The organism is Variovorax beijingensis, from assembly GCF_003951285.1.
Taxonomy (GTDB): domain Bacteria; phylum Pseudomonadota; class Gammaproteobacteria; order Burkholderiales; family Burkholderiaceae_C; genus Variovorax; species Variovorax beijingensis.
Window position 1 is genome coordinate 55,024 of sequence record NZ_RXFQ01000009.1, and the last position, 56,171, is coordinate 111,194.

Genomic DNA, 56,171 nt, shown 5'->3' on the forward strand with positions numbered 1-56,171 from the left:
ACAGCAGCCCCATGCGGCCGCCGTCGAGTTCTTCTGCGATCGGCCCGTAGCCCAGGACGTCGGACGGCGGAAGCACGATCTTCGGCGGCGGTGCCGCCATGCCGATCCAGGCGTCGAAGTCGGCGGCCGTGGGCGTGCGACCGCCCTCGCCGCGCACGATGTCGGCAATGGGCCAGACCTGCTTGCTGTTCCAATAGGCATCGAAGATCGATTCGAGCTGCGGCAGCACCTTGCCCACCACGAGCGCGTCCATGTCGATGAAGTTCTGCGCCTCGCTCAGCACGAAATACTCGTCGGCGATGTTGCGGCCGCCCACCACCGCCATGACGCCGTCAGCGATGAAGAGCTTGTTGTGCATGCGGTGGTTGAGCCGCCCGATCTCGTGCGGCGAGGCCGCGAAGCGCGAGAGAAAACCGTTGCGCCCGCAGCAGAACGGATTGAAGAGCCGCACGTCCACGTTGGGCGTTGCGGAAAGCGCCAGCAGCAGCTGCTGGCTCCGGGCGGTGTAGAGATCGTCCACCAGCAGCCGCACCTGCACCCCGCGCCCGGCCGCCTCGCGCAGCGCGCGCATCAGGAGGCGTCCGGTGGCGTCGTTCTCGAACTGGTAGTACTGAACCACCAGCGAGCGCTGGGCGCGCTCTGCAAGCTGGACGCGCGCGTCGAGCGAATACACGCCGAGCGGCATCAGCCTGAAGCCCGAGTGCTCGCCGGGCGGCGTCGAGGCGGCTGCGATGCGTGCCAGCGTGGTGGACGGATCGGCCGCGGCGGCATTCACCGCCGCCCGCTCGCGCGCCGGCGGCAGCGAGCCGCACGCCGCCAGCGCCGCGGCCATGGCGCCGGCAAGACAGATCCGCAGAAGAAGTGGGGCCCAGAAGTTCATGATGGCATCCTAGAATTCGTTTCACACCTGCTCGGAGTTACACCATGCCAAGACCGATCCTCTCACGCATCGCACTGATGTCGGTCGCAGCCGGGCTGGCACTGCCCGCCTGGGCCGCACTGGACATCGGCGACCCGGTGCCCAGGTTCACTGCCACTGCTGCGCTGGGCGGCAAGACCTTCCGCTATTCGCTGGCGGATGCCTTGGCCAAGGGGCCGGTGGTGGTGTACTTCTTTCCGGCGGCCGACTCCAGCGACTGTTCGATCGAAGCGCATGCCTTCGCCGAAGCCATCGACCAGTTCGCCGCGCTCGGCGCCACGGTCATCGGCGTGTCGGCCGACGACATCGACACCCTCTCCAAGTTCTCGGTCAAGTCGTGCCAGAGCCGCTTTCCCGTGGCCTCGGACGAATCGAAGTCCGTGATCAACGGCTTCGACGCCCTGATGCAGACCCGGCCCGACTTCGCCAACCGCCTGTCCTACGTAATCACGCCGAACGGCACCGTCGCGTATTACTACCAGAACCTGAATCCGGACAAGCACGTGGAGCGCATGCTCAACGCCGTCCGGGCGCTGCCGCGGCCGGGCCCGCCCCGGTAGCGGGTGCAAAATCCCGTCTCATGCAACTCAACTTCATCGCCAACGCCGACGTCCCGTCATCCTCCGGCCGCACCCTGCAGGTGCTCGACCCCTCCGACGGCCAGCCTTTCGACGAAATCCAGCGCAGCAACGCTGCCGACATCGACTCCGCCGTGCGCGCAGCACGCGACTGTTTCGAAGGCGTCTGGCACAAGGTGAGCGCAGCCGACCGCGGCCGCCTGCTCTACAAGCTCTCGCAGAAGGTTGCCGAGCACGTCGACGAACTCGCGCTCATCGAGCAGCGCGATTGCGGCAAGCCCGTGAAGCAGGCCCGCGCCGACGCGCTCGCGCTGGTGCGCTATTTCGAGTTCTATGCCGGCGCCTGCGACAAGCTGCACGGCGAGACCATTCCCTACCAGGACGGCTACAGCGTCTTCACCTGGCGCGAGCCGCACGGCGTCACGGGCCACGTCATTCCGTGGAACTACCCGATGCAGATCTTCGGCCGCAGCGTGGGTGGCGCGCTGGCGGCCGGCAACGTGTGCGTGGTGAAGCCAGCCGAAGATGCCTGCCTTTCCCTCATTCGCGTGGCGCAACTGGCGGCCGAGGTCGGCTTTCCGGCCGGCGCGCTCAACATCGTGACCGGCTACGGCCATGAAGTGGGCGATGCGCTCGCGCGGCACGAAGGCGTCGACCACATCAGCTTCACCGGCAGCCCGAAGATCGGCACGCTGATCCAGCAGGTGGCGGCGGAGCGGCATTGCCCGGTCACCCTCGAGCTCGGCGGCAAGAGCCCGCAGATCATCTTTGCCGACGCCGACCTCGACGCGGCCATTCCGGTGATCATCAACGCCATCGTGCAGAACGCCGGCCAGACCTGCTCGGCCGGCTCGCGCGTGCTGATCCAGCGCAGCATCTACGAGCCGCTGCTCGAGCGCCTCGGCCGTGCCTTCGAGGCCCTGCGCGTCGGCCCCGCGGCCATGGACCTGGACGTCGGCCCGCTGATCCGCCAGACGCAGCAGCAGCGCGTGTGGGATTTCCTGAGCGACGCCCAGGTGGCGGGCATCCCGATGGTGGCCCAAGGCATCGTGGTCGACGAGGCGCCCGAAACCGGCTTCTACCAGGCCCCCACCCTGCTGCGCGACGTGCCGGTGAACCACCGCCTGGCGCAGGAAGAGGTGTTCGGCCCGGTGCTCGCCGCGATGCAGTTCGCCGACGAGGACGAAGCCGTGGCGCTCGCCAACGCCACGCAGTTCGGCCTCGTGGCCGGTGTCTGGACGACCGACGGCGCGCGCCAGTTCCGCATGGCCAAGCGGGTGCGCAGCGGCCAGGTGTTCATCAACAACTACGGCGCCGGCGGCGGCGTGGAGCTGCCGTTCGGCGGCGTCAAGTCGTCGGGCTACGGACGCGAAAAGGGCTTCGAGGCGCTCTACGGCTTCACCACGCTCAAGACGGTGGCCGTCAAGCACGGCTGAAGGGCCGGTCCTACCCGAGTGCTGTGTCCAGCAGCATCATCAGCACGAAGCCGAGCATCAGCCCGCTGGTCGCGAAGCTCTCGTGCCCCTTGCGGTGCGATTCCGGGATGATCTCGTGGCTGATCACGAACAGCATCGCGCCGGCCGCAAAACCAAGGCCCCACGGAAGCAGCATGGCCGAGTGGCCGATCACGGCCGCTCCCGCCACGGCGCCCAGCGGCTCGACCAGCCCGGAAGCCATCCCGATCATCACCGCGAACCCGCGCCGGTAGCCGGCGGCCAGCAGCGCCACCGCCACCACCAGGCCTTCAGGCACATCCTGGATCGCAATGCCAGTGGCCAGCGCGTCGGCACGCAGCCCGTTGCCGGCCGCGTAGCCCACGCCGATCGCCAGGCCTTCCGGCAGGTTGTGCAGCGCGATGGCAAACACGAAGAGCCAGGTCCGCCGCAGCCTGCGCGCGGCCTGGCCCTCCAGGCCCTTGATGAAGTGCTCATGCGGCAGCACGCGGTCCAGCAGCATCAGCGCGGCGGCGCCCAGCAGAATGGCCGCGCCGACGACGCCGCCCGCAGCCCAGCTGCCGCCGCCGAATACCTGCGCCGACCGGGCGGCCTCCAGTCCGGGAATGATCAGCGAGAAGGCGCAGGCCGCCAGCATCACGCCGGCGCCGAAGCCGAACAGCGTGTCCTGCAGGCGGTCGGGCAGCTTCTGCGAGAACAGCACCGGCAGCGTGCCCAGCGCGGTGGCCAGCGCGGCAACCGAGCCGCCCAGCAAGGCGCTCCAGACCACCGGGTCTGCGTGCACGAATCGGAAGAACCGGAACATCAGCGCGAGCGCGCCTGCGGAAATGATCGCCAGGCCGACGCGCTGGCGTGCGGAAAGATCGGCGCGCAGCATGGAAGACACGGGTCGCAAGCTCCTTGGGTTGAAAGAGCCCTTTGCGTCCATTCGAGTGCTGCGTACTCGGGCGAACGAATGATAGTAATTCTCAACAACGCCGTCCAGTCGGCGAGTTGCCTTCGAAGTAGCCCTTTTCGGATTTGCCCATGCCCGATGGAGTAAATTGCCCATAGCCCCATGAACCGCAAAAGCACCACCGTCATTCCGCTCTCCGAGATCGGCCGCGCGCGCCCCGCCGTGGCGGTCCCGGACGTTGCCGTGCCCGCCACCGGGCGGCTGCTCGACCGCCTGGGCCGGCCGCTGACCGACCTGCGCATCAGCGTGACCGACCGCTGCAACTTCCGCTGCAGCTACTGCATGCCCAAGGACGTGTTCGACAAGGACTACCAGTACCTGCCGCACAGCGCGCTGCTGAGCTTCGAGGAAATGACCCGCCTCGCCCGCCTGTTCGCGGCCCATGGCGTGCGCAAGATCCGCCTCACCGGCGGCGAGCCGCTGCTGCGCAAGAACATCGAGGCGCTGATCGGGCAGCTGTCCGAAATCCGCACCCCGGGCGGCGAACCGCTCGCGCTCACGCTCACCACCAACGGCTCGCTGCTGCGGCGCAAGGCGGCCGCGCTGGCCGCCGCTGGCCTGCAGCGCGTGACCGTGAGCCTCGACAGCCTGGATGACGCGGTGTTCCGCCACATGAACGACGTCGATTTTCCGGTGGCCGACGTGCTCGCCGGCATCGAGGCAGCGCTGGCCGCGGGCCTCGGTCCGCTGAAGGTGAACATGGTGGTCAAGCGCGGCACCAACGAGCAGGAAATCCTGCCGATGGCGCGCTACTTCCGAGACCACCATGGCGGCAAGGTGGTGCTGCGCTTCATCGAATACATGGACGTGGGCGCCACCAACGGCTGGCGCATGGACGAGGTGCTGCCCTCGGCCGAGGTCATTGCGCGTATCGGCGCCGAGTTTCCGCTGGTGCCGCTCGAGCCCAGCGCGCCGGGCGAAACCGCCCAGCGATGGGCCTACGCCGATGGCGGTGGGGAAATCGGCGTGATCAGCAGCGTGACCCAGGCCTTCTGCCACGACTGCAGCCGCGCGCGCCTGTCCACCGAGGGCAAGCTCTACCTCTGCCTCTTTGCGAGCGCGGGCCACGACCTGCGCCCCTTGCTGCGCGGCACGGCTACCGACGAGGACATCGGCTCCGCCATCGGCCACATCTGGCAGGGCCGCGCCGACCGCTATTCCGAACTGCGCGCGCTTCGCGGCCCCGAAAGCGGCGAGCACGACGCCAACGACCCCGCGCCGCGCCGCGTCGAAATGAGCTATATCGGCGGATGACCCCAAAAACACAAGAATCCATTTCCCCCGACGAGATCACCGGCCTGCTGCTGGCCGGCGGCCGCGGTTCGCGCATGGGCGGCATCGACAAGGGCCTGCAGAACTTCAATGGCTCGCCGCTCGCCATGCATGCCGTGCTGCGCCTGGGCATGCAGGTGGGCGAGGTCATGATCAATGCCAACCGCAACCTGGCAGCTTATGAGTCCTTCGGCGTTCCGGTGTGGCCCGACAGCCTGGCCGACTATGCCGGCCCGCTGGCGGGCTTCCTGACCGGCCTCGAACGCTGCGAAACACCCTACCTGCTCACCGTGCCCTGCGATACACCGCTGTTTCCGCTCGACCTGGCGAGCCGGTTGGCCGAGGCCCTGGTGGCCAACGACGCGGAAATTGCCATGGTCAGCGCCCCCGAGGCCGCCGCCGAGCCCGGCGCGGCGCCGGTGCTGCGGCCGCAACCGGTGTTCTGCCTGCTGCATACCCCGCTGCTCGAAAGCCTGGTGAACTTCACCCAGTCCGGCGGCCGCAAGATCGACGCCTGGACCGCGCAGCACCGCACGGTGTTCGTGCCCTTCGACCGGCCCGGCGATGCGCCCGACGCCTTCTTCAATGCCAACACGCTGGCCGAACTGCACGCGCTGGAAAACCGATGAGCCGCATCGCCGACATTGCCGCCGCCCTTGCCGGCTATGACCCCCAGGCGTTGAGCGTCCAGGGCGTCCAGGCCTTCCTGGCGCAACTGGTGGCGCCCGCCGTGGTATCGGAGCGCGAAGAAGTCGCGCTGCGCGAAGCGCTCGGCCGCGTACTGGCCGAAGACATCATTTCGCCGGTCAGCGTGCCGCCGCACGACAACTCCGCGATGGACGGCTTCGCCTTCGACGGCGCGATCCTGCGGGACGATTCGCCCACGGACGCATCCGTCGAGCTGCGCGTGGTGGGTACCGCCTTGGCGGGCACGGCCTGGCGCGGCGCGCTGGCTGCCGGCGACGCGGTTCGCATCATGACGGGCGCGGTCATGCCCGAAGGGCTCGACACGGTGATTCCGCAGGAATTCTGCAAGGTCGACGGCGACCGCGTGCGCTTTCCCGCCAAGGTGCTTCGGCGCGGCGACAACCGCCGCTTCGCCGGCGAAGACCTCATGCAGGGCCAGCCGGCCTTGCGGCGCGGCGAGCGCCTGTCGCCCGCCGCGCTGGGCATGGTCGCCAGCCTGGGGCTGCCTTCGGTGCCCGCGCTGCGGCGGCTGCGCGTGGCCTATTTCTCGACCGGCGACGAGATTCTGAGCCTTGGCGAGCCGCCGCGCGAAGGCGCGGTGTACGACAGCAACCGCTACACGGTGTTCGGCCTGCTCACGCGGCTGGGCTGCGAAGTGATCGACCTGGGCCTGGTGCGCGACGATCCGGCCACGCTCGCCGCCACGCTGCAGCAGGCCGCGGGCCAGGCCGACGCCATCATCACCAGCGGCGGCGTGAGTGTCGGCGCCGCCGACCATACGCGCGCCGTGATGCAGCAGCTCGGCGACATGGCTTTCTGGCGCGTGGCCATGCGCCCCGGCCGGCCGATGGCGGTCGGGCTCGTTCCGCGCAACCAGCAGGCCGCGCCGGGCTCGGCGGTGCTCTTCGGCCTGCCCGGCAATCCGGTGGCGGTCATGGTCACCTTTCTTGCCTTCGTGCGGCCCGCCCTGCTGCGCATGATGGGATGCCACGAAATTGCCGCGGCGCCAGCGCCGCTGCTGCGCGCACGCGCCGCGAGCGCCATCCGCAAGAAGCCCGGCCGCACCGAATACCAGCGCGGCTTCGTGCAGGCGGTGGCCGGTGCGCTGCCCGAGGTTCGCATTGCCGGCAACCAGGGCTCCGGCGTGCTGAGCTCGATGGTCGAGGCCAACGGGCTCGTGGTGCTGCACCACGACCAGGGCAATGTGGCCGCGGGCGACGAAGTCGACGTGATGATGCTGGAGGCGTAGCCCGCCACGGGCCGCGCACTTCAGCAGGGGCTCAGATCCGGCCCAGCGCCTTGTCCACGCCCTTGTTGGCAAGCATGTCGGCGCGTTCGTTGCCGACGTCGCCCGAATGGCCCTTGACCCAGCGCCATTCGATCACGTGGCCTCCTTCGGCCACCAGCTTGTCGAGTTTCTGCCAGAGCTCGACGTTCTTGACCGGCTGCTTGGTCGAGGTGCGCCAGCCCTTGGCCTTCCAGCCGCGGATCCATTCGGTGATGCCCATGCGCACGTACTGGCTGTCCAGGTAGAGGATGACCTTGCAGGGCCGTTTGAGCGCGGCCAGGCCCTCGATCACGGCGGTGAGCTCCATCCGGTTGTTGGTGGTGTTGAGTTCGCCGCCGAACAGTTCCTTTTCGGTGGCGCCCGACTTGAGCCACGCGCCCCAGCCCCCAGGGCCGGGATTGCCTTTGCACGCACCATCGGTGTAGATCACGACTTCGTTCAAAACGCTCTTTTCCTTCTTCTTTCAGTATTTCAAAATTCAATCGGCGCGGTCGGCCCTGGCCTTGTGCATCTTGCCTGCAATGGGTACCGGCGCGGTGGCGCGCGCCGCTGCGCGGCGCCAATCGGCGCTCAGCAGGCGCATGCCGCGCACCCGCTTGACGGCCACCAGGAAGTACACCGCGCCGAAGATGGGCCACCAGCGCTCGCCGGCGGTGTCCATCCAGCGGCAGCGCTCGAGCCACGCCTCGCTGCGCACCGCGGGCCGGTAGACGCCGAAGCGTCCCGACTCCACCTCGAAGCTCAGGAGCCGCAGCCAGTCGCGCATGCGCCAGTAGCCGATGAACTCGCCGCCCTCGGGCAGAAAGAGATCGCCGAAGCCGAGCTTGCGGTACAGGTGCGCGCGGCGCTGCCGCATGCCCCAGAGGCTGGCCGGATTGAGCCCGCAGATCACCACGCGGCCCTCGGGTACCAGCACCCGCTCCACTTCGCGCAAGGCCGCGTGGGGGTCCTGGCTCAGCTCCAGCGCATGCGGCAGCACCACCAGGTCGAGGCTGTTGGCGGCAAACGGCAGCGCCGCAAAATCGGTGAACAGCGCAGCCCTGCCGGCCGGCTGGCCGGGGTCGGGCAGGGCCAGCCATCGATGCGGCATGCGGTTGGTGCGCAGGCCATCGACTCCGGCGGCGCCGAGCTGCAGCGCGTGGTAGCCGAAAATATCCGCCACGGCCTCGTCGAACTGGGCCTGCTCCCACGCGAGCAGGTAGCGGCCGGGGGGGGTCGCGAACCAATCCTGCAAACCTATAATTTGACCGCTCATGACCCTTGTTCCGCTGCCCGCCTTCGCTGACAACTACATCTGGATGCTGCAGGACGGGTCCAACGCGATCGTGGTGGACCCGGGCGACGCCCAACCGGTGTTCGACGCCTTGGCGCGCGACAAGCTGCAGCTCGCCGCGATTCTAGTCACGCACCATCATCCCGATCACACCGGCGGCGTGGCCGCGCTCCATGCGGCCACCGGCGCGCCGGTCTTCGGCCCTGCGCGCGAACGCATTCCGGAGCCCTTCAAGCCGCTGTCGCATGGCGACAGCGCCGAGGTGCTCGGGCTGCGCTTTTCGGTCATCGACGTGCCGGGCCACACGGCCGGCCACATCGCGTACTTCCTGCCCGCAAGCGCAGGCCGGGCGCCGCTTCTTTTTTGCGGCGATACGCTGTTCTCCGGCGGCTGCGGCCGGCTGTTCGAAGGCACGCCCGCGCAAATGCTGGCATCGCTCGATGCGCTCGCGGCGCTGCCGGGCGACACCCGCGTGTGCTGCGCGCACGAATACACACTTGCTAACCTGCGTTTCGCCCGCGCGGTGGAACCCGGCAATGCCGATCTGACTCAGTACAGCGCGCGCTGCGAAAGCCTGCGCGCGCAGGGGCAACCCACGCTGCCCTCGCAACTGGCCACCGAACGCCGGATCAACCCCTTTCTTCGCAGCCGCGAAGCCACTGTCCTTAGAGCGGTACGCGAGCACGCCGAGCTTTCCGCCGATGCGGCCGAAGCCGACGTGTTCGCTGCGCTGCGCCAATGGAAAAACGACTTCCGATGAAACTTATCGCTGCTGTCTGCCTTGCAGGCTCACTGTTGCTCGCGGGCTGCGCGGGCACCACCAGCCCATCTTCCTCCTCCACCACCACATCCGCGCAATCCACCGCCGGCGGCACCGGCTCCAAGGCCTCCGGCAGCGCGGCGCCGGTCTACCCGGGCGGACCGCTCACTCCCATCACCAGCAGCGAAGCCCACTCGCAGAGCGTCGTCACGCTGGCGCCGCCTGCCGACATGTGGGACCGCATCCGCCGCGGCTTCAGGATGCCGAACCTCGAAAGCGACCTGGTGCGCGACCGCGAGCAGTGGTATGCCAGCCGGCCCGACTACATCCAGCGCATGACCGAGCGCTCGAACAAGTACATCTTCCACATCGTCGAGGAACTCGAGCGGCGCAACATGCCAACCGAACTCGCGCTGCTGCCGTACATCGAGAGCGCGTTCAACCCGCAGGCCATTTCCAGCGCGCGCGCCGCGGGCATGTGGCAGTTCATGCCGGCCACCGGCACCGACTTCGACCTGAAGCAGAACATCTTCCGCGACGACAGGCGCGACGTGCTGGCGTCGACGCGCGCGGCGCTGGACTACCTGCAAAAGCTCTACGGCATGTTCGGCGACTGGCAGCTCGCCCTGGCCGCCTACAACTGGGGCGAAGGCAGCGTGAGCCGCGCGATCGCCAAGAACCAGCGCCTGGGCCTGCCCACCACCTACAGCGATCTTTCCATGCCGGCCGAAACGCGGCTCTACGTGCCCAAGCTGCAGGCGGTGAAGAACATCGTGGCCAATCCGCAGGCGTTCAACACCGAGCTGCCGCTGATCGCGAACCATCCGTACTTTCAGACCGTGACGCTGACGCGCGACCTCGACGTCGAACTGGCCGCCAAGCTGGCCGACGTCCGGCTCGAGGACTTCCGCGCCCTCAATCCGGCCGCGCACAAGCCGGTGCTGCTTGCCGCGGGCACGCCGCAGATCCTCTTGCCCTGGGACAACGCGGCCGTGTTCCAGCGCAACTTCGACGCGTACTCGCAAGGCCAGTACGCCAGCTGGACGGCATGGGTCGTTCCCAACACCATGACGGTGGCCGATGCGGCCCAGCGCTCGGGCATGAGCGAATCGGACCTGCGCGCGCTCAACAGCATCCCGCCGCGCATGCTCATCAAGGCCGGCTCGACCCTCATCGTGCCGCGTGGCGCCCGCGTCAAGGAGGACGTGACGGCGCTGGTGGCAGACAGCGGCCACCTGAGCTTCCAGCCGGAAATCGTCAATCGCCGCACCACCGTCAAGGCGGGACGCAACGACAGCGTGGCCAGCATCGCGCGCCGCTACAAGCTCAAGCCCGACAGCGTGGCCGAGTGGAACGACGTCAAGCTCAACCATTCGTTCAAGCGCGGCTACAGCGTGGTGGTGTACCTGCCGGTTCGCGCTGCGCCCGAAGCGCGCGTCGGGTCGGGCGCGGCACGGGCTCGCGGCCGAGGCGCCGTTGCCGCCAAGCGCGGCGGCAGTCCGGTGAAGGCGGTTGCTGCACGCGGCAGCAATGTGGTGAAGTCGCCGGCAGGCAAGCAGGTCGTGCGCGAGAAGCGCGGCGGCACGCCGTCGAAGAAGAAAAAGCGCTGAAGCCGACGAACGCAGCGCTAGAGTTTTTCAGTCTCCCCGCTGCGCGGCTGCCACTTCATCAGCCGCTTCTCGATCAGGCCGACCAGGCCGTCGAGCAAGAGCGCAAAGGCCGTCAGCACCACGATGCCGGCAAAGACGGTGTTCACGTCGAAGGTGCCCTCGGCCTGGAGGATCAGGTAGCCCACGCCGCGCGCCGAGCCCAGGTACTCGCCAACCACCGCGCCGACGAAGGCCAGGCCCACCGAGGTGTGCAGGCTCGAGAACACCCAGCTCGTCGCACTCGGCAGGTAGACCGTGCGAAGCAGCTGCCGCTGGTTGGCGCCGAGCATCTTCGCGTTGGCCAGCACCACCGGACTCACCTCGCGCACGCCCTGGTAGACGTTGAAGAACACGATGAAGAACACCAGCGTGACGGCCAGTGCCACCTTGCTCCAGATGCCGAGGCCAAACCACAGCGCGAAGATGGGCGCGAGGATCACGCGCGGCATCGAGTTGGCGGCCTTGATGTAGGGATCGAGGATCAGGCTCGCGGTGGGCGCCAGCGCCAGCCAGAGCCCACAGGCCAACCCGAGCACGGTGCCGATGCCGAAGGCCAGCACCGTCTCGAGCAGCGTGGTGCCCAGGTGCCGGTAGATGTCGGCATTGCCCTTCAGGCCTTCCGGGAACAGCAGGTTCGGCGGCACCTCGAACGGCAGGAACCAGCTCCAGATGCGCCCCGCCACCTGGATCGGCTCGCCAAGGAAAAAGGCGATCTGCTGGTTGCGCGACGCCAGGTGCCAGCCCGCCAGGATGATCGCGAGCAGCACCAGTTGCCAGAGGCGCGCGTTGCGTTCGTTCAGGCGCGGCATCATGCGGCCTTCCTCAGCTGCTGCGCATAGCCCTTGAGCACTTCGTCGCGCAGCACCTCCCAGATCTGCGTATGCAGTTCGACGAAGCGCGGCTGCGTGCGCACCTCGGCCACGTCGCGCGGGCGCGCCAGGTCAATGGCGAACTCGCCGATCGGATGCGTGGCCGGGCCCGCCGACAGCACCACCACGCGGTCGCTCATCGCAATCGCTTCATCGAGATCGTGCGTGATGAAGAGCACCGCCTTCTTCTTCGCGCTCCAGAGTTCGAGCACCTCGTTTTCCATCAACTGGCGCGTCTGGATGTCGAGCGCGCTGAAGGGCTCGTCCATGAGGATGATGTCGGGGTCGAGCACCAGCGTCTGCGCGAGCGCCACGCGCTTGCGCATGCCGCCCGAGAGCTGGTGCGGATAACGGTCGCCAAAGCCCGAGAGGCCCACACGCGAAAGCCAGGCCTCGGCCTGCTGGCGTGCGTCGGCGTCGGGCACGCCGCGGTACTGCAGCCCCACCATCACGTTGTCGATGGCGCTGCGCCACGGCATCAGCGCCTCGGTCTGGAACATGTAGCCGGCGCGCGCGTTCACGCCCGCCAGCGTCTGGCCGAAGACCTTGATGGTGCCCGACGAAGGCTCGAGCAAGCCGGCGCCCACGTTCAGCAAGGTCGACTTGCCGCAGCCCGTGGGGCCCACCACCGAGACGAATTCCCCGGCCCGCACGCGCAGCGTGGTGTCGGCCACTGCGGTGTAGCGCTGGCCCGGATCGTCCTTCGAATGGAAGGTGCAGCTGATGGAGAGAAGCTCGAGTGCGTAGTCGGACATGTTTGGCAGGAATTCTGGCATCGGCCACCAAGAAAAAACCCGGCCGAGGCCGGGTCGCGGGGACGTTCGGAATCAGGCTTTGAACCTGTCTTTCGCACGCCGGGCAAAATCGTTGGTGTAGGTCTTCGCGAGGTCGATCTTGTCGGGCTTCACGGCCGTGTCGAAGCTCGAGATGGCGGTGAGCGCCGTCTTGGGACCGTCGGCCGGCACAAGGCCGTCGGTGGCGATCGATTCGCGCACCTTGTCGAAAGATGCAAGGTACAGCGCGCGGTCGCCGAGCAGGTAGGTTTCGGGCACCGTCTTGATGATGTCGCCGGGCCCGGCCGTCTGCAGCCACTTGAGGCCGTGGACGATGGCATTGGCCAGCGCCTGGCAGGTGTTGGGATTCTTCTGGATGAAGTCGACCGGCGCATAGAGGCAGGCTGCGGGCATGGGTCCGCCAAACACCTGCTGCGTACCCTTGAGCGTGCGCGTATCGCTGATGATCTTCACGTCGCCCTTCTGCTCGAGCATGGTCATGACGGGGTCGGTGTTGCTGATGGCATCGATCTGGCCCGAGCGCAGCGCCGTGAGCGCACCGGCCGCCACGCCCACGCCGATGTAGCTCACGTCGCTGGCCTTGAGGCCGCCACGCGACAGCACCAGGTTGGCCACCATGTTGGTCGAGGAACCCGGTGCCGAGACGCCGATCTTCTTGCCCTTGAGATCCGGAATGCCGGTATAGCCTGCCATGTTCCTGGTCGACACGCCGACCGCGATCTGCGGCGCGCGGCCCTGGAGCACGAAGGCCTGGAAGAACTGGTTCTTGGCCTGCAGGTTGATGGTGTGTTCGTAGGCGCCGGAGCACACGTCCGCCGATCCGCCCACCACGGCCTGCAGCGCGCGTGCGCCGCCTGCGAAATCGGAAATCTCGACGTCGAGACCCTCGGCCTTGAAGTAACCGAGCTGTTCGGAGATGGTGAGCGGCAAATAGTAGAACGCCGCCTTGCCGCCCACTGCAATGGAAATCTTCGTCTTCTCGAGCTTGGCTTGCGCAAAGACCCGCGGCAACGCGATGGTTGCCGCAGCGACTGCGGACACTGTCATGAGGGTTCTGCGATGGAGCATGGAGCAATCCTGCGGGGCGCTTGATTCTGGTGGACTGAATCGAGCTTAGGGGTGCGCCCCCGTTGCCTGCATCGGGGTCATCCCGTGCGGGTTTCCACGTAAGCACGAAGGCCTCCACGAGGCCTGTGCCGAACGGCCTGCTGCGTGCTGGCGCAGAGGCTGTTTGCGCTCTTACCGCGCGATAAAAAGGATCGCGATATTGACCAGGAAACCGAGCGCCCAGACCGCGCTGCGCACGGAGCCGATGCCCTTGATGTAGACCGCGATATAGATCGCACGCAATATGACATAGGCCACCGCCAGCAAGTCGAGCCGCGCCTGATTGGCGCCGAGCTGATGCGCAATGATCACCGCGCCGATGAAGAACGGAAGGCCTTCGAAGCTGTTGGCCTGCGCGCTGTTGGCGCGCGCGCGCCAGCCGTTCTGCTTTGCGGCCCAGTCGCGCGGCTGCACGTTGTCGCGCGGACCGAAGCTGCCGGCCTTGGCGATCCATGCCGCGAGATACGGCAGGCCGCATGCGATGAACACGCACCAGTAGGCGACGGTGAGCAAGGAAAAAGTCATGGGGGTTGCTTGTCTCCGTTCAACACAGCGGCTGCAGCGGCCACTGCGCGCTATCGGCGGTCCACCAGGGCATGCGCGATGGTGCCGAGATCCACGTATTCGAGTTCGCTGCCGGCGGGCACGCCGCGCGCGAGGCGCGTCACGTTGAGGCCGCGCTGCCGGAGCGCTTCGCCGATCACGTGCGCGGTGGCTTCGCCCTCCGCCGTGAAGTTGGTGGCCAGGATGACCTCGCTCACGGTGCCGTCCAGCGCGCGGTCGAAGAGCTTCTGCAGGCCGATGTCCTTGGGCCCGATGCCGTCGAGCGGACTGAGCTTGCCCATCAGCACGAAGTAGTAGCCGCGAAAGGCCCCGGTGCGCTCGAGCGCGGCCTGGTCGGCGGGCGTCTCGACCACGCAGAGCTTGCCCGCGTCGCGGCGCGTGTCCAGGCACACGTTGCAGACCGGCGCTTCGGTGAAAGTGTTGCAGCGCTCGCAGTGCCGCACGTTGCCAGCCGCCTGCTGCAAGGCGCGCGCAAGCAGCTGCGCGCCCTCGCGGTCATGCTGCAGCAGATGGAACGCCATGCGCGAGGCCGACTTGACGCCGACGCCCGGCAGGCGGCGCAGCGCATCGACCAGGGCGTCGAGCGAACTGGCGTCGGCCATCAATGGCTCAGAACGGCAGCTTCATGCCGGGCGGGAGGCCCGGCATGCCCGCGGTGAGCTTGCCCATCTTCTGTTCGCTGGTTTCCTCGGCCTTGCGCACCGCGGCATTGAAGGCGGCGGCCACGAGGTCTTCGAGCATGTCCTTGTCGTCAGCCAGGAGGCTCGGGTCGATGGTGATGCGCTTGACGTCGTGCTTGCAGGTCATCACGACCTTGACCAGGCCCGCGCCCGACTCGCCTTCGACCTCGATGGTGGCCAGTTCTTCCTGGGCCTTCTTGAGGTTGTCCTGCATTGCCTGCGCCTGCTTCATGAGGCCGGCCAGTTGTCCTTTGTTGAACATCGTTGGTCCTGATTGGTTGGAATGGGGGAAGGATAAGAGAGATGGCGGCCGATGCCGAATGCCGCAAGAGCCGGCACGGTTTTTCAGTGGCGTTCCGTCAGGCGGGCTTGAGTGTTCCAGGCACGATCTTCGCATCGAATTCGCGCATCAGCATCTGCACTTCGGGATCGCTGCGGATGGCCTCCTCGGCCACGCGCTGGCGCTCGTCGGCCGCCTGCTTGTTGCGGCGCGCGGGGCTGTCGACCACGCCGCCGATCTCGATGGCGAGCTTAACGCCGTGGCCCAGCGCGGCCAGCGCATCCGTGAGTTTCTCGCGGGCCGAAGGCTGGTTGAGCAGTTCGCGCTCGACGCGAAGTATCCACTGGTCGACGTCGCGCGCCACCAGTTGCGACTGCAGCGCGAGTTCGCGCGCCAGGGCGTTGATGCTCTCGGCCGCGATCATCTGCGTGACCGTGGCGTGCCAGAAGTCGCCGTCCTCGCTCGGCGGAATCGGCGGCGCCGGTCCGCGCTGCTCGTCGGGGCGCGGCACGTCCCGCTGGCTCGGCGGCGGCTGCACGCGCATGGGAACGGCAAGCACCCGCGGTGCCTCTGCAGCCGGCGAGGGCTCGGTCTCGGCGGCAGGCCGGGGCCCGCCCTGCCGCACCGGCTCGCTGACCACGGCCAAGCGCTGGCCGGCCGGCGCCGGGTTGGATCGAGGCACCGGCGCAGCGACAGAAATCGACGCTGGCGCTGCGGCGATCTCCGCCGTGCCCCGAGCCGACGCTACGGTCGCAGGGACCGAAACCGCCCCGGGGGCTTCATTCAGAGTTTTTTTTTCCGTGGAGGCCGGGGAAGCGGCCGCACTGGAGGGCTTGAAGGCCAGAAGCCTGAGCAGCACCATGGTCAGCGCCGCGTACTCGTCGGGCGCCAGACCCAGCTCGCCGCGCCCGTGCAGGCACAGGCTGTAGAGCAACTGGGTTTCGTCGGCCGGCATCAGCGACGCGAGGCGCGCCGTGTCGGCCGCGTCGGGGTCGGTCGCCGAATCGGCCGACTCCGCCCGCGACGGCACCGCCTGCAGCACGGCCATGGCCTGCAGCACCGCGGTCATTTCTTCCAGCGTGGACGCGGCGGACATGCCGTCGCGCCGCAGCGCCTCGGAGGTGTCGACCACCGTCCTGCCATCGCCCAGTGCCAGCGCCTCGATCAGCTTGAACACATGGCCGCGGTCCACGCTGCCGAGCATCTGGCGCACGCCGTTTTCGAGAAGTTCGCCGTTGCCGAAGGCAATGGCCTGATCGGTGAGCGACAGCGCATCGCGCATCGAACCGCGTGCGGCGCGCGCCAGCAGGCGCAGCGCCTGCGGCTCGGCCGGCACCTGTTCGGCCTGCAGCACGCTCGTGAGGTGCTCCAGCACCGTCTCGGGCGCCATCGGCCGCAGGTTGAACTGCAGGCAGCGCGACAGCACCGTGACCGGCACCTTTTGCGGATCGGTGGTCGCGAGCACGAACTTGAGGTATTCCGGCGGCTCCTCGAGCGTCTTCAGCATCGCGTTGAACGCGGTGTTGGTGAGCATGTGCACTTCGTCGATCATGAAGACCTTGAAGCGCCCCTGCACCGGCTTGTAGACCGCCTGCTCGAGCAGCGACTGCACCTCGTCCACGCCGCGGTTCGATGCCGCGTCGAGTTCGGTGTAGTCGACGAAACGGCCCGAGTCGATGTCCTTGCAGGCCTGGCATACCCCGCAAGGCGTGGCCGTGATGCCACCCTGCCCGTCCGGTCCCTGGCAGTTGAGCGACTTGGCCAGAATGCGCGAGACGGTGGTCTTGCCCACGCCCCGCGTTCCGGTGAAAAGATAGGCGTGATGCAGGCGCTGCGTGGTCAACGCGTTCTCGAGCGCCTGCACCACGTGCCCCTGACCGACCATCTCACCGAAGGTTTTCGGACGGAACTTGCGAGCGAGCACGAGATAAGACATTGCGGGCATTCTAAAAGGCGCCGCACCCGTTCCCGGAGCTCCCCCGGAATCAAAAAATGGCCCTGCCTTTTTCGCGGGATACCGCGGAACCGGCTCCGCCGGGCCGCTGGTATCGCCCCGGCAGGGGGTGGGCGAAGCGACACGAAGTGCGCGCAGCCTGGGGGGTTACAATAAGCCTTGACGGGCCTCCCTGCATGGTGAAGTGGCCAACCGGGTCAGGTGGGGAACCAAGCAGCCCTAACTGCGTAGTCAGTGCCAGGGGTAAGGCTCGTCAACCTAACATCAAAAAGCCGTGAGTTCGCAAGGACTTGCGCGCATCAGGGGCGGCAAGCCCCAGACAGCGGAATTCGATCCTCGCCAAATCTGCGGCTTCGTTCGTGAACAAATGCGTTGTCTTTCCGGGTTCCCCCGGACTCAAGCTTGCCCGTTGTGTCCTTCGGGAATAGGCTCTGCGCGGATTCGATCTTGAATCTGGCAGGAGGATCGGCGACATCGGCGCCAACGTCCTCCGCACCATAGGAGCATTCAGATGGCAGGCTGGTTTGAACTGAACAAGAGCGCCAACGCTCAGTACTATTTCGTTCTCAAGGCAGGCAACGGCGAAAGCGTCCTGAGCAGCGAACAGTACGCTGCCAAGAACTCGGCGGAAAACGGCATTGCCTCCGTGCAGGCCAATTGCACAGCGGAAGATCGCTACGAAAAGAAAACTGCCTCCAATGGAAAGCTGTTCTTCAACCTCAAGGCCGCAAACCATCAGGTCATCGGCACGAGCCAGATGTATGGCTCCGAGCAGACGCGCGAAACAGGCATTGCCTCGGTGAAGACGAACGGCACCACGAAGACCATCAAGGACAACACCTGATGATGGAATGCAAGCCCGAACAAGGCTTGCAAGCTCCCATCTCGGCAGAAGATCGAACGGCGCGTGCCCTCAGAAGCCCTGCCGCTCGATCGCTCCGTGCGCCGCGGCAGCGCCGCTGGCCATCGATGCCGTCAGCAGGTAGCCGCCAGTCGGCGCCTCCCAGTCGAGCATTTCCCCCGCCACGAACACGCCCGGCACCGCGCTGGCCATGAGCCGTTCGTCGAGCGCCTCGAAGCGCACGCCGCCTGCAGTGCTGATGGCTTCGTCGATGGGCCGGGTTGCGACCAGCCGCAGCGGCACGGCCTTGATCGTCGCCGCCAGCTGCGCGGGGTCTTGCATCGCCTCGCGGCTCAGCGCCTCGTGCAGCACGCCGGCCTTGATGCCCTCCAGCCCCAGCCGGCTCTTCAGATGGCTGCTGAGCGAGCGGGCGCCGCGCGGATGCTTCACTGCGGCCAGCACCTGCTCGGCACTGCGGTCGGGCAGCAGATCGAGCAGCAGCGTCGCGCTGCCGTGCACGGCGATCTCGTCGCGCAGCAATGCCGAAGCGGCATAGATCAGGCTGCCCTCAATGCCTTTGGCAGTTGCGACGAACTCGCCCTTGCGCGCAAAGCGGCGCCCCTGGCTGTCGGTGAACGAAATCGCGACCGACTTGAACGGCTGGCCCGCAAAGCGGCTCGCGAAATGCTCACTCCACCCTGCCCCGTCGAAGCCGCAGTTGGCAGGCAGCAGCGGCGCGACATCGATACCGCGCTCTTGCAGCCACGGCGCCCATGCGCCATCGGAGCCCAGCCGCGCCCAGCTCGCACCACCCAGTGCGAGCACCACCGCATCGGCCTTGACGATGGCCTCGCCCGCGGGAGTGGCGAAGCGCAGCGAGCCCGCGGCCAGCGATGCATCGCCAAGCCAGCGGTGGCGCATATGAAACTGCACACCCGCCGCGCGCAGCCGGTGCAGCCAGGCGCGCAGCAGCGGCGCGGCTTTCATGTCGGTCGGAAACACGCGGCCCGAGGTGCCGACGAAGGTCTCGACGCCAAGGCCCGCCGCCCATTCGCGCACCTGCTGCGGGCCGAAGCGGGCAAGCATCGGTTCGAGCTGCGCACGGCGTTCGCCGAACCGGCTCATGAACACGTCGAAAGGCTCCGAATGCGTGAGGTTCAGCCCGCCGCGGCCGGCCAGCAGGAACTTGCGGCCCACCGAGGGCATGGCGTCGTAGACGTGCACCTGCACGCCGGACGCGCTCAGGATTTCGGCCGCCATGAGGCCGGCCGGTCCGCCGCCGATCACGGCGACGGTTTGGGAAAGAGTCATTCGAGAGTTACCAGTTCGCCCTGCCCGGTCAGGAACGCGGCGCGCACCAAGGCACCGGGGTAGGCATGTTGCACGGCCGCGCGGTAGCGCTGCATCTGTGCGATCAATTCCGCGTCCCGTTCGGGGCGCGCCGCAGATTTGTAGTCGAGGATCCACCAGGCACCGCTGGCGCGCTCGCGCACCAGCCGGTCGATGCGCAGTGTCTCGCCTTCGTGGACCAGCGTCACTTCGTTGCCGTGCCAGTCGATCATGCGCTCATCCCACGCCCAGGCGCCGGCCCCCGCGCGAATGCGCTCGGCCAGCACCGTGGCGCCGCGCGCCTGTTGCGCGTCGAGCATGAATTCGCGGGCTGCGGCGCGCACGTGTGCGGGCGGCAGCGCCTCGCCCGGCAGGGCCCATTCGAGCAGCCGGTGCATCGCCTCGCCGAAGGCCGCAGCCCGCGCATCGACGGTAGCGCCAGCGGCTTTCCTCGTGGCCGGTGATTCCTTGGCCGCAGGTGCGAGGACGGGCATCTTCTTCATCGAGAAACTGCCAGCCCCGGTCTCCACCGGCAACGCGAGCAGCGGCTCATCGGCCTCGACGGGCTCGCACATCGATTCGAGCCGCGACCACCAGCTGCCCTCGTTGGCCCGGGCCGGCTGCACTGACGACAGCACGAGGCGTTCGCGCGCCCTCGTGGTCGCGACGTAGAGGCCGTTGAGCTCCTCGCGATGGCGCGCGCGCTGTTCTTCCTCGAGCAGCGTGGCCGCGCAGCCGGGCGGCGCTTTTTCGCTCGCCAGGAACACGAAGCGGGTGGGCGCGCTGTCGCTGCCTTTCCATTCGACCAGCACGCCCATGGTCTGGGCACGCGGCGGCGGCGCATCGCAGTCGAGCATGAGGACGGTGTCGGCCTCGAGGCCCTTGGCGCCGTGCACGGTGAGCAGTTGCACTGCATCAGGCACGGCGACGGATGGCGCCCTGACGCCGCCGGCGCGCAGCGCGCGCACCAGCGCATAGGGCGTGGCAAAGCGCGCGCCCTCGATCTCGAGCGAAGCCGCCAGAAGCCCGCGCAGATTGGCCAGCGCACTCTGGCGCATGGCCGAAGGCATGGCGGCGCCGAACCTGGCCAGCACGTCGCCATCGTGAAAGATCGCACTGAGCGCATCGTGCGGCGGCAATGCGGCGAGCCAGCGCTGCCACTGCTTGAGCCTGGCGCCTGCCGCGACCAGTTCCGCCGGCAGGCCCTCGCCTTTCTGGATCAGCGCGAACCAGCTCGACGAGGGGTGCTCGCGCTGGCGCAGCGCCAATTGCACCAGCGCATCGTCGCCGATGCCGAAGAGCGGCGACTTGAGCGCGCGCGCCAGCGAGAGGTCGTGCGCGGGCGACACCAGCGCATCGATCAGCCCCACCACGTCCTGCACTTCGGGGGCGTCGTGCAGTTCGTTCTTCTCGGGCTGCTGCACGGGAATGTGGCGCTGGCGCAGCGCGTCCTGCATGGCGGACAGCCGGTTGCGGCGGCGCGCCAGCACCATGATCTGGCGCGGCGGCGTGCCGTCGGCAATGCGCTGCGCGACCCAGCGCGCGGCCTGCTCGCATTCCTTTTGCAGCAGCTGCTCTTCGGGCAGCACCCGCGGCGTGACGAGGCTGTCGCGCCAGTGCAGCACGCCGTCGTCCGCGGGCGCGGCCTCGGCTGCGGCATCGAGGGCGCCGCGATCGATGGGCGGGAGCTTGAGCAGCTCGCCCTGGTCGTTGCGTTCGGTGGTGTGCGCGCGATAGCCGTCGAACTCGCCGGCGTCCTGCGCGGCCAGCATCGCCTGGTTGACGAGGCCGACCACCGCACGCGCGTTGCGGTGGGTGTGGTCGCAGTTGAGCAGCTCGCCGCCCAGCCCTTCGCGCACGAATTTCTTCGCGGCGATGAACACCTGCGGCTCGGCACGGCGGAAGCGGTAGATGCTCTGCTTCGGGTCGCCCACGATGAAGACGCGCGGCGCCTTGCCGCCCGCGCCGGTGTAGGCGCTGAGCCAGCCATAGAGCGCCTGCCACTGCAGCGGATTGGTGTCCTGGAACTCGTCGATCAGCAGGTGCGCGATGCGCGCATCGAGCCGCTCCTGCACCCAGCCCGACAGCGCCGACTGGCCCAGCAGCAATTGCGCGGCCTGTTCGACGTCGTTCATGTCGACCCAGCCGTGGGCGCGCTTGACCTCGGCGAAGGCGGAGATCAAAAGGCGCGTGAGGCGCGTCATGCGCTGCTGGTAGAGCCAGGCCGCGTGCTGGGCCTGCGCGGCGCACAGCGTCTGGAGCTCGGCCTCGGCTTCTTGCGCGGCAGGGTATTTCTGCAGGTTCTTGTTGAGCCGGTCTTCGGTGGCGACGAAGAAATTCTTGCGCAGGTGCGCGAGCGCGGCCGCGAGCGACTCCTGCGGCGGCTCGCCGGTGCCGAACACGTCGATGACCGCCTCGGCCGCTTTCTGCGGCGTCTTGTTGGCTTCGCGGCCGAGCGCGGCGGCGCGGTCGAGCCAGCGGCGCCGGGCCTGCTCCCCGCGCAGTGCACCGGTCGGTTCGTCCAATCCCTCGAGCGACGGATGGAGTGCGCTGAAATGCTGCACCGCCGACGCCGGGTCGGACAGCGAGAACTCGACCCGGCGCGTGAGCGCTTCGCCCAGGGCCTTGGCGGTCTGCGACCGGCCATAGGTGGCAACGACGGCGTAGTAGTCGGCCAGCGCCTCCTTGTCGGCTGCCACCGCTTCGAAGAAGGGCCGCCAGGTCCGCGAACGCGCCTCGGCATCGTCCTCGAGCAGTTCGTAGTTCGCGGGCAGGCCGAGTTCGCGCAGCACCGCCAGCGGCGCATTGCGCAGCAGGCCCGCGAACCAGGCGTGGAAGGTGCGGAACTGTACCGGCCGGCCGCCTTCGAGCAGGCGCCTGTAGAGGCCTTGCAGGCGCGGCACGGCGGCAAGTGCGGCATCGGGCCCGACGCCGCGGCTCACGAGTTCGCGCACCAGCTCCTCGGGGCTGCGCTCGGCGAACTGCTCGAGCCATTGGTCGAGCCGCTCGCGCATTTCGCCGGCGGCTTTCTTGGTGAAGGTGATGGCCAGGATCTCGTGCGGCTCGCAAGCGGATTCGCCCTCTTCGAGCAGCGCGCGCAGGATGCGCGACACCAGCATCCAGGTCTTGCCCGCGCCGGCGCAGGCTTCGACGGCCACCGAGCGCCGCGGATCGCAGGCGACCGTGTAGAAGGCCTCGCGTGTGACGTGCCGGCCGTTGTGTTCGTAGGCGGCGCCGTTCATTGCGCGGGCCCTCCCTCGGCCGGAGACGAAAGCGGGGGCTGCTCGATCTCCCAGAAATCTTTTCTGCAAAGCCCGCGCGCCGCGCAGTAGTCGCAGACCGCGCCCTCCCCCAGCGGCGGCAGCGCCGCGCCCTGGGCGATGCGGGTGAAATCGTCGAGGATGCCGGCCACCAGCGCATCGCGCGCCTCCACCACCACCGGCTGCTCGACGGTCTGCGTGCCGGACGACTTCTCGCCGACGTTGACGTAGGCCGCGCGCAGCGTGTCGTCGGCCACCAGCGCGGCATAGAAGGCGAGCTGCGTGTCCTCGGTCGGGTCTTTCACGCGCTCCTTGGTCACCGCGGCCGATTCGGTCTTGTAGTCGATCACGAAGGCCTGGCCGTCCGGCATGCGGTCGATGCGGTCCAGCCGGCCGACCAGCTGCAGGTTGCCCAGCGGCTGCTCCATCCAGGGCTCGGACTCGGCAAAGACGGCGCCGCTCGCCTCGTGTCCGGCAAGCCATTGAAGGTAGCCGTCGCGCACCGCCGGCCACGCCGCGGCGAACGGCAGGAACTCGGCATCGGACAATCCGAACTCGCGCGTGGCGCGCTCGGCCGCCGCGCCGAGGTACGCCAGGCGCTCAGCGACGTCGCTGGTCGGCTTCTCTTTCAGCGTCTCGTGGAAATGGCCCAGCACGGCATGCAGCCAGTTGCCGAAGTCGCGCTTGTCGACCTCGGCATCGAGTTCGTCGGCACTGCGCAGGCCCAATTGCCGCAGCGCGAAGAAACGGTAGGGGCAGCGGCGCAGGTCTTCGTAGACGCTGGTGGAAATGTTGCGCAATGACAGCAGCGCCCCGGACGGGGTCGGATACAGGGTCGGCTGCAGCGCCACCTCGCGCGGCGTGCGCGGGTCCGCCACCATCTGCAAGGCGTGGTCGAGCTGCAGCGCCTGCACCAGCGGGCTCGGGCGCACCGGCTCGCCGCTCGCATCGGACTGGCGCCACAGCACTTCGCAGCATGGGTTGCACAAGGCCGCGGCCCAGGCCGAGCGCTGCGCAGCCTCGAGCGTCTCGCGTGCGGGCAGGCCCAGCTCGGCGCGCTGCGCGGCGCTCCAGTTGCCGGGCGGCTCGGGCGATGCGGGCAGGCGCCGGTCGTCGCAACCGGGAATGACCACGGCGCCGAACGCGCGGCCGAGCAGTTGGTGCAGCGGCAGCACCACCACCTGCGGCGCCTCGCTGCCGGCGGGCGGCACGAAGCTCGCGTCCTCCAGCACGTCGCGCACCCAGGCCGTGAACTCGGCCAGGGTGTGGCGTCCGCCGGGAAATTCGTCGTCGTCGCCGTGGGCATCGGCATCGAGCCACAAGGCGCCGATCACCTTGGCGCCGGCCATGTCGGCTGCGAGCGGCTCCCATTGCTCCCCGGCCTCCAGCAATTCGCGCAGGGCGCGCAGCCATTCGGCCAGGGGCCGCGAGCGGGCCATGGCCATGCGGCGGCCCTCGACAGCCTCGGTGAAAGGCAGCAGCGCGATGTCCTGCGGCTTCTCGCTGCGCGCGGCCTGGCCGCACCAGGCGGACCACTCGCGCACGCCTTCGCGCCGCAGCCGGGCTTCGAGCGCCTGGACGGCGAGCGCATCGCCGTCGGCGCCGCTCTTGAGCCATTCGAGCACTTGGTCGCTGCCGGCGTCGTGCGCGCAGGCGCGCAGCGCGCTCATCACGGTGGCGGCGGCGCGCGTGGTGGAGAGCTTCCAGCCGGTTTCGTCGTGCGCCGTGACACCCTGCGCCTGGAGCTGCGCGCCGATGCGCCGCGTGAGCGCCCGGTCGGTCGCGATCAGCGCCACCGGTGCGCGGCCCTCGGCCAGGTGCCGCAGCACGCAGGCAGCGGCGAGTTCGGCTTCGTCTTCGGGGTCGGTGGCGACATGCGCGGCTGCCGCGGTGGCCGCAGGGCTTGCGGGCACCAGCGAGAGATGGATGGCGCGATCGCCCCACAGGCTGCAGAGCGTCTGCGTGAGCGGATCGGCCTGGAAGCCTTCGAGCACGATCAGCGCATCGACCTGCGCACGTACCGTGTCGCGCAGCAGCACGTCGGTCGCGTAGCCCGAGTTGGCGGCCCAGGCCACCGCGACGCGGATCAGCGCGCTCTCGATGCGGAACCATTCCGACTCGCTGCCCGCATCGGCCACCTGGGCCGCGCGCTGCGCCCATTCGCTGCCGCGAACCTCGGGCAGCGCGGCGGCCGCCAGGGGCGCCAGCTGGTAGGCCAGCTCGACCACGCGTCCGGCCAGCGCGAAGCGTTCGGCGGCAAAGCCGGCCTGCGACAGCAGCGCCTGAGCCGTGACCAGGTCGCGCGCCATGTCGAATGCAATGTCGTAGCCCGTGGGCAGGAAGCCGCCCGCGCTGCGCGCCCAGTTGCGCGTGGTCTCGAAGCGCGGCGCGAAGCCCGGGCTGCCGCAGCGCGACCACATGCCGTGGGCCACACCCATCAATTGCGCATACGGCACCAGCACCACGGTGCGCGCCGCATGCAGCCCGTGCTGCGCAATGGCGCCGGCAATGCGCGCAACGACGCCGCCGGCGGGGTCGCACCACAGGGCCTGGACGGGGTGGCCTTCGTTCATGTTCTATCGAGGGGTTGGAGGGCGTGGAGGCGCAACGCGCAAAGGGCTTTTGCTATCGGCGCCATAGCGTTCCCGCATGGCACCCCACCCCTTGGTTTCTGTCACAATGACCAGCACTTTAGCTGCACCGAAACTCTCCGCGCACAAGGACACATCACATGGCCAGCGACCTGATCAAACACATCTCCGATTCTTCCTTCGAAGCCGACGTGCTCAAGTCCAGCCAGCCCGTGCTGGTCGACTACTGGGCCGAATGGTGCGGCCCCTGCAAGATGATCGCACCCATCCTCGACGAAGTGTCCACCGCCTACGAAGGCAAGCTGCAGATCGCCAAGCTCAATGTCGACGAGAACCGCGACATCCCGGCCAAGTTCGGCATCCGCGGCATTCCCACGCTCATGCTGTTCAAGGACGGCCAGCTGGCCGCCACCAAGGTCGGCGCCATGAGCAAGGCACAGCTCACGGCCTTCATCGACCAGCAGCTCGCCTGAGGCATTTCACCCGGCCAGCGCGCAATGCGTTGGCCGGACGGTTTTTTGCTGTCATAATCTCCTACAGATCACCGGCCCCTTCAAGGTAACCGGTTCGAGTTCCCCGGTTTGTGAGGCAGCTCTCGCCTCACATCAAACCTCCCCCCGTTTTTCCGATCGATTGCCCCGCAAGGGGTCATTCCATGCACTTAAACGAACTCAAGGCACTCCATGTGTCTGAAGTCCTCAAGCAGGCTGAAGCGCTTGAGATCGAAAACGTCGGCCGCATGCGCAAGCAGGAGCTGATGTTCGCGATCATCAAGAAGCGCGCCAAGGCCGGCGAACAGGTCTTTGCCGACGGTGTGCTCGAAATCCTGCCCGACGGCTTCGGCTTCCTGCGCAGCCCCGACACCAGCTTCACGGCCAGCACGGACGACATCTACATCTCGCCGAGCCAGGTGCGCCGCTTCAACCTGCACACCGGCGACATGATCGAAGGCGAGGTGCGCACGCCCAAGGACGGCGAGCGCTACTTCGCGCTGACCAAGCTCGACAAGGTCAACGACGGTCCACCCGAGCAGAACAAGCACAAGGTGATGTTCGAGAACCTGACGCCGCTGTTCCCCAAGGAACAGATGAAGCTGGAACGCGACGGCGTCAAGAGCGACGAGAACATCACGGGCCGAATCATCGACATCATCGCCCCCATCGGCAAGGGCCAGCGCGCCCTGCTGGTGGCGCCGCCCAAGAGCGGCAAGACGGTGATGATGCAGCACATCGCCCACGCCATCAGCGCCAACTACCCCGAAGTGCACATGATGGTGCTGCTGGTGGACGAGCGGCCCGAAGAAGTGACCGAAATGCAGCGCACCGTGAAGGGCGAGGTCATTGCCTCGACCTTCGACGAGCCCGCGGCGCGCCACGTGCACGTGGCCGAAATGGTGATCGAGCGCGCCAAGCGCCTGGTCGAGCTCAAGAAGGACGTGGTGATCCTGCTGGACTCGATCACCCGCCTCGCCCGCGCCTACAACAACGTCGTGCCATCGTCGGGCAAGGTGCTGACCGGCGGCGTCGACTCCAATGCGCTGCAGCGCCCCAAGCGCTTCCTGGGCGCGGCGCGCAACGTGGAAGAAGGCGGCTCGCTGACCATCATCGGCACCGCGCTGATCGACACCGGCAGCCGCATGGACGAAGTGATCTTCGAAGAGTTCAAGGGCACCGGCAACTCCGAAATCCACCTGGACCGCCGCCTGTACGAAAAGCGCGTGTTCCCGTCGATCCAGCTCAACCGCAGCGGCACCCGCCGCGAAGAGTTGCTGCTGGCACCCGAGATCCTGCAGAAGACCCGCATCCTGCGCCAGCTCATGTACAACATGGACGAGATCGAGTCGATGGAGCTCATGCTCAAGAACATGAAGGCGACCAAGACCAATGTCGAGTTCTTCGACATGATGCGTCGCGGCGGGTAACTGTTGCTCGCCCCCAGGCTGCGCGCACTTCGTGTCGCTACGCCCTCCCCCTACCGGGGGCGGTGCTGACCGACCGGCAAAGCCGGATCGGTGGCACCCCACAAACGAATGCCCGCCTTTGGCGGGCATTTTTCATGCGCGCAACGCTTTGCCCTCAGCGGCACTGCGCGCACCAAGATCCAGCAACTCCATCAGCGCGACGGCCTGCTCGGGCGGCACCGGGTTCGGGCCGTTGCCGAGGATCGCATCGCGCACCGCGGCGTAGTACTCGAGGTAGTTGCCGGCCCGCGTGGGCCAGACCCGGCGCTGCGGCTCGCCGCCGTCGCTGCCAGGCACCACGAGTTCGCCGTCCTGCGGATCGGCGCCCCACCTCGCCATCGGCGGCCGCTGGCCGGCGCGCAGCGCGTCTTCCTGTGGATCGACGCCGTGCTTGATGAAACTGCCGCGCGTGCCATGGACGATGTAGCGCGGCGCGGCATGGGCCGCGAGCGTCGTGGCGTGCAGCACCACGCGCAGCGGCGCATGCGGGCCGCTTTCGTAGCGCAGCACAGCGTGGAAATAGTCTTCGACCTGCGCGCCGTCGCGCAAGGCCGCGGTGTCGAGTTGCAGCGTGTCGGGGGTTCCGAACAGCTGGACCGCCTGGTCGACCAGATGGGAGCCCAGGTCGACCCAAAGACCCGCGCCCGGCACTTTCTGCTCGCGCCAGCGGTCGCGCACCTCGGGGCGAAAGCGGTCGAAATGCGATTCCAGGTACACCAGCCGGCCGAGTTCTCCGCTCGCCAGCACGTCCTTGAGCGTGAGGTAGTCGGCGTCGAATCGCCGGTTCTGATAGACCGCCAGTACACGATTGTTGCGCCGAGCCAACAACTCGAGCTCCCTGGCCTCGGCCACGTCCAGCGTGAACGGCTTGTCCACCACCACATGCTTGCCGGCCTCCAGGGCCGCCTTGGCGACCGGGTGGTGCTGGGCGTTGGGGGTGGCCACCACCACCAGATCGATGTCCGACCGGCCCACGAGCGCGCCCGCGTCGGGCACCACCGCCACGCCGGGCCAGTCGGCGTGGACCTTGTGCGGGCGGGAGCTCGCCACGGCCGCCAGTTCGAGCCCCGGCACGGCCGAAAGCACCGGCGCGTGGAATGTCTGGCCGGCAAAGCCATAGCCGACGAGGCCGGCGCGCAGGGTTCTGGAGGTCATCTGGAGGGCCGTCCTTCGCTCAAATCGAGACAGTATGCGATAATCGCTGGCTCCGCGAAAAGTGCAGCCGGGCGTCTTGCCCTGCGATTTCCTCACCGGAACGGCTTGCCCCCTTGGGCACGCTTGTGGCTCTCGCATCGACCCCAAAGGAAAGACCATGGCAAAAGAAGGCATCCACCCGAATTACCGCGAAATTCTGTTCGTCGACATGTCGAACGGCTTCAAGTTCGTGACCCGTTCGTGCGCGAACACCAAGGAAATGGGCACGACCGACGACGGCCGCGAGCTGCCGCTGTTCAAGCTCGACACCACGAGCGAATCGCATCCGTTCTACACGGGCACGCAAAAGTCGGTCGACAACATGGGCGGTCGCGTCGAGAAGTTCCGCAACCGCTTCGGCAAGACCACCGGCGCTGCTTCCAAGTAAAGCACGCGCTTTCGCATCGAGGGCAGCCCGGTTTACCGCGCTGCCCTTTTTTTCTTTCCCAAGACCGACGTTCATTCCCACCCTGTGAATCAGCCCACTCCCGCGATCGTTGCCCAGAGCGCCGTGCGCCGGCTGCCGCGCCTGGCACTGCTGCTGCTGTGCGCCGCCTACCTCCTGCCGGGCCTGGTGGGGCGCGGCCCCTGGAAGAGCGCCGACATCACCTCCTTCGGCTACATGGCCGAACTGGCGCGCAACACCGAAGGCATCGCCCGCTGGTTCGACCCCCTGCTCTTGGGCCTGCGCCCTGAAACGCCGGCGCTCATTCCCTACTGGATCGGTGCCTGGGCCATCAAGATCGCACCGTCGTGGGTGCATCCCGACCTGGCGGTGCGCATCGTCTTTGCGCTGCTGCTCTGGGGCACCTTCACCGCCACCTGGTACGCCGTCTACTACCTCGCGCGCACCTCGCGGGCCCAGCCGGTGGCCTTCGCCTTCGGCGGCGAGGCACGGCCCACCGACTACGCCCGCGCCATTGCCGATGGCGGACTGCTGGCGCTGATCGCCTGCCTGGGCCTGGCCCAGCTGGGCCATGAAACCACACCGGCGCTGGCGCAGCTGTATTTCGCGTCGCATCTGTTCTATGGCGTGGCGGCGCTGCCCTACCGCCGCATCGGTCCGGTCATTGCATTGCTGGTCGGGACCATCGGCATGACCTTGAGCGGTGGCCCCACGGTCGGCCTGGCGCTGGCGGTGGGCAGCGCGTTGTTCATCGCCTACGAGCGGCGCACCGCCGACGCCGCTTCCGACGAAAGCCCCGGCTATACCCGGGGCGCGCTCGCCACGATGATCGCGGCCGCGCTGGTGGCCGCCGCACTGGCTCTCGGGCTGGGCCTGCTGCAATGGAAGATCCAGTTGCCGGGCAATCATCCGAGCAGCACCTCGGTGCTGAGCGACGTGCGCAGCCAGGCCAAGCTGCTGGTGTGGTTCACCTGGCCGGTCTGGCCGCTCGCGATCTGGACGCTGTGGCGCTGGCGCCGCCAGCTCACTGCGCGCCATGTGGCACTGCCGTTCTGGTTCGCGCTGGTGCCGCTGGCCGCGACCTGGACCACCGACTATTCCGACCGTTCGCTGCTGCTGGCGCTGCCCGCGCTCGCCACGCTGGCCGCCTTCGCCCTGCCGACTTTCCGGCGCAGCGCGGCGGCATTGATCGACTGGTTCAACGTGCTGTTCTTCAGCGGTCTGGCCGTGCTGGGATGGATCTACTGGATCGCGATGCAGACCGGCGTGCCGCCCAAGCCGGCGGCCAGCGTGGCGCGGCTGGTGCCGGGGTTCGTGCCGGAGTTCTCGGCCATCCCGTTCGTTCTGGCGCTGGCCGCCACCATCACCTGGTGCTGGGTGGTGCGCTGGCGCACCGGCCGCCACCGCGCGGCGCTCTGGAAAACGCTGGTGCTGCCGGCCGGCGGCACCGCGCTGTGCTGGATGCTGCTGATGACGCTGTGGCTGCCTTCCATCGACTACGCGCGCAGCTACGCCCCGCAGGTGCGGGCGGTGGCCGAGCGCGTCGGGCAGCCGAGCTGCATCGCCGAGCTTGCGCTGAGCCGCGCGCACATCGCGGCGCTGCGGCATCACGGCCAATTCAACCTGCAGCCGCTGCTGCTCGGCACCGATTGCCCCTGGCTGCTGGTCAGCCCCGATACCATCGAGCGGCTGCACACCATCATTCGCCTGGAGCACTGGCGTTTCAGCGGCACGCTGCGGCGGCCCAGCAGCGCGACCGACGACCTGTTGCTCTACCAGAAGATCGCGCCCTAGCACGTGAGCGGCGAACGAGGCCTGATCGCGCGGCACGCCGGCACGGTGCTGGTGGGCCAGCTGGCCGTGATGGCGTTCGGCGTGACCGACACCATCGTGGCCGGCCGCTATTCCGAGAATGCGCTCGCCGCGCTGTCGGTGGGTGCGGCCGTCTTCATCAGCGTGTTCGTCTCGCTGATGGGCGTGCTGCAGGCGCTGCTGCCGGTCTGGGCGGAGCTGCACGGCGCAGACCGGAGAAGCGAAGTCGGCCGCTCCGTGCGGCAGTCGCTCTACCTGAGCGCCATCACCATCGCGATCGGCATGGCGGTGCTGCTGCTGCCGGGCGCGGTGCTGCGCTGGACCCAGGTGCCGCCCGCGATGCGCGGCGAAGTGGAAACCTACCTGGCGGTGCTGGCCTTCGCATTGCCGCCGGCCCTGCTGTTCCGCCTGTTCAGCACCCTGAACCAGAGCCTGGGCAAGCCGCAGGTCGTGACCTGGCTCCAGCTGGGCTCGCTGTGCGTGAAGCTGCCGCTGTCGATCTGGTTTGCATTCGGCGGCGCGGGCCTGCCGGCCATGGGCCTGGTGGGCTGCGCCTGGGCCACGCTGTGCGTGAACTGGGCCATGTTGGCCTGCGCCGTGTGGCTGCTGCGCAGCAGCACCTTCTACCGCGACTACCGGCTCTGGGAACGCATCGAAGCGCCCGACTGGCGCCAGATCCGCCAGTTCGCGAGCCTGGGCATCCCCGGCGGCCTGGCCGTGCTGGTGGAAGTGACCTCATTCACCTTGATGGCGCTGTTCATTGCGCGCCTGGGCACGGCCGCAGCCGCCGCGCACCAGATCGCCTCGAACCTGCTGGCGGTGGCCTACATGGTGCCGCTCTCGCTGGCCATTGCCACCAGCGCGCGCGTGAGCTTCTGGCTCGGCGCCGGAAAGGCCGCCAAGGCCCGCCGCGCCTGCCGCATGGGCTTCGAACTCACCGCCCTTTGCGCACTGTTCTTCGCGGGTGCCATGGTGGCGCTGCGCTTCAGGCTGGCGCACGTGTATTCCGACAACCCGGCCGTCATCGCGCTGGCCGCGGCGCTGCTGCTGGTGGTGGCGGCCTATCACTTTGCCGATGCGCTGCAGACGCTGTGCGTGTTCGTGCTGCGCAGCTACCGCGTCACGCTGGTGCCGTTGGTCGTCTATTGCACGTTGCTCTGGGGCTTCGGCCTCGGCGGCAGCTACTTGCTGGCCTATCGCGGCCTGGGGCCGTGGCCCGCAATGCAGTCGCCGCTGGCGTTCTGGCTCATGAGCGCGGGCGCGCTGGCGGTCACGGCCCTGCTGTTCGGCGCGCTGCTGCGCTGGACGATGCGCCGCTCACTTCACTAGCAGCCGCGCTTCCCGCACGCGGGTTGCGGGGAACACCAGCGCGAAACGCGAGCCCTTGCCCACCGTGCTCTGGATCCGCAATTCGGCGCCATGACGCTGCGCGATGTGCTTCACGATGGCCAGGCCCAGGCCGGTGCCGCCGGTTTCGCGGGAGCGGCTGCGATCGATGCGATAGAAGCGCTCGGTCAAGCGCGGAATGTGCTCGGCGGCAATGCCGGGGCCGGTGTCGCGCACTGCGTATTCGCCGCGCCCATCGGGCAGCAGCCGCCAGCTCACCGCCACCTCGCCGCCGCCAGGCGTGTAGCGGATGGCGTTGCTCAGCAGGTTCGACATGGCGCTTTGCAGTTCGGTCGGTGCGCCCGAAATCTCGGATTCGGCCTCGATCGTGAAGGAAAGGCGGTGGCCCTGCGGCGCGAGCCGGCCAGACAGTCCCCGTCCCTCGTCTTCGCACTGGGCGAGCAGCGCACGGATGCGGATCCACTGGTTGCCCGATGGCGCCGCGCTGCCCTCGAGGCGTGAGAGCGTCAGCAGGTCGTTGACCAGGGTTTCCATGCGGTGCGACTGCTGGCTCATGAGCGAGAGATAGCGCGCGCGCTCGTCCGCATCGAGCGGCAGGTTCTGCAGGGTCTCCACGAAGCCCGCCAGCACGGTGAGCGGCGTCCGGATCTCGTGCGACACGTTGGCGACGAAGTCGCGCCGCATGGCTTCCGCCTGTTCGACCGCCGTGATGTCGCGCGTCAGCAGCATGCGGCGGTTGCCCGCATAGGGATGCACCTGCACCGACAGGCGCACCGGATGGCTGCGCTGGTGTCCCTGTCCCGGGCCGGAGGCATCGATGACCACATCGCGGCTGTAGTTCCACGAGGCCAGGTAGGCCACGAAGGCGGGATCGCGGACCAGGTTCGCAAGATGCTGCAGCAGATCCCGCTCGGCATCGATGCCGAACTGGCTGGCCGCCGTCTGGTTGCACCACTCGATGCGGCCCTGCTCGTCGAGCAGGATCACGCCGTTGGGAGACGCCTGGATGGCGGCCAGGAATTCCTGCAGGCGGTCCTCGGCCTGCCGGGTCTGCTGCTCGCGGTCGCGCAGCAGCTTGCGGATGCGCTCCGAGAGCTCGCCCCACACGCCGGCACCGCGGGTCGGCAGGCCCGCCGCGTTGTTGCGCAGCACCTGCAGCAGCCGCTCGGCCCGCCACGCATCGAGCGCGAGCCACAGCACCGCGCCCAGCCAGGCGCCCAGCCATCCGAACCTCCAGCCAAAAATGGCTGCAGCGCCCGCTCCTGTTACGAGGGACGCTATTAGAAATGTAGCAATACGGAAAGGCATGGCGGGCGATTATCCGCGCCCGCGGCCCGTGAAAGCAGCGGGACTCAAACCGTGACTTGGGCCGTCAGGCGATAACCCGCGCCGCGCACCGTCTCGACCATCGGCGAGGCGGCGCCCAGCGATTCGCGCAGGCGCTTGACGTGCACGTCGACCGTGCGTTCCTCGATGTAGACGTGGTCGCCCCAGACCTTGTCGAGCAATTGCGCCCGGCTGTGCACGCGCTCGGCGTGCTGCATCAGATAGGCCAGCAGCTTGAACTCGGTCGGTCCCACCTTGAGCGCATTGCCCTGCCAGGTGACGCGGTGCGTGGCGGTGTCGAGCGCGAGCTCGCCGATCTCCACACGTTCGGTCACCACCTCGGGCGCGCGGCGGCGCAGCACGGCGCGGATGCGCGCGAGCATTTCCTGCGTCGAGAACGGCTTGGTGATGTAGTCGTCGGCGCCCGCATCGAGGCCGGCCACCTTGTCGGGCTCGTCCCCGCGCGCGGTGAGCATCAGGATAGGAACGGCCTTGGTGCGCGGGTCCTTGCGCCACTGGCGCGCGAGCTGCAGGCCGCTCTGTCCGGGCAGCATCCAGTCGAGCAGGATCAGGTCCGGCAGGAAGGCGTCGATCTCGCGTTGCGCCGCCGCGCCGTCTTCCGACCAGATCGGCTCGAAGCCGTTGTGGCGCAGGTTGACGGCAATCAACTCGGCGATCGAGGACTCGTCTTCGACGATCAGGACTCGGGGTTTCTTCATGCTTTCTTGGGAGACTTGCGCTCGCTCTCTGTTACTGCAGCGCCGATTCGATCTCTTGCATCGAAGTGTGCCGCACATCGGCGCCCTTGACGATGTAGATGATGAATTCGGCGATGTTCTTGGCGTGGTCGCCGATGCGTTCGATGGCCTTGGCCAGGAACAGCAGGTCGAGGCTGGCCGAGATCGTGCGCGGGTCTTCCATCATGTAGGTGACCAGCTTGCGCACGAAGCCGTCGAACTCCTTGTCGATCAGGTCGTCGTCCTTCAGGATCGACAGCGCCGCGGCCGTGTCCAGCCGCGCGAACGCGTCCAGCGCGGTGCGCAGCAGGCCCGAGGCCAGGTCGGCCGCGATGCGCAGCTCGTTCGAGGGCAGTGCGCGGGCCGAGCCGCTCTCGATGATCGACTTGACCATGCGCGCGATCTTGTTGGCCTCGTCGCCCACGCGCTCCAGGTTGGCCGTGGTCTTGGAGATGGCGATCAGGAGGCGCAGGTCGCGCGCGGTCGGCTGGCGCCGCGCGATGATCGACGACAACTCGCGGTCGATCTCGATCTCCATGGCGTTGACGCGCGTCTCGGTTTCCATCACGCGGTCGGCAGCCTCGGGGTCGAACTGCAGCAGCGCGTAGACCGCCTGGTGGATCTGCGCCTCGACCATGCCGCCGAGCTCCATCACGCGCGACGAAACGCCGTTGAGTTCGCTGTCGAACTGGCTGGAGAGATGTTTTTCAGTCATGTGTGCCTCCTTGGCATCAGCCGAAACGGCCGGTAATGTAGTCCTCGGTCTCCTTGCGCTGCGGCTTGAAGAACATCTGTTCCGTCGCGCCGAATTCGATCAGGTCGCCCAGGTACATGTAGGCGGTGTAGTCGCTGCACCGTGCAGCCTGCTGCATGTTGTGCGTCACGATGACCACGGTGTACTCGTTTTTCAGCTCGGCGATCAACTCTTCGATCTTCGCGGTCGAAATCGGGTCGAGCGCGGAGCAGGGTTCGTCGAGCAGCAGCACTTCGGGCTTGATGGCAATGCCGCGTGCGATGCACAGGCGCTGCTGCTGGCCGCCGGAGAGGCCCGAGCCGCTTTGCTGCAGCTTGTCGCGCACTTCGGTCCACAGCGCCGCCTTCTTGAGCGCCCATTCCACGCGGTCGTCCATTTCGCTCGCGCTCAGATTCTCGAACAGCTTCACGCCGAAGGCGATGTTGTCGTAGATCGACATCGGGAACGGCGTGGGCTTCTGGAACACCATGCCGACCTTGGCGCGGATCAGCGCCACGTCCTGCTTGGACGTGAGCAGGTTCTCGCCGTCCAGGGCGATGGTGCCCTCGGCGCGCTGCTCCGGGTAGAGCTCGAACATGCGGTTGAAGGTGCGCAGCAGGGTCGACTTGCCGCAGCCCGACGGGCCGATGAAGGCCGTCACCTTGTTCTCGGGAATCTCGAGGTTGATGCCCTTGAGCGCATGGAACTTGCCATAGTAGAAGTTCAGGTCCTTGACCGAGATCTTCGAGCGCGACGGTTGTGCGACGGTGTTTGGCATGGTTGCTACTTCTTCTTGAATCAGAGTTTGTTGCGCGTGAGGACCCGCGCCAGGATGTTGAGGGCAAGCACGGCCACGGTGATCAGGAACACGCCGGCCCAGGCCAGCTGCTGCCAGTTTTCGTACGGGCTCATCGCGAACTTGAAGATCGTCACCGGCAGGCTGGCCATCGGCTGGCTGATGTCGGCGGTCCAGAACTGGTTGTTGAGCGCGGTGAAGAGCAGCGGCGCGGTTTCGCCCGCGATGCGCGCCACGGCCAGCAGCACACCCGTGACCACGCCGGCGCGCGCGGCGCGCAGCGTGATGCTCAGGATGACCTTCCACTTCGGCGTGCCGAGCGCATAGGCCGCCTCGCGCAGCCCCGGCGGCACCAGCTGCAGCATGTTCTCGGTGGTGCGGATGACCACCGGGATCACGATCAGCGCGAGCGACAGCGCACCCGCCAGGCCCGAGAAGGTCTTGAAGTACGCCACCACCACGGCATAGACGAACAGGCCGATCACGATCGACGGCGCCGACAGCAGGATGTCGTTGACGAAGCGCGTCACCGACGACAGCCAGCCCTTGGGGTTGTACTCCGCCAGGTAGATGCCGGCCATGATGCCGATCGGCGTGCCCACGAAGGTGGCCAGCGCCACCATCACGAACGAACCGAAGATCGCGTTGGCGATGCCGCCCGCCTCGTTCGGCGGCGGCGTCATCTCGGTGAAGGTGGCGAGCGCCAGGCCGCCCAGGCCCAGGCGCAGCGTCTCCCACAGGATCCAGACGAGCCAGAACACGCCGAACACCATCGCCGCGAGCGACAGCGTGAGCGCGATCTTGTTGACGCGGTTGCGCGCGGCAAACTTGGCCTGGCGCGTCTCGGCGAGCGCCTTGGCGCTCAGCAGGTTTTGTGCCGTACTCATGACTTGGTCCCTTCGCTCTTCTTCATCTGGGCCAGCAGCACCTTCGAGAGCGTCAGCACGACGAAGGTGATGAAGAACAGCACCAGGCCGAGGTACATCAGCGCGGCCTGGTGCAGGCCTGCGCCGGCTTCAGCGAATTCGTTGGCGAGTGCGGAGGTGATGCTGTTGGCCGCCTCGAACACGGAAAGCGAATTGAGCTGGTTCATGTTGCCGATCACGAAAGTGACCGCCATCGTCTCGCCCAGCGCCCGGCCGAGGCCGAGCATGATGCCGCCGATCACGCCGGCCTTGGTGTAGGGCAGCACGACCTTCGACACCACTTCCCAGGTGGTGGAGCCAAGGCCGTAGGCCGACTCCTTGAGCAGCGGCGGCGTCACTTCGAACACATCGCGCATCACCGAGGCGATGAACGGAATGATCATGATCGCGAGGATGATGCCGGCCGAGAGAATGCCGATGCCCACGGGCGGGCCGGACACCAGCGCACCAAGGTACGGCACGCCGGCAAGCAGCTTCTGCAGCGGCTGCTGCACCCAGGTGGAAAGAATCGGCCCGAACACCAGCAGGCCCCACATGCCGTACACGATCGACGGCACGGCGGCGAGCAGTTCGATGGCCGTGCCCAGCGGGCGCTTGAGCCAGTTGGGCGAAAGTTCGGTCAGGAACAGCGCAATGCCGAAGCTCACCGGCACCGCGATCACCAGCGCGATGATCGAGGTGGCCAGCGTACCGTAGATCATGACCAGGCCGCCGTACTCGTTCTGCACCGGATCCCAGACGCTGCTGGTCAGAAAGCCGAGACCGTACTTCGAGATGGCGGGCCATGCGCCGGCAATCAGCGACAGCAGGATGCCGATCAGCATCGCGAGCGTCAGCAACGCGGCGCCCTTGGCGGCCCAGCCGAACAGGCGGTCGGCCATGGGGCCCGAACGCGGTGCCTTGGCGGGCGGTGGTGCGGTGGCGCGGCCGCGTTCGGCCGCGAGGTCGAGCGTGGATGCGGAGGCAGGATAGGTGGATGACACGGGTCGCTCCGGCAATGACGAAAGCGGCGCATCCTCGAGCGAAGTGCTGCTCATGGGTGCGCCGTCCTGGGCTTGATGGGGTTGCTTACTTGAACGCGACCGGCTTGCCCGATGCGTCCTTGACTTCACCCCATGCCTTGGCGATCGTGGCCTTCACGCTGTCGGGCATCGGCACGTAGTCGAGCTCGTCGGCCGTCTTGTCGCCGCCCTTGTAGGCCCAGTCGAAGAACTTGAGCACGGTGGTCGCGTTGGCGGGTTTGTCCTGCACCTTGTGCATCAGGATGAAGGTCGCGCCGGTGATGGGCCATGCGCCCTTGTCGGCCTGGTTGGTCAGCACTTGGTAGAAGCTCTTGTTCCAGTCGGCGGCGGCGGCAGCAGCCTTGAAGGCCGTGTCTTCGGGCGAGACGAAGTTGCCGGCCGCGTTCTGCAGCTGGGCGTAGGTCATCTTGTTCTGCTTGACGTAGGCGTACTCGACGTAGCCGATCGAGTTGGGCAGGCGGCTCACGAACGCTGCGACGCCTTCGTTGCCCTTGCCGCCCGCGCCGGTGGGCCAGTTCACGGCCGTGCCTTCGCCGACCTTGGTCTTCCACTCGGCGTTGACCTTGCTCAGGTAGTTGGTGAACAGAAAGCTGGTGCCCGAGCCGTCGGCGCGGCGCACCGGTGCAATGGCGGCGTCAGGCAGGGCCAGCGAGCCGTTCAGCGCCTTGATGGCGGGGTCGTTCCACTTGGTGATCTTGCCCAGGTAGATGTCGCCCAGGACCTGACCGTTGAGCTTCAGCTCGCCGGGCTTGATGCCGGGGATGTTCACCACGGGAATCACGCCGCCGATGACGGTGGGGAATTGCATCAGGCCCTTGGCCTGGAGTTCTTCGTCCTTCAGGGGCGCATCGGAAGCGCCGAAATCGACCGTCTTGGCTTCGATCTGCTTGAGGCCGGCGCCCGAGCCGACCGACTGGTAGTTGATCTTGACGCCTGTGGCCTTGTTGAAATCGGAGGCCCACTTGGCGTACAGCGGCGCCGGGAAGCTGGCACCAGCGCCGGTCACATCTTGTGCGAAGGCGGGAACATGGGCAAAGGCCGCGGCCACGAGGCCGGCAGCTGCAAACTTGAAAGTCGTTTTCATGGAGGCTTCCTTTAGAAGTAAGAAGTAGTCCCTTTCGGGCTTGGAACGGACTCTAGAAAGCTTGTGTGACATCGGTGTGACACCCCGCTGTCGAGGGAAAATGCCGCTCTTTCCCCTGCGGTTCGTGTGACGCTGTCACACAACCGTCATTCGCCGCGCCTAGCCTTGCGAGCCTCGCCACCGGCGATTCGGAAGGCCGCGCGCCCGCCACGGCGCTACGATCGAAGACACCCGCCTTCTTCCACGACAACTACATGCAAAACGGCACCCGCCTCGCCGCCGTCGATCTCGGCTCGAACAGCTTCAGGCTCGAAATCGGACAGGTCGACCACGGCCAGATCCACCGCACCGAGTACCTGAAGGAAACGGTGCGCCAGGGCAACGGCCTGGACAGCGCCCGCAACCTCACGGCCGAGGCCATGCAGCGGGGCTGGGATGCGCTTGCCCGTTTTGGCGAACGGCTGGCCGGTTTCAAGCGCTCGCAGGTGCGCGCCGTCGCCACCCAGACACTGCGCGAGGCACGCAACCGCGAAGAATTCCTGCTGCGCGCGCGCACCATCCTGGGCTTCGGCATCGACGTGATCCCGGGCCGGGAGGAAGCCCGCCTCATCTACCAGGGCGTGTCGCACATGCTGCCGCACACCGACGCCTCCGACCGCGAGCGCCGCCTGGTGGTGGACATCGGCGGCCGCTCCACCGAAATGATCATCGGCCGCGCGCTCGACGCCGAGCTGATGGAGTCGTACCGGGTGGGCAGTGTCGCCTGGTCGATGAAGCATTTTGCGGAAGGCCTCTTCACCCAGAGCGCATTCCGCGCCGCCGAGGTGGCCGCCAAGGCGGTGCTCGACGACGCGCTGTCCAGCTACACCCGCGACCAGTGGGACGTGGCCTACGGCGCCTCCGGCACCATCGGCGCCGTGGGCGACGTGCTGGCCGCGGCGGGCGGCGAGCCGGGGCTCATCACCCGCGACGGCCTCGACTGGCTGGTCGACCGCCTCCTGAAGGCCGGCAGCACCGACAAGCTGCGCATCGACGGCATGCGCGAAGACCGCAAGCCGGTCATCGGCGGCGGCGTGAGCGTGCTGCGCGCGGTGTTCGACCTGCTCGACATCGAGGAAATGAGAGTGGCCCAGGGTGCACTCCGCCACGGCGTGCTCTATGAACTGCTGGAGCGCGACGAGAGCGTGGCCGACATGCGCACGGCCACCGTGGCGCGGCTGGCGAGCCGGTTCGCGGTCGATGCGGCGCAGGCCAGGCGGGTGGGCGAAACCGCGGCGGCCCTGTTCGTGCAGCTCACTCCCGCAGCGCGCGGCGGCAGCCCCGGCAGTCGTCCCGGGCGGGCGCTGCGCAAGCTCGGTTGGGCGGCCCAGCTGCACGAGATCGGCACGCTGGTCTCGCACAGCGACTATCACAAGCACGGCGCCTACATCCTCGACAACACCGACGCCCCCGGCTTTGCCGTCAACGAACTGCACGCACTCGGCCAGCTGGTGCTGGGCCAGCGCGGAAAGCTGCGCAAGCTCGACGCCGCGCTCGAGGACGAGACCTTCGTGATGCAGCTGTTGTCGCTGCGCCTGGCGGTGATCCTGTGCCATGCGCGCCGCGATCCCGATCCGCGGGCGCTGCACCTTGCGGCGCTGGGCGCCAGGGCCTTCACGATCGCCTGCGCGCCCGACTGGGCCGAAGCCTATCCGCAGTCCGCGCACCTGCTGCGCGAGGAAGTGCTGGCCTGGCAGAAGACCAGCAGCTGGCGCGTGGAGCTCAGCGGGGCCTGAGCCGCCCCACTTCGCCCACTTCGCCTTACTTCGCGTCGAGGCCGGCGGTGCGGGTGGTTTCCGCTGGAACCGCGCGCGGCTGGTCGCCTCCGAACATGCCGGCGTAGGCAGGCTGCACAACCCGGTCCAGCCCCTGCTTCAGCCCCTCGTGGGCCACCGCGGTGTCCTTGAGCAGGCCCTCATAGCTGAAATAGGTGGGCTCGCTCACGTCGGCGGTATGGGCCGTCTGGTGCACGACGGACTGCCGCTCGTCCCTGAGCAGTTGCTCCACCGAAATGAAGGGCTTGAAGCTCGATGTCGCATCGGCTGCGCCGTACGCCGTGGTGATCCGCAGGATCAAGGTGCTGTAGCCGGGCGTGGGCTGGAGCTCCGGCACCTTCATCTCGCTGGCCGCTCCGGTGGCACGCATGAAGGGCGTCAGCTTCACTTCGCGGCCGCTCTCCCGCAGGCGCGCCGCCAACTGCTCCGCGAACTGCCTGTTGAGCGCCATGGTCGTGCCGCTGTTCCTCACCGCGGCCGTGAATTCCTTGCTGCGCTGGTCGGTCCGGGCAGCCATGGTCATCCGGCTGTTGGTGTCGATGGTGAGGGCCACCAGCGCGCCGATGGGCCCCAGGAGAAGCCCGGCAAAGCCCGTCAGCCCCGAACCGCCGCCATCCGTGACGATCAGCTGGTCTTCCTCGTTGTAGATGAGCTCGACCTTCGCGGCCGACCGGGTGGCGTCCTGGCGCGCCTGCAGCGTGGGTTTGGACGCATCGGCCGCACACCCCGCCAGGAGGGCGGTGGCGGCGAGCAGGGACATCAGCTTCTGCAACGACATGCCCGCGTCCAGGCGCAGCAGGTCCATGAAGCTTCTTGGCAGCGGGTTGAGCAGTTTCATGCGTGTTCCCCAGTGGTGTGGCTGATCGGCGCCACTTCTTTTCCCTCATCGGGCCAAGGCGTGTTGCCGTGGAGTCACTGTAGGAATCGCGCCGCGTGCGCACATGGGCGGTGCGCACTTTCTCCAGGGAGACAAGCGCCCCGCCACCTCTGTCCGCGGCCATGACAAAGCGCCTGCCCGCCGGCCCCGGATGCGGCTAGCCGGTCCGTTTCACCTGGCGTGGAGGCTGGCGGTCCGGGTGGTTTCCGAACTGCCGACGCGCGGCGGCCCGTCTTCGCCGAACATGCCGGCATAGGCAGGCTGGACGATCCGGGCAAGGCCTTGCCGCAGGCCGTCCTGGGCCCTGGCCGTGTCCTGCAGCAGGCCGTCGTATGCCAGGTAGGCCGGCTCCTCCAGGTCGGAGGTGTGGGTGGTCTGGTGGAGAACGGCCTGCTGCTCGTCCTGCAGCGACTGTTCGATCGCCACGAAGGGCTTGAAGCTCGACGTCATGTCGGGCGCTCCGTAGGTCGTGGTGACCCGCACGAGCAACGTGCTGTAGCCCGGGGTGGGTTCGAACCCAGGGGCCTGCATCTGGGCGAGCTCGCCGTCCATGCGCGCGGCGGGTGTCAGCTTCACTTCGCGGCCGCCGGTCCGCAGACGCGCCGCCAGCTGCTCCGCGAACTGCCGGTTGAGCGGCATCGCGCCGCTGCTTTTCACGGCGGCCGTGAACTCCTTGCTGCGCCGCTCGATGCGGCTGGCCAGCGTCACCCGGGTGCCGACCTCGACGCCAAGGGCCAGCAGCGTGCCGACCGGCCCGAAAATCCCGGCCCAGCCCATGATCGCGGAGCCGCCGCCATCCATCACGGACAGCTGGTCCTGCTCGTTGTAGACGAGTTCGATCTTCGTGATCGACCGCGTCGCCTCGTGGCGAACCTGCGGCGCGGGTTCGGGCGTGCTCGTGGCGCAGCCGGCCAGCAGAGCTGCAAGGATCAGCAGCGAAACAAGTGTCTTCATGGGGGTGGCTGTAAGTTAAAGATGCAATATGTGTCCAAATGCATCTCTCGCAATCATTGTGCCTACATGGCACTGCCGCGCCCCACCCAATTCGTCAATTAGTTTACAGATTCGGGCAAATTTTCAGCCCGCGGATCGCCCCTCAGAGGAGTTCGGGCGACTGCACCGTCACCACCACCGTCTGCACGTCGCCATCGCGTTCGCGCGTGCGGATCCACCAGAGCGAACCCTTGCGCACCGGGCAGCTGTCCTGCTTCAGGCCGAGAAGCAGCGAGATCGCCTGCCCCACCGAGGGCTGGTGCCCGACCATCAGCACCACCGACTTGCCGTTGGGCCAGCCGGCCGCGGCCAGCATGGCCTCGGCCGTGGTGTCGGGGGCGAGTTCGGCGCGCAGCTTGTATTTGCGGCCGAGCGCAAGCGCGGTCTGCTCGCAGCGCCGCGCAGGGCTGCAGATGATGCGCGTGCCATCCGGCAACTGCCGGTCGAGCCAGCTTGCCATGCGCTTGGCCTGCTTCTCGCCGCGCGCGGTCAGGGAACGCTGCAGGTCGTCGCAGCCCTCGGTCCAGTCCTCGGCTTCGGCATGGCGCCAGAAGATCAAGTCCATGGTTGTCGTCTTTCGATCGTCAGTTGCTGGGTGCATCGGGGTGATGGCCTCGCGATGCATACCGGTTCATGAGTGCGGCCTGTGCCCCGTGCGCCTCGACGATGGGTGACGCGCCCGCCTCGCCGGAGTGGGTGTCGTGGTCGACGCGCGTGTAGATGCCGTCGCCGCCCAGGTCCCAGGCGTCGCGTCCGTCGTGCAGGTAGGCGACCAGGCATTCGTCGATCAGGCGCTGGCGAAGGCCGGGGTCGGTCACCGGCCAGGCCAGCTCGATGCGCCGCATCATGTTGCGGTTCATCCAGTCGGCGCTCGACAGGTAGAGCGACTCGTCCTCGCCATTGCGGAAGTAGAAGACACGCGAGTGCTCGAGAAAACGCCCGATCACCGAGCGCACGCGGATGTTGTCGGTCAGCCCCGGCACCTGCGCGGGCAGCGTGCAGGCGCCGCGCACGATGAGATCGATCTTCACGCCGTTCTGGCCGGCGCGCATCAGCGCGGCCACCAGTGCGTCGTCGGTCAGCGCATTCATCTTGGCGACGATGCGAGTCGGCTCGCCGGTGGCGGCGGCCAGGCCCAGCGCGTCGATCTGTGCGACGAGGTTCTTGTGCAGGTCGAATGGTGCCAGCCACATGCGGTTGAGCTTGGGCAGCCGGCTCTGGCTTGCCAGGTGCACGAACACGGCTTCCATGTCGGCCGTGAGCAGCGGATCGGCCGTCAGATGGCTGATGTCGGTGTAGAGCCTGGCGGTGCGCGGGTTGTAGTTGCCGGTGGAGAGATGGCCGTAGCGGCGCATCTGCTTGCCCTCGCGGCGCGTCACCAGCAGCATCTTGGCGTGCGTCTTCAGGCCCACCACGCCATACACCACCTGCGCGCCGATCGACTCGAGCATTTCGGCCCAGTTGATGTTGGCCTCTTCATCGAAGCGGGCCTTGAGCTCCACCACCACCGTCACTTCCTTGCCGCGGCGCACGGCTTCGCGCAGCAGGTCCATCAGTTCCGAATCGGTGCCCGTGCGGTAGATGGTCTGCTTGATGGCCAGCACCTGCGGGTCTTGCACGGCCTCGCGCAGGAACGCGAGCACGCCGTCGAAGCTCTCGAAGGGCTGGTGGATCAGCACGTCGCCGTGCTGCAGCCGCTCGAAGAACGACTGCGCCGGCGACAGCGTGACCGGGTAGGAGGCCGAGTACGGCGGAAACAGCAGCTGCGGCTCCTCCAGCAGATCGATCAGCTGGGTCAGCCGGGCCAGGTTGACGGGGCCATGCACGCGGTAGAGCGCCTGCTGCGGCAGGTTGAATTGCGCGAGCAGGAAGCTCGCGAGCGACTCCGCGCAGCTGGCCGACACCTCGAGCCGCACGGCCTGACCGTAGTGCCGGTGCTGCAGCCCCTGGCGCAATGCGGTGCGCAGGTTCTTGACGTCTTCCTCGTCGACCGCCAGGTCGGAATGCCGCGTGACGCGGAACTGCGAGAAATCGCCCACCTCGCGCCCCGGGAACATGCTCGAAAGATGGGCACGCACCACGCTCGACAGCGCCACGAACAGCGTCTTGCCGTCCGACACCTTGGCCGGCATGCGGATCACACGCGGCAGCACGCGCGGCACCTTCACGATCTGGATCGGGTTCTCGCGCCCGAAGGCGTCCTTGCCGCCCAGCCGCACGATGAAGTTGAGCGACTTGTTGGCCACCTGCGGAAACGGGTGCGCCGGGTCCAGCCCGACCGGGATCAGCAGCGGGCGCACTTCGCGCTCGAAATATTCGCTGACCCATTTGCGCTGCGCCGGATTGCGTTCGCCGTGCGAAATGATGTGGATGCCGTGCTTTGCGAAGGTCGGCATCAGCTCGTCGTTGTAGAGCGCGTACTGGCGCGCCACCAGCGTGTGGGCAGCCTCCGCCAGCCGCTCGAACGATTCGATCGTGTAGGCGCCCTTCTGGTCGCCGGCGCTGCTGGCAATCAGATGCGGTGCGGCACGGACTTCGAAGAATTCGTCGAGGTTCGATGAAACGATGCAAAGATAGCGAAGGCGCTCGATCAGCGGCACTTCGGGCCTGCGGGCCCAGTCGAGCACGCGCTCGTTGAAGGACAGGATGCTGTGGTCGCGGTCGAGCAGCGTGAGGGCCGTTGCCGCGGCCGCGGGCGTGCGGTCAGCGGGAGCAGGTTGCATGGGCACTGATTCTGGAGCAAGCGGCACGGGAGCACATGTAGGCTGAAATATGACAGTGTCGCCCTCGTTTGTGACGTTTTCGTGACCACTGTGTGACGCCTGCGGACCGCCCGTGGGCAGCCCCGTGCCGGGCGAAGAGGCGGACGGCCCGGCACCGGGCCGGGCGGCCGCCGGCTTCATGCGCCGAGAAAGTGCTTGCGGTAGCGCGGCGGCAGGTCGTCGATGCGCATCAGCATCGGCAGGTCTGCCGTGTTGAAGTCCGGGTCCCAGGCCGGAGCGCCCAGCACCTTGGCACCCAGGCGCAGGTAGCCCTTGATGAGCGCGGGCGGCTCGACGTCGAGCGCGCCGTCGAGCCGCTCCACCGGCAGCGGCAGGCGCGGCTGCACCTGGTACTGGATCGGCGCCATGTGGCTGGCCGACAGCTGCCGCCAGATGCTGGCCGCCGCATCGCCACTGGTCACGCCGTTGTGCGACATCGGAATGCTCGCGCAGCCGATCATGGTGTCGAGCTTGTTGCGGTGCATGAAGCCCGCAAGGGCACCCCACAGCGCGAGGATCACGCCGCCCTGCCGGTGGTCGGGATGCACGCAGCTGCGGCCCAGTTCGACCATGCGCTCACGCAGGTCGCGCAGCCGGGTCAGGTCGAACTCGGTGTCGCTGTAGGTGCTGCCCACGCGCCGGGCCTGGGCCGGCGTGAGCACGCGGTAGGTGCCGATCACCTGCTGGGTCCGTTCCTCGCGCACCAGCAGATGCTCGCAGAAGTCGTCGAACAGGTCGATGTCGTGGCCGGCCAGCGGCGTGCTCACGCGGGCGCCCATTTCGCCGACGAACACCTCGTGGCGCAGGCGCTGCGCGGCGCGCACGTCGTCCAGGTGGCGGGCCCAGCTCACGGTGATGCCTTGCCTGGCATCGACGATGACCGGCGGCACCAGCACGGCAGCGGGCACCGACGCGGGCGTGGCTGCAGGGGCGGGCCACAGGGCGGCGCGCAGCCCGAGCTGCGACAGCGGGAACGTCGGGTTGGGCAGTTCTTTCATGGGGACCCTTTCTGCTGAGGGAGTCTCTGCACCCGCGGTGAAACGGGTATGTCAGCGCCATTGCATTTGCATGACGGTGTTACCGCGTGTTTTAGGGCTGCCTGGATGTCTAATGCGGTGGGTCCGCGACATGGAGTTTTCTCAATGGCCACAGCCGCAAGCAGCAATTTCGACAACCGCCTTCACCAGACCTTTCCCGTCCTGAGCGATACCGAAATCGCGCGCATCGCGCACTTCGGAACCGTGCAGCGCTTCGCCCGCGGGGAGCGGCTGTTCACCGCCGGGGAAACCAGCCCCGGCATGTTCGTCCTGCTCAAGGGCGTGGTGGCGGTCACGCAGCGCGACGGGCTCGGGCACGTGGTGCCCATCGTGCGCCAGGGCCCGGGCGAGTTCCTTGCCGAAGTCGGCCAGCTGAGCGGCCGCCCTGCCCTGGTCGACGGCCATGCCGAGGAAGAGGTGGAAGCGCTGATCGTGCCGCCCGCGCAGCTGCGCGCACTGCTGGTCGCGGAAGCCGATCTTGGCGAGCGCATCACCCGCGCGCTGATCCTGCGGCGCGTGGCGCTGATCGAATCCGGCGCCAGCGGGCCGGTGCTGATCGGCCGGCCGGAGTCGCCCGACATGGCGCGCCTGGAAAACTTCCTGCGGCGCAACGGGCATCCCTACCACCTGGTCGATGCGGCCGAAGACCCCGGCGCCGCCGCGCTGCTCGAGCAGTACGGCACCTGCAAGCTGCTGGCCGTGTGCCCCGACGGTTCGGTGCTGGTCAACCCCGCCGAAGACGCGCTGGCCCGCTGCCTGGGCATGGTCGACACCGCGGAGCACAACGAACTGTTCGACGTGGCGGTGGTCGGGGCCGGTCCGGCCGGCCTCGCGACCGCGGTGTATGCGGCCTCCGAGGGACTGCGCGTGATCGTGCTCGACTGCCGCGCCTTCGGCGGGCAGGCCGGCGCGAGTGCGCGCATCGAGAACTACCTGGGCTTTCCCACCGGCATCTCGGGGCAGGCGCTCGCGGGCCGGGCTTTCGTGCAGGCTCAGAAGTTCGGCGTGGAAATGCTGATCCCGGCCAAGGTGATGTCTCTGGACTGCTCGCGCGACAACCCCATGGGGGCCCTGCGCATCGCGCTGGCCGACGGCCGCGCCATCCATGCGCGCACGGTGGTGATTGCAAGCGGCGCACGCTACCGGCGGCCCGACGTGCCGCGGCTGTCCGAGTTCGAGGGCCGCGGCATCTGGTACTGGGCCTCGGCCATCGAGGCCAAGCTCTGCGCGCAGCAGGAGGTTGCGCTGGTCGGCGGCGGCAATTCGGCCGGACAGGCCGCGGTGTTCCTGTCGCGGCATGCGGCCAAGGTCAACGTGCTGGTGCGCGGCCCGTCGCTCGCGGCCAGCATGTCGCGCTACCTGATCGACCGCATCGAGGCCACGCCCAACATCGAACTGCATCCCCATACGCAACTGGTGAAGCTCATCGGCGACTCCGGCGAGGGCCTGACGGGTGCGACCTGGCGCTGCCAGACCACGGGCAACGAGCATGACTGCAACGCGCGCAACATCTTCCTCTTCGTGGGCGCCGAGCCCGAGACCAGTTGGCTCGACGGCTGCGGCGTCTCGGTCGACAAGCATGGCTTCGTGCTGACGGGCGGTGCGGCCAGCAGCGGCTTTCCGGCACGGCCCTCCACCGCGCTGGAATCCAGCGTGCAGGGCGTCTTTGCCGTAGGCGACGTGCGTTCGGGTTCGGTCAAGCGCGTGGGCGGCGCCATCGGCGAAGGCGCCGCCGTGGTCGCGCTGATCCACCAGCACCTGTCGTCCAGCTCCGCCGTTGCGTGAGCGTGCTGCGTCCGTAATTCCCGGCGCTGCACGCGCGCGGATGGCCGCGTATATGCTGCCTGCCTCGCATCACGACCAACCCTCAACACCGGAGCCCGCGACATGCCTGCATCGCCCATCGAGGTCTATTCCTGGCCCACGCCCAACGGCCACAAGATTCACATCATGCTGGAGGAGTGCGGCCTGCCGTACAACGCCCGTCCGATCAACATCGGCAAGGGTGACCAGTTCGCTCCCGAGTTCCTGCAGATCAGCCCCAACAACAAGATTCCCGCCATCACCGATCCCGACGGCCCGGACGGCAAGCCGATCTCGCTGTTCGAATCGGGCGCCATCCTCGTCTACCTGGCCGGCAAGACCGGCCAACTGCTGCCCAAGACCGACCGCGAGCGCTACGACGTCCTGCAGTGGCTCATGTTCCAGATGGGCGGCGTCGGCCCCATGCTCGGCCAGGCGCATCACTTCCGCATGTACGCCCCTGAAAAGATCGGCTACGCCATCGAGCGCTACAGCAACGAAGCCAAGCGCCTCTACGGCGTGATCGACAAGCAGCTGTCGAAGAACGAATTCATTGCCGGCAAGACCTATTCGATTGCCGACATTGCGATCTTCCCATGGCTGCGCAGTTGGGAAAACCAGGGCATCACGCTCACCGACTATCCGAACCTGAAGGCCTGGTTCGACGGCATTGCCGCGCGCCCCGCCGTGCAGCGCGGCGTGAAAGTGCTGGCCGACCTGCGCCAGCCGATCACCGGCGACAAGGAGCGCGAGATCCTTTTCGGCAAGACCCAATACGAGAAGCGCTGAGAGCGCAGTTATTCGGGCTAGAATAGAAGGCTTGTCGGGGTGTAGCGCAGCCTGGTAGCGCATCTGGTTTGGGACCAGAGGGTCGAAGGTTCGAATCCTTTCGCCCCGACCAAGAAAAATACGAATGCCTGCAATGACTCACGTTGTTGCAGGCATCTTGTTTTTCAGCCCGCGCCAAAAACAATCCCGGCGGTGAATTCCTCGCGTACAGTCGAATTCAACATCATCACTGACCGGGGTTGGCCGTGTCCTACTACGAACTCAAGATTGGCAACCAGACCGGGCTGGTCCAGGTCACGCAGGACCTCGTCTCCCACACCGCCACCCTGTACTGGATGCCCCGCCGCCGCCCCTTGCGCGCCACGGAAGAGATCAATTCCACGCCGCTGGCCCAGCACCAGACCTACGGGCCCTCGGAAGCGCAGACGCTCGATCTGCTCCGCGCATGGGCCGTCGAGAACTTCGAGCCGGTCGGCAATTTCGTCCAGATCTGATCGCCCTCCGGCACCCCGGGCTCCAGGGTGGATGTGGGTAGAATCCGGGGCTCCGTCCGGCCCGGAATCTGCCCGTAGCTCAGTTGGATAGAGCACCTGCCTTCTAAGCAGGTTGTCGGGGGTTCGATCCCCTCCGGGCAGGCCAATTTAGTGTTCCGCGAAGACCCACAAAGAACCGCGATCACCCATTTTCCCTCTGTAGAAGTGCATTCTTTGCTTCACAAAGAATCATGATGAACCGTTGAGATTCATCAAATTCGGGGGAACAATCGGGGGAACAAGTACAGTTTCGACCTCCGTCGCCGAAATTGTTCCCCCGTGCTCACCGACACCGCCTGCAAGAAGACTCTCTGCTCTGCGGACGAGCTGCGGCTGCGCCTCTCTGCCCTCCTCTTTCAGCGGCCCGGCAACATCCGGCAAATGCGCTGATCGGACCCTCGACCTCGATCAGGCGATATGGACGATCCCCGCGGGGACGCTGCGCCGCAGGGCTTCGACAATCACCGCAGACAGCGCATCTCAGCAAAGGGGGCAGCGGAGTCCTGCGCGACGGGGAAACAGCTTGGCCGTCCTCTCGGCTTGCATCGCGAGTTAGTTATTACCCATATGTAATACCAAATGTGTAAAACTTTTCTCACTAACGCCCTCTGATCCACCCGTGACAGAGGGCGAATTCTCCACCGTTGCAGTGGATAAGGCGGTGCACAAACACGCGCGCATGGCCGGAAAGTGTTGCCATGGCTGAGTTGAGGCGCAGCGCCTTGAAAAGCAGCACCTCGCCGTCTCTGAGCCCCTATCACTTCTGACTGTGGTGGCCCTCATCGAGTACCTCTCGTGTGCAGCGCCAGTGAGGACATTTGTCTCCCCGGAAAAGGTGCGTACCGCTCACGCGCGCGTGCGGCGCTTTTTCTACAGTGACTTCACGGCGAAACGCCTTGCGCCAGGACAGGCAAACAAGCGGCGCCGGTTGTCCACCTCACTGGAGAACGCACATGGAACGCAGCCAGCTACCCGGAAATTGCTTCTTGGTTCTTGTCTATTTGCTCGCGCTGCTTGCTTTGTGGCTCAGCAACTGAACGTGAAGCTGCCGGCCCGGGCCGACGCCAGCCAGCGTAGGAAATCCACCGTCAGCAAGAGGCGCCAAAACGATATGGCACCGGCGCCTTGCAGGTTCACGCTGGGTTGATGGCAACCCAACAAGAGCAGCACAAGCAAGGCGACATCGGCCGCCGCCTGATGTGGATCCTGCTGGCCGTCATTGCGGTCATCGTCGTGGCGGTGCTTTTCTTCTACGGCATCACCGATCCATCGAAAGGACCGGGCAACGTTCCTGCAAGCGGCGCCGTGGCGCCGGCCCGGGAGAACGCCAGCCCACCCAAATCCCGCCAGGAAGAAGGCCGCCTTCGAGCGCCGGCTCACCGCCATCCGCACCCCAAGGCCTATGCCGAACGTGGAATCGATAGGCAGCATCGACCGGGGTATCTTCCGAACCGGACCGGCACGCGGGACGATGCGCGCCCTTGTCACCCCCATCACCCTCAGGCCGGGAGACGTAACGTGGCGCATGCGCTTTTCAAGCAGATCCTCATGACGCGGCTGCCAATGCGGTTCTACAGTCCGTCTGAAATAGACCGGCTCAAGGACCTGCGGGATGCCGGATACATCAGGGTGGTGTTCTCGCCGCCGCAAGGCGCGGCGGCGCCCTCTGCAACGGTGCACGAGGTCACGAACCTGGGACGCGCTGCCGCGCGCTACTTCGGATCGGGCGACGGGCCGCACCCTGATCTGCCTTCGGTCGCCTTCGTACTTCCTTGCCGGCACGATCCGGCCGGTTGATCGTCTGGCCCGGTTCAGGCCGCGCTCGCCTGCGCCACCGCTTCCAGGAACTCGAATCCCATCGTCCGCGCGTGATAGTGCAATCCGCCATCCTGCACGATCAGGAAGCGTGCGCCCTTCATGCCTGTGTTGTGATGCGAATGCGGCGCGCCCGGCGGCGTGACAAGGGTCGCCCATGGCTCCCATTGGCAATGCACTCCGCCGACCGTCGAATGGCATGCGTCGCCCTGCACCACCAGCGTGACGGCCGCGGAATTGTGGCGGTGCGATCGTTGATGCGTCTGCGGCTCCAGGGTGTTGAAGCTCAAGGTCAACGTGGGCGTCAGGTTGCGCGCCGGCTCCTGCCGGTCGGACGAAAAGATCAGCGCACGGCCCGAGGTCGCGTCGCTCGTGGCCATGGAAAGGATCAGTGCGAACTGCCGTTCGATCTCGTCGGCGGGATAGTGCACTGCATCGATGAGCGCGCTCGACGCCGCGGGCGGCTGCGACCCGTCGAAGGCCAGCTGCGGCTCGTTGCCCACGGTCCACAGCAGCGCGCCTGCGGGACCGGCGCTCAGCCGATAGCCCTGCGCCGCGGGCAGCAGGAAGACGTCGCCCGCGCCGAATGCAAGCCCTTCGGCCATGCCGCCAAGCTCGCCGCTCCCTGAAATCACATACCAGACCGAGCCGGTGGCGTGGACGTCGAACGGCAACGCCTCGCCGGGCGCAACACGCATGTAGCGCGCGAGCATGAGCGGCGTGGTGGCCGCAAACCCGCAGTCCAGCGCATCGGACTGGTCGCAATCGAACACGCCGAACGCATTTGCGCGCGGTGGCGCGAAGCGCCGTGCAGGCACTTCGGGCAGCTTCACATTGAATGCATTGCCGGAGTTGAAGTAGCGTGCCCGAGCCTGCGCAGCGGTCGCGGGCACTGCGGGCTGCTGTGCAGGCAGGTCCGCCATGTCGGTGATCAACTCGCTCATCTTCAAGCGCCCTCCCCGCCATCTGCATACGGCAGCAGCACGCGCAGCAGCACGTCGGCACCGGCCGCCACATGCGCCGGCTCGGCCCACTCGTGCTCCGCGTGGCTCACCCCGCCGCGGCAGGGAATGAAGATCATCGCGCTCGGACACAGCGCCGCCATATGGCGCGCGTCGTGGCCCGCAGCGGAAAGAATGGGCATGTGCGGCTCCCCAAGCTGTTCCGCCGCGGCGGCAATGGCCGCCTGCAGCGCGGGATCGAAGGCATTGGAGGGCGCATCGACCAGCCGGGTCGACGTGGCCTTGCAAGGTTCGGCATGCATGCCGCACAGCGCGTCCAGCTGTTGGCCCAGCAGGCCGAGTACGTCGTTGTCGGGATGGCGCAGATCGATGCGCAGCGTGACGCGCTCGGGCACCACCGAGGGCGCATTCGGTTCGACCTGGAGCCGTCCGATGGTGAACTTCACCGCGTCGTCATGGCCGCCGATCTTGCTGTAGCACGCCGCCGCGACGCGTGCGAAGGCGGCGAGCGCGTCGCGCCGGCCGGCCATGGCGAGCGTGCCGGCATGGCCTCTTTCGCCATCGATCACGACGTCGAATGTCTTCTTGCCCTGGATGCCGGTGACGACGCCGATCACCCGCCCTCCCGCCTCGAGCACCGGGCCCTGCTCGATGTGCGCTTCCAGGTAGGCCTTCAATGGAAAACCGAGCGGCCTGCGCCGCAGCGACGGGAATGCGGCATGCAAGGCATCGAGTGCCTCGGCCACCGAGACGCCATCGGCATCGCGCGCCGCACGCACGGCCTCGAGGGTGCGGACGCCGGCGAAAGCTTCGGAGCCCATCATGCCGGGTGCGAAGCGCGAGCCTTCTTCGTTCATCCATGCCACGCAGACCATGTCCGCCGGCGGGCGCACGCCCCGCTCCGCGAGCACGGTCAGCACCTCCAGCGCCGCGAGCACGCCGTACACGCCGTCGAAGCGGCCGCCGCCGGGCTGGCTGTCGAGATGGCTGCCCGCGAGCACCGGCGGCGCCTCCCGATCGAAGCCGGGCAGCGCGATGAAGAGATTGCCCGCCGCATCGGTCGCGGGCTCCAGCCCCGCCGCCCTGGCCCAGCCGATCATCAGGTGCCAGGACTCGATCTCTTCCGCGCTGAGCGCCTGCCGATCGACGCCGCCCCCGGCGGTGGCGCCGCAGCGCGCGAGCGCCATGAGCCGCTGCCAGAGGCGGTCGGCATTGACGCGGCACGCGGCCAATGTGCGCTCCGACATTGCCTGCGCCATCAGTCGGTCTTCATGATCTGGCTGGGCAGCGCGCGCGGATCGCGCGGCTTCCACTGGCCGGCCTCGACCTGCGCGAAGAACTCCGCCAGCAAGGCATTGAACGCGGCCGGCTCTTCCAGGTTGAGCGTGTGGCCGGTCTTCGGCATGACGGCCAGGCCGCAGGCCGGAATGGTTTTCTTGAGGAAGATGCCGGGCTGCAGGCAGTGATCGTCCTCGTCGCCGACCACCACCAGCGAAGGCGCACCCATCACGCGCAGTTCGGCCTCCAGGTCGTAGATCGACGGACGCCGTGCCTGCACGCCGCGCATGGTGTTGGCCGCCCCGACCGCGTCGTGCTGGCCGAGCCAGGTCGCAAATTCCTGCCAGCCGCGCGGGTCCTTGTTCTGGAACTGCACGCGGCTCGCGCCGAGCGAATAGGTGCGTGCGAAGCGTTCGGCACCCTGCAGTTCGAACTGCTTCGCCACCTCCAGCGAGACGCCGCGGAAATATTCCTCGTGTTCCTTCTCGGCGCCGTAGCCCGCGCCGGCAATCACCAGCGAAGCCGCGCGCCCGCTGTGTCGCAGGCCGAAGTGCAGCGTCGCGAAGCCGCCCATCGACAGGCCGACGATGTGCGCGCGCGGCAGTTGCAGCGCATCCATGACGGCGGCGATGTCGTCCGCGGCAATGGCCTGCGAGTAGCGTTCCATGTCCTTCGGCACGTCCGAGGGCGGATAGCCGCGTGCGCCGAAGGTCACGCACTGGTGGCGGCGCGCAAAGTAGCGCATCTGCGGCTCCCAGCTGCGATGGTCGCCGCCGAACTCGTGCACGAACACGATGGGCGTGCCGCTGCCGGCGGTTTCGTAGTACAGGCGGACACCGTCCGCGGTGGTGGCAAAGCTCATGGCGTTCCTCAGAAAAGCGCCGCGGTGGCGGGAAGGTTGCGCGCACGCTCCACGGCTTGCGGCAGCACGTCGCACAGGGCCTGCGCCCAGGCCTTGGGCACGGTGGTCGATATCTTCACGAAACGATGGCCGAAGCGCGGCGTGTGGTACGTGCCCTGCCGCACCATGATGTCGTGCTCGCCCAGCGCGCTGACCAGCGCCTCGGGCGTCACGCCCGCGCCGCTGCACTCGACCACGATGAAGTTGGCCTGCGACGGAAACACCGGCACTTCGAAGCCGGGCAGTTCTGCAAAGGCCTCGACGATCATTCGCTGGTTCTCGCGCTGCTGCGCAATGACCTCGGCCATCCACTCGTCCTTCACCGCAAGGCCCGCAATGGCCGCGCGCTGCGCGAGCACGCTGGCGCCCAGCGGCGCCTGCGAGTGCGGCAGGATGCGCGCGAGCAATTCGGGCGACGCAACGAGCGCACCCAGCCGCAGTCCGGCCAGGCCCAGCCACTTCGAGAAGCTCACGATCGTCACCGTGCCTTCGGGATAGAAGCGTGAAGCCAGCGTGTGGCTGTCGGCGAAGTCGCGGTAGGTGCAGTCGTGGATCAGCACGGCGCCGACTTCTCGGGCACGCATTGCGAAGGCACGGATCTCGTCTTCGGTGTAGGTGGTGCCGAGCGGGTTGTTCGGGTCCACCAGGTAGATGACCGCGGTGTTCTCGTCGGTCGATGCGGCGAGCGCATCGGCCGAGAGCTTGAAGCCATGCTCGGGCCCGTAGATCGGGATCTCGGTCAGCACCGAGCCTGCCTTGGCCGCAAACTGCAGCGGCCATTTCCAGCCGGGGTCGGTGGTGACGAAGCCCTTGCCTTCCCTGCAAAAGGCACGGCAGGCCAGCGCCAGCGCGGACACCGCACCGTCGGTCACCACCGCCGATTGATCCGGCACGCCCAGGTCGGCCACGATGGCCGCGCGCAATGCTTCCATGCCCAGCGGCGGCGCGTAGGCGTGAAAGCTCTCGTCGTCGATGGCATCGTGCAGCGCCTTGCGGACGGAAGGGTGCAGCGGAAAGTGGTTGGTGTTCTGGCCCAGCCACATCAGGTCCGGGTTGGTGAACAGGCGGTCGAAGTACTGGTTGCGGGTTTCGGCGTCGCCGGTCACGGAAGGCACGGCTGCCACGGGGTTCAGCGCCGCATTCATGCCGCAATCCTGCGGGCCTGCTCGGCCTCGATGACCTTCTTGCTGGTCTTGATGATCGAGCCGCGCGCCGCAATGCCGCCGTCGATGGTCACCACCGTGCCGGTGATGTAGCCCGCGCGCGGCGAAGCCAGGAACACCATCAGTTCCGCGACTTCCTCGGGCGTGGCCGGGCGGCCGCCGGGGTAGTTGTCGAACAGCTCTTCCCAGCGGCCTTCGTCTCCGTGGGTGTCGAGCGCGCGGCGCTTCATGAGCTTGACCATGCGGTCGGTCGCCACCGGGCCGGGGTTCACGCCCACCACGCGGATGCCGTCGTCCAGGCTCACACCGCCCAGCGCGCGCGTGAAGGCCATGACGGCGGCATTGCCGGTGGAGCCGGCGATGTAGTTGGCGTCCCAGTTCTCGCCGGAGTTGCCGATGTCGTTGACGATGACGCCGCCGCCCGCGGCCTTCATGCGTGCGTAGTAGATCTGGCTCAATTCCATGTAGCCCAGCACCTTGAGCTGGAAGCCGCGCCGCACGGCCGCGAAGTCGAGCGACTCGATCGGGCCCGGGGGAATGTCGCCCGCATTGTTCACGAGGATGTCGACGTGGCCCGCCGCCTCGGCAAGCAGGTTCATGGCACCGGCGGCCGCCAGGTCCATCGGATGGACCTTCACGTTGATCGGATGGATCTTCTCGATCTCTTCCTTCGCGGCCGCGAGCGCGCCGCCGTCGCGCGCCGCCAGGTGCAGGTGGCAGCCTTCGGCGGCGAATGCGTGCGCGGCGGCAAGGCCAATGCCCTTGGAGGCGCCGGTGATGAGAACGGTCTTGCCTTCGAGTTCGAGTTTCATGGATTCGGGTCCTGGGATGCGATCAGAGAAATAGGTTGGAGAAGTGGGTCAGCTTGCGCCGGTGTCCTGCTCGGACAGCGCCGCGATCAGGTCGACGATGTCGTCCTCGAGCAGGCTCACGTGATCGATGGCGGCGTCGAATGCGGCCTTCGGGTCGTTGCGGCGGATCGCGTCGAGGATGGCGC

General features: G+C 67.5%; 51 protein-coding genes, 2 tRNA genes and 1 other RNA gene (2 of these 54 only partly in view). 21 read left to right on the forward strand and 33 right to left on the reverse strand.

Annotated elements, in window-relative coordinates; translation table 11 throughout:
* Positions 1-880, reverse strand: partial view of a phospholipase D family protein gene (locus EJO66_RS17120; RefSeq protein ID WP_124957754.1) — the 5' portion only. 698 nt of this gene lie to the left of the window's left edge; only the first 880 of its 1,578 coding nucleotides appear in the window; it begins with the start codon at positions 878-880; its stop codon lies off the left edge, out of view.
* A 44-nt stretch (positions 881-924) separates the two neighbouring features.
* Between EJO66_RS17120 and EJO66_RS17125 the strand changes: the two genes are divergently transcribed.
* On the forward strand, positions 925-1,479 hold the full coding sequence (locus EJO66_RS17125) for a peroxiredoxin (protein WP_125965678.1): 555 nt from the start codon (positions 925-927) through the stop codon (positions 1,477-1,479).
* 20 nt (positions 1,480-1,499) lie between these two features.
* Positions 1,500-2,933: an aldehyde dehydrogenase family protein gene (locus EJO66_RS17130; RefSeq protein ID WP_124957752.1), complete on the forward strand. Its 1,434-nt coding sequence runs from the start codon at positions 1,500-1,502 to the stop codon at positions 2,931-2,933.
* A gap of 10 nt (positions 2,934-2,943) precedes the next feature.
* On the opposite strand, the gene EJO66_RS17135 is transcribed toward EJO66_RS17130, so the two are convergent.
* Positions 2,944-3,828 (reverse strand): ZIP family metal transporter, encoded by an 885-nt coding sequence (locus EJO66_RS17135; protein ID WP_125965733.1) that lies wholly within the window; start codon positions 3,826-3,828, stop codon positions 2,944-2,946.
* A 180-nt stretch (positions 3,829-4,008) separates the two neighbouring features.
* Between EJO66_RS17135 and moaA the strand changes: the two genes are divergently transcribed.
* The 3 genes from moaA to moeA are packed head-to-tail and all read left to right on the forward strand — an operon-like array spanning position 4,009 to position 7,114.
* The gene (gene moaA / locus EJO66_RS17140; protein ID WP_124957751.1) at positions 4,009-5,160 is read left to right on the forward strand and encodes a GTP 3',8-cyclase MoaA; all 1,152 of its coding nucleotides are present in this window, start codon (positions 4,009-4,011) and stop codon (positions 5,158-5,160) included.
* Positions 5,157-5,807, forward strand: coding sequence for a molybdenum cofactor guanylyltransferase MobA (mobA, locus tag EJO66_RS17145; protein ID WP_125965679.1), 651 nt, complete (start codon positions 5,157-5,159; stop codon positions 5,805-5,807). Before moaA ends, mobA begins: the two co-directional genes overlap by 4 nt.
* The gene (moeA, locus tag EJO66_RS17150) at positions 5,804-7,114 is read left to right on the forward strand and encodes a molybdopterin molybdotransferase MoeA (protein ID WP_124957749.1); all 1,311 of its coding nucleotides are present in this window, start codon (positions 5,804-5,806) and stop codon (positions 7,112-7,114) included. The genes mobA and moeA overlap by 4 nt, the downstream gene beginning before the upstream one ends.
* Positions 7,115-7,145: 31 nt before the next feature.
* Here the strand turns inward: moeA and rnhA are convergent, their stop codons facing one another.
* Positions 7,146-7,595, reverse strand: coding sequence for a ribonuclease HI (gene rnhA, locus EJO66_RS17155; protein ID WP_012747450.1), 450 nt, complete (start codon positions 7,593-7,595; stop codon positions 7,146-7,148).
* 36 nt (positions 7,596-7,631) lie between these two features.
* Positions 7,632-8,387 (reverse strand): class I SAM-dependent methyltransferase, encoded by a 756-nt coding sequence (locus EJO66_RS17160; RefSeq protein WP_124957951.1) that lies wholly within the window; start codon positions 8,385-8,387, stop codon positions 7,632-7,634.
* Between the two features lie 19 nt (positions 8,388-8,406).
* On the opposite strand from EJO66_RS17160, the gene gloB reads away from it, so the two are divergent.
* Together gloB and EJO66_RS17170 are read left to right on the forward strand one after the other, a co-directional pair.
* Complete coding sequence (gene gloB, locus EJO66_RS17165; RefSeq protein WP_124957748.1) at positions 8,407-9,186, forward strand: hydroxyacylglutathione hydrolase; 780 nt, start codon at positions 8,407-8,409, stop codon at positions 9,184-9,186.
* The gene (locus EJO66_RS17170; protein WP_124957747.1) at positions 9,183-10,796 is read left to right on the forward strand and encodes a transglycosylase SLT domain-containing protein; all 1,614 of its coding nucleotides are present in this window, start codon (positions 9,183-9,185) and stop codon (positions 10,794-10,796) included. The genes gloB and EJO66_RS17170 overlap by 4 nt, the downstream gene beginning before the upstream one ends.
* A 17-nt stretch (positions 10,797-10,813) precedes the next feature.
* On the opposite strand, the gene EJO66_RS17175 is transcribed toward EJO66_RS17170, so the two are convergent.
* From EJO66_RS17175 to dnaX, 7 genes are all read right to left on the reverse strand, one after another.
* Complete coding sequence (locus EJO66_RS17175) at positions 10,814-11,647, reverse strand: ABC transporter permease (RefSeq protein ID WP_124957746.1); 834 nt, start codon at positions 11,645-11,647, stop codon at positions 10,814-10,816.
* Entirely contained in the window at positions 11,644-12,459 is an 816-nt protein-coding gene (locus tag EJO66_RS17180) for an ABC transporter ATP-binding protein (protein ID WP_124957745.1), read from the reverse strand. The genes EJO66_RS17175 and EJO66_RS17180 overlap by 4 nt, the downstream gene beginning before the upstream one ends.
* A gap of 72 nt (positions 12,460-12,531) precedes the next feature.
* A complete protein-coding gene (locus tag EJO66_RS17185) occupies positions 12,532-13,566 on the reverse strand; it encodes an ABC transporter substrate-binding protein (protein WP_124957744.1) in 1,035 nt (344 codons plus the stop codon).
* A 171-nt stretch (positions 13,567-13,737) separates the two neighbouring features.
* Positions 13,738-14,130, reverse strand: coding sequence for an MAPEG family protein (locus EJO66_RS17190; protein WP_124957743.1), 393 nt, complete (start codon positions 14,128-14,130; stop codon positions 13,738-13,740).
* 50 nt (positions 14,131-14,180) lie between these two features.
* Positions 14,181-14,771, reverse strand: coding sequence for a recombination mediator RecR (gene recR, locus EJO66_RS17195; protein ID WP_025569363.1), 591 nt, complete (start codon positions 14,769-14,771; stop codon positions 14,181-14,183).
* A gap of 7 nt (positions 14,772-14,778) precedes the next feature.
* Positions 14,779-15,111: a YbaB/EbfC family nucleoid-associated protein gene (locus EJO66_RS17200; RefSeq protein WP_012747441.1), complete on the reverse strand. Its 333-nt coding sequence runs from the start codon at positions 15,109-15,111 to the stop codon at positions 14,779-14,781.
* A 97-nt stretch (positions 15,112-15,208) separates the two neighbouring features.
* Positions 15,209-17,065, reverse strand: a complete 1,857-nt coding sequence (gene dnaX, locus EJO66_RS17205) for a DNA polymerase III subunit gamma/tau (RefSeq protein WP_124957742.1) — start codon at positions 17,063-17,065, stop codon at positions 15,209-15,211.
* A gap of 179 nt (positions 17,066-17,244) precedes the next feature.
* Here dnaX and ffs point away from each other — a divergent pair.
* An RNA gene (gene ffs, locus EJO66_RS17210) (signal recognition particle sRNA small type) lies at positions 17,245-17,341 on the forward strand.
* 253 nt (positions 17,342-17,594) lie between these two features.
* On the forward strand, positions 17,595-17,927 hold the full coding sequence (locus EJO66_RS17215; protein WP_124957741.1) for a YegP family protein: 333 nt from the start codon (positions 17,595-17,597) through the stop codon (positions 17,925-17,927).
* A 69-nt stretch (positions 17,928-17,996) separates the two neighbouring features.
* Here the strand turns inward: EJO66_RS17215 and EJO66_RS17220 are convergent, their stop codons facing one another.
* Genes EJO66_RS17220 through EJO66_RS17230 form a run of 3 tightly spaced genes read right to left on the reverse strand, consistent with a single transcriptional unit; the run spans position 17,997 to position 25,086 of the window.
* Positions 17,997-19,235 carry a TIGR03862 family flavoprotein gene (locus tag EJO66_RS17220; protein WP_124957740.1) on the reverse strand — a complete coding sequence of 413 codons (1,239 nt, stop codon included), beginning with the start codon at positions 19,233-19,235 and terminating at the stop codon, positions 17,997-17,999.
* Complete coding sequence (locus EJO66_RS17225; protein WP_125965680.1) at positions 19,232-22,495, reverse strand: UvrD-helicase domain-containing protein; 3,264 nt, start codon at positions 22,493-22,495, stop codon at positions 19,232-19,234. The genes EJO66_RS17220 and EJO66_RS17225 overlap by 4 nt, the downstream gene beginning before the upstream one ends.
* On the reverse strand, positions 22,492-25,086 hold the full coding sequence (locus EJO66_RS17230) for a PD-(D/E)XK nuclease family protein (RefSeq protein ID WP_125965681.1): 2,595 nt from the start codon (positions 25,084-25,086) through the stop codon (positions 22,492-22,494). Before EJO66_RS17230 ends, EJO66_RS17225 begins: the two co-directional genes overlap by 4 nt.
* A gap of 158 nt (positions 25,087-25,244) precedes the next feature.
* Here EJO66_RS17230 and trxA point away from each other — a divergent pair, with 158 nt between their 5' ends.
* Both trxA and rho read left to right on the forward strand, forming a co-directional pair.
* Positions 25,245-25,577, forward strand: coding sequence for a thioredoxin TrxA (gene trxA, locus EJO66_RS17235; protein WP_012747433.1), 333 nt, complete (start codon positions 25,245-25,247; stop codon positions 25,575-25,577).
* 182 nt (positions 25,578-25,759) lie between these two features.
* Complete coding sequence (rho, locus tag EJO66_RS17240) at positions 25,760-27,025, forward strand: transcription termination factor Rho (RefSeq protein WP_021007063.1); 1,266 nt, start codon at positions 25,760-25,762, stop codon at positions 27,023-27,025.
* A 132-nt stretch (positions 27,026-27,157) separates the two neighbouring features.
* On the opposite strand, the gene EJO66_RS17245 is transcribed toward rho, so the two are convergent.
* A complete protein-coding gene (locus EJO66_RS17245) occupies positions 27,158-28,219 on the reverse strand; it encodes an oxidoreductase (RefSeq protein ID WP_124957737.1) in 1,062 nt (353 codons plus the stop codon).
* Positions 28,220-28,376: 157 nt separating this feature from the next.
* Here EJO66_RS17245 and EJO66_RS17250 point away from each other — a divergent pair, with 157 nt between their 5' ends.
* The 3 genes from EJO66_RS17250 (at position 28,377) to EJO66_RS17260 (ending at position 31,805) form a co-directional block, all read left to right on the forward strand.
* A complete protein-coding gene (locus EJO66_RS17250; protein ID WP_093240817.1) occupies positions 28,377-28,646 on the forward strand; it encodes a type B 50S ribosomal protein L31 in 270 nt (89 codons plus the stop codon).
* Positions 28,647-28,730: 84 nt separating this feature from the next.
* Positions 28,731-30,458, forward strand: a complete 1,728-nt coding sequence (locus tag EJO66_RS17255; protein ID WP_124957736.1) for a hypothetical protein — start codon at positions 28,731-28,733, stop codon at positions 30,456-30,458.
* 3 nt (positions 30,459-30,461) lie between these two features.
* A complete protein-coding gene (locus tag EJO66_RS17260; protein WP_124957735.1) occupies positions 30,462-31,805 on the forward strand; it encodes an MATE family efflux transporter in 1,344 nt (447 codons plus the stop codon).
* On the opposite strand, the gene phoR is transcribed toward EJO66_RS17260, so the two are convergent.
* From phoR to pstS, 7 genes are read right to left on the reverse strand one after another with little or no spacing between them, the layout of a single operon-like run.
* The gene (gene phoR, locus EJO66_RS17265) at positions 31,794-33,131 is read right to left on the reverse strand and encodes a phosphate regulon sensor histidine kinase PhoR (RefSeq protein ID WP_124957734.1); all 1,338 of its coding nucleotides are present in this window, start codon (positions 33,129-33,131) and stop codon (positions 31,794-31,796) included. The two genes, EJO66_RS17260 and phoR, sit on opposite strands and share 12 nt — an antisense overlap.
* Positions 33,132-33,175: 44 nt before the next feature.
* Positions 33,176-33,868 carry a phosphate regulon transcriptional regulator PhoB gene (phoB, locus tag EJO66_RS17270; RefSeq protein ID WP_021007058.1) on the reverse strand — a complete coding sequence of 231 codons (693 nt, stop codon included), beginning with the start codon at positions 33,866-33,868 and terminating at the stop codon, positions 33,176-33,178.
* Positions 33,869-33,899: 31 nt separating this feature from the next.
* Positions 33,900-34,601 carry a phosphate signaling complex protein PhoU gene (gene phoU, locus EJO66_RS17275; protein WP_047783561.1) on the reverse strand — a complete coding sequence of 234 codons (702 nt, stop codon included), beginning with the start codon at positions 34,599-34,601 and terminating at the stop codon, positions 33,900-33,902.
* Positions 34,602-34,617: 16 nt separating this feature from the next.
* On the reverse strand, positions 34,618-35,397 hold the full coding sequence (gene pstB / locus EJO66_RS17280; protein ID WP_021007056.1) for a phosphate ABC transporter ATP-binding protein PstB: 780 nt from the start codon (positions 35,395-35,397) through the stop codon (positions 34,618-34,620).
* A gap of 20 nt (positions 35,398-35,417) precedes the next feature.
* The gene (pstA, locus tag EJO66_RS17285) at positions 35,418-36,302 is read right to left on the reverse strand and encodes a phosphate ABC transporter permease PstA (RefSeq protein ID WP_124957733.1); all 885 of its coding nucleotides are present in this window, start codon (positions 36,300-36,302) and stop codon (positions 35,418-35,420) included.
* The gene (gene pstC / locus EJO66_RS17290) at positions 36,299-37,378 is read right to left on the reverse strand and encodes a phosphate ABC transporter permease subunit PstC (RefSeq protein ID WP_124957732.1); all 1,080 of its coding nucleotides are present in this window, start codon (positions 37,376-37,378) and stop codon (positions 36,299-36,301) included. The genes pstA and pstC overlap by 4 nt, the downstream gene beginning before the upstream one ends.
* 31 nt (positions 37,379-37,409) lie before the next feature.
* The gene (gene pstS, locus EJO66_RS17295; RefSeq protein WP_124957731.1) at positions 37,410-38,447 is read right to left on the reverse strand and encodes a phosphate ABC transporter substrate-binding protein PstS; all 1,038 of its coding nucleotides are present in this window, start codon (positions 38,445-38,447) and stop codon (positions 37,410-37,412) included.
* Between the two features lie 254 nt (positions 38,448-38,701).
* On the opposite strand from pstS, the gene EJO66_RS17300 reads away from it, so the two are divergent.
* Positions 38,702-40,222 carry a Ppx/GppA phosphatase family protein gene (locus tag EJO66_RS17300; RefSeq protein WP_124957730.1) on the forward strand — a complete coding sequence of 507 codons (1,521 nt, stop codon included), beginning with the start codon at positions 38,702-38,704 and terminating at the stop codon, positions 40,220-40,222.
* 25 nt (positions 40,223-40,247) lie between these two features.
* Here EJO66_RS17300 and EJO66_RS17305 read toward each other — a convergent pair whose 3' ends face one another.
* The 5 genes from EJO66_RS17305 to EJO66_RS17325 all read right to left on the reverse strand — a co-directional run bounded on the left by EJO66_RS17305 (position 40,248) and on the right by EJO66_RS17325 (position 45,891).
* On the reverse strand, positions 40,248-41,099 hold the full coding sequence (locus EJO66_RS17305) for a hypothetical protein (protein WP_124957729.1): 852 nt from the start codon (positions 41,097-41,099) through the stop codon (positions 40,248-40,250).
* 210 nt (positions 41,100-41,309) lie between these two features.
* On the reverse strand, positions 41,310-42,092 hold the full coding sequence (locus EJO66_RS17310) for a hypothetical protein (RefSeq protein ID WP_124957728.1): 783 nt from the start codon (positions 42,090-42,092) through the stop codon (positions 41,310-41,312).
* A 142-nt stretch (positions 42,093-42,234) separates the two neighbouring features.
* Entirely contained in the window at positions 42,235-42,696 is a 462-nt protein-coding gene (locus tag EJO66_RS17315) for a SixA phosphatase family protein (RefSeq protein WP_018906136.1), read from the reverse strand.
* A gap of 19 nt (positions 42,697-42,715) precedes the next feature.
* On the reverse strand, positions 42,716-45,034 hold the full coding sequence (ppk1, locus tag EJO66_RS17320; protein WP_124957727.1) for a polyphosphate kinase 1: 2,319 nt from the start codon (positions 45,032-45,034) through the stop codon (positions 42,716-42,718).
* On the reverse strand, positions 45,031-45,891 hold the full coding sequence (locus EJO66_RS17325; protein ID WP_124957726.1) for a GNAT family N-acetyltransferase: 861 nt from the start codon (positions 45,889-45,891) through the stop codon (positions 45,031-45,033). The genes ppk1 and EJO66_RS17325 overlap by 4 nt, the downstream gene beginning before the upstream one ends.
* 144 nt (positions 45,892-46,035) lie before the next feature.
* On the opposite strand from EJO66_RS17325, the gene EJO66_RS17330 reads away from it, so the two are divergent.
* The 6 genes from EJO66_RS17330 (at position 46,036) to EJO66_RS33000 (ending at position 50,852) form a co-directional block, all read left to right on the forward strand.
* The gene (locus tag EJO66_RS17330; RefSeq protein WP_185738278.1) at positions 46,036-47,715 is read left to right on the forward strand and encodes an FAD-dependent oxidoreductase; all 1,680 of its coding nucleotides are present in this window, start codon (positions 46,036-46,038) and stop codon (positions 47,713-47,715) included.
* A gap of 102 nt (positions 47,716-47,817) precedes the next feature.
* The gene (locus EJO66_RS17335; protein WP_125965682.1) at positions 47,818-48,522 is read left to right on the forward strand and encodes a glutathione binding-like protein; all 705 of its coding nucleotides are present in this window, start codon (positions 47,818-47,820) and stop codon (positions 48,520-48,522) included.
* Between the two features lie 35 nt (positions 48,523-48,557).
* Positions 48,558-48,634 (forward strand) — tRNA-Pro (locus EJO66_RS17340).
* 133 nt (positions 48,635-48,767) lie between these two features.
* The gene (locus EJO66_RS17345) at positions 48,768-49,016 is read left to right on the forward strand and encodes a hypothetical protein (RefSeq protein ID WP_124957723.1); all 249 of its coding nucleotides are present in this window, start codon (positions 48,768-48,770) and stop codon (positions 49,014-49,016) included.
* Between the two features lie 68 nt (positions 49,017-49,084).
* Positions 49,085-49,161, forward strand: a tRNA-Arg gene (locus tag EJO66_RS17350).
* 1,040 nt (positions 49,162-50,201) lie between these two features.
* Positions 50,202-50,852 carry a hypothetical protein gene (locus EJO66_RS33000; protein ID WP_240648595.1) on the forward strand — a complete coding sequence of 217 codons (651 nt, stop codon included), beginning with the start codon at positions 50,202-50,204 and terminating at the stop codon, positions 50,850-50,852.
* A 14-nt stretch (positions 50,853-50,866) separates the two neighbouring features.
* On the opposite strand, the gene EJO66_RS17365 is transcribed toward EJO66_RS33000, so the two are convergent.
* The 6 genes in view from EJO66_RS17365 to EJO66_RS17390 are tightly spaced (at most 48 nt apart) and all read right to left on the reverse strand, a layout consistent with a single transcriptional unit that may run on beyond the window.
* The gene (locus EJO66_RS17365) at positions 50,867-51,814 is read right to left on the reverse strand and encodes a cupin domain-containing protein (protein WP_124957722.1); all 948 of its coding nucleotides are present in this window, start codon (positions 51,812-51,814) and stop codon (positions 50,867-50,869) included.
* A 2-nt stretch (positions 51,815-51,816) separates the two neighbouring features.
* Complete coding sequence (locus tag EJO66_RS17370; RefSeq protein WP_223262205.1) at positions 51,817-53,091, reverse strand: hydantoinase/carbamoylase family amidase; 1,275 nt, start codon at positions 53,089-53,091, stop codon at positions 51,817-51,819.
* Positions 53,091-53,972 (reverse strand): alpha/beta fold hydrolase, encoded by an 882-nt coding sequence (locus EJO66_RS17375; protein WP_125965683.1) that lies wholly within the window; start codon positions 53,970-53,972, stop codon positions 53,091-53,093. Before EJO66_RS17375 ends, EJO66_RS17370 begins: the two co-directional genes overlap by 1 nt.
* 8 nt (positions 53,973-53,980) lie before the next feature.
* Positions 53,981-55,156, reverse strand: coding sequence for a pyridoxal phosphate-dependent aminotransferase (locus EJO66_RS17380; protein WP_125965684.1), 1,176 nt, complete (start codon positions 55,154-55,156; stop codon positions 53,981-53,983).
* The gene (locus tag EJO66_RS17385) at positions 55,153-55,986 is read right to left on the reverse strand and encodes an SDR family oxidoreductase (RefSeq protein WP_125965685.1); all 834 of its coding nucleotides are present in this window, start codon (positions 55,984-55,986) and stop codon (positions 55,153-55,155) included. The genes EJO66_RS17380 and EJO66_RS17385 overlap by 4 nt, the downstream gene beginning before the upstream one ends.
* A 48-nt stretch (positions 55,987-56,034) precedes the next feature.
* On the reverse strand, positions 56,035-56,171 hold the end of the coding sequence (locus tag EJO66_RS17390) for a GntR family transcriptional regulator (protein WP_240648596.1). Its footprint extends 610 nt past the window's final position; only the last 137 of its 747 coding nucleotides appear in the window; the start codon falls outside the window, past its right edge; its stop codon occupies positions 56,035-56,037.

Coding starts and splice junctions, on each gene's coding strand:
- EJO66_RS17125 (WP_125965678.1), top strand. CDS start 925: ATGCCAAGACCGATCCTCTCACGCATCGCACTGATGTCGGTCGCAGCC.
- EJO66_RS17130 (WP_124957752.1), top strand. CDS start 1,500: ATGCAACTCAACTTCATCGCCAACGCCGACGTCCCGTCATCCTCCGGC.
- EJO66_RS17135 (WP_125965733.1), bottom strand. CDS start 3,828: ATGCTGCGCGCCGATCTTTCCGCACGCCAGCGCGTCGGCCTGGCGATC.
- moaA (WP_124957751.1), top strand. CDS start 4,009: ATGAACCGCAAAAGCACCACCGTCATTCCGCTCTCCGAGATCGGCCGC.
- mobA (WP_125965679.1), top strand. CDS start 5,157: ATGACCCCAAAAACACAAGAATCCATTTCCCCCGACGAGATCACCGGC.
- moeA (WP_124957749.1), top strand. CDS start 5,804: ATGAGCCGCATCGCCGACATTGCCGCCGCCCTTGCCGGCTATGACCCC.
- gloB (WP_124957748.1), top strand. CDS start 8,407: ATGACCCTTGTTCCGCTGCCCGCCTTCGCTGACAACTACATCTGGATG.
- EJO66_RS17170 (WP_124957747.1), top strand. CDS start 9,183: ATGAAACTTATCGCTGCTGTCTGCCTTGCAGGCTCACTGTTGCTCGCG.
- EJO66_RS17175 (WP_124957746.1), bottom strand. CDS start 11,647: ATGATGCCGCGCCTGAACGAACGCAACGCGCGCCTCTGGCAACTGGTG.
- EJO66_RS17180 (WP_124957745.1), bottom strand. CDS start 12,459: ATGTCCGACTACGCACTCGAGCTTCTCTCCATCAGCTGCACCTTCCAT.
- EJO66_RS17185 (WP_124957744.1), bottom strand. CDS start 13,566: ATGCTCCATCGCAGAACCCTCATGACAGTGTCCGCAGTCGCTGCGGCA.
- EJO66_RS17190 (WP_124957743.1), bottom strand. CDS start 14,130: ATGACTTTTTCCTTGCTCACCGTCGCCTACTGGTGCGTGTTCATCGCA.
- recR (WP_025569363.1), bottom strand. CDS start 14,771: ATGGCCGACGCCAGTTCGCTCGACGCCCTGGTCGATGCGCTGCGCCGC.
- EJO66_RS17200 (WP_012747441.1), bottom strand. CDS start 15,111: ATGTTCAACAAAGGACAACTGGCCGGCCTCATGAAGCAGGCGCAGGCA.
- dnaX (WP_124957742.1), bottom strand. CDS start 17,065: ATGTCTTATCTCGTGCTCGCTCGCAAGTTCCGTCCGAAAACCTTCGGT.
- EJO66_RS17215 (WP_124957741.1), top strand. CDS start 17,595: ATGGCAGGCTGGTTTGAACTGAACAAGAGCGCCAACGCTCAGTACTAT.
- EJO66_RS17220 (WP_124957740.1), bottom strand. CDS start 19,235: ATGACTCTTTCCCAAACCGTCGCCGTGATCGGCGGCGGACCGGCCGGC.
- EJO66_RS17225 (WP_125965680.1), bottom strand. CDS start 22,495: ATGAACGGCGCCGCCTACGAACACAACGGCCGGCACGTCACACGCGAG.
- EJO66_RS17230 (WP_125965681.1), bottom strand. CDS start 25,086: ATGAACGAAGGCCACCCCGTCCAGGCCCTGTGGTGCGACCCCGCCGGC.
- trxA (WP_012747433.1), top strand. CDS start 25,245: ATGGCCAGCGACCTGATCAAACACATCTCCGATTCTTCCTTCGAAGCC.
- rho (WP_021007063.1), top strand. CDS start 25,760: ATGCACTTAAACGAACTCAAGGCACTCCATGTGTCTGAAGTCCTCAAG.
- EJO66_RS17245 (WP_124957737.1), bottom strand. CDS start 28,219: ATGACCTCCAGAACCCTGCGCGCCGGCCTCGTCGGCTATGGCTTTGCC.
- EJO66_RS17250 (WP_093240817.1), top strand. CDS start 28,377: ATGGCAAAAGAAGGCATCCACCCGAATTACCGCGAAATTCTGTTCGTC.
- phoR (WP_124957734.1), bottom strand. CDS start 33,131: ATGCCTTTCCGTATTGCTACATTTCTAATAGCGTCCCTCGTAACAGGA.
- phoB (WP_021007058.1), bottom strand. CDS start 33,868: ATGAAGAAACCCCGAGTCCTGATCGTCGAAGACGAGTCCTCGATCGCC.
- phoU (WP_047783561.1), bottom strand. CDS start 34,601: ATGACTGAAAAACATCTCTCCAGCCAGTTCGACAGCGAACTCAACGGC.
- pstB (WP_021007056.1), bottom strand. CDS start 35,397: ATGCCAAACACCGTCGCACAACCGTCGCGCTCGAAGATCTCGGTCAAG.
- pstA (WP_124957733.1), bottom strand. CDS start 36,302: ATGAGTACGGCACAAAACCTGCTGAGCGCCAAGGCGCTCGCCGAGACG.
- pstC (WP_124957732.1), bottom strand. CDS start 37,378: ATGAGCAGCACTTCGCTCGAGGATGCGCCGCTTTCGTCATTGCCGGAG.
- pstS (WP_124957731.1), bottom strand. CDS start 38,447: ATGAAAACGACTTTCAAGTTTGCAGCTGCCGGCCTCGTGGCCGCGGCC.
- EJO66_RS17300 (WP_124957730.1), top strand. CDS start 38,702: ATGCAAAACGGCACCCGCCTCGCCGCCGTCGATCTCGGCTCGAACAGC.
- EJO66_RS17305 (WP_124957729.1), bottom strand. CDS start 41,099: ATGAAACTGCTCAACCCGCTGCCAAGAAGCTTCATGGACCTGCTGCGC.
- EJO66_RS17310 (WP_124957728.1), bottom strand. CDS start 42,092: ATGAAGACACTTGTTTCGCTGCTGATCCTTGCAGCTCTGCTGGCCGGC.
- EJO66_RS17315 (WP_018906136.1), bottom strand. CDS start 42,696: ATGGACTTGATCTTCTGGCGCCATGCCGAAGCCGAGGACTGGACCGAG.
- ppk1 (WP_124957727.1), bottom strand. CDS start 45,034: ATGAAGCCGGCGGCCGCCCGGCCCGGTGCCGGGCCGTCCGCCTCTTCG.
- EJO66_RS17325 (WP_124957726.1), bottom strand. CDS start 45,891: ATGAAAGAACTGCCCAACCCGACGTTCCCGCTGTCGCAGCTCGGGCTG.
- EJO66_RS17330 (WP_185738278.1), top strand. CDS start 46,036: ATGGCCACAGCCGCAAGCAGCAATTTCGACAACCGCCTTCACCAGACC.
- EJO66_RS17335 (WP_125965682.1), top strand. CDS start 47,818: ATGCCTGCATCGCCCATCGAGGTCTATTCCTGGCCCACGCCCAACGGC.
- EJO66_RS33000 (WP_240648595.1), top strand. CDS start 50,202: ATGGCAACCCAACAAGAGCAGCACAAGCAAGGCGACATCGGCCGCCGC.
- EJO66_RS17365 (WP_124957722.1), bottom strand. CDS start 51,814: ATGAGCGAGTTGATCACCGACATGGCGGACCTGCCTGCACAGCAGCCC.
- EJO66_RS17370 (WP_223262205.1), bottom strand. CDS start 53,091: ATGGCGCAGGCAATGTCGGAGCGCACATTGGCCGCGTGCCGCGTCAAT.
- EJO66_RS17375 (WP_125965683.1), bottom strand. CDS start 53,972: ATGAGCTTTGCCACCACCGCGGACGGTGTCCGCCTGTACTACGAAACC.
- EJO66_RS17380 (WP_125965684.1), bottom strand. CDS start 55,156: ATGAATGCGGCGCTGAACCCCGTGGCAGCCGTGCCTTCCGTGACCGGC.
- EJO66_RS17385 (WP_125965685.1), bottom strand. CDS start 55,986: ATGAAACTCGAACTCGAAGGCAAGACCGTTCTCATCACCGGCGCCTCC.